The sequence below is a fragment of the Virgisporangium ochraceum genome (assembly GCF_016863655.1).
Taxonomy (GTDB): Bacteria; Actinomycetota; Actinomycetes; order Mycobacteriales; family Micromonosporaceae; genus Virgisporangium; species Virgisporangium ochraceum.
The window spans coordinates 1-43,137 of the sequence record NZ_BOPH01000033.1 but is presented as its reverse complement, the minus strand read 5'-3'; the positions used below and the strand labels follow the sequence as shown (position 1 = coordinate 43,137).

The 43,137-nt window shown below is 73.1% G+C and carries 39 protein-coding genes; 14 read left to right on the top strand and 25 right to left on the bottom strand.

Going from position 1 to position 43,137, the window contains the following annotated elements; all coding sequences use genetic code 11:
* The 3 genes from Voc01_RS14005 to Voc01_RS13995 form a co-directional block, all read right to left on the bottom strand.
* On the bottom strand, nucleotides 1-2,171 hold a 2,171-nt coding region (locus tag Voc01_RS14005), incomplete at its 3' end, for a WXG100-like domain-containing protein (RefSeq protein ID WP_445009827.1).
* An 81-nt stretch (nucleotides 2,172-2,252) separates the two neighbouring features.
* A complete protein-coding gene (locus tag Voc01_RS14000) occupies nucleotides 2,253-2,603 on the bottom strand; it encodes a hypothetical protein (RefSeq protein WP_203927829.1) in 351 nt (116 codons plus the stop codon).
* Nucleotides 2,596-2,955, bottom strand: a complete 360-nt coding sequence (locus Voc01_RS13995) for a YbaB/EbfC family nucleoid-associated protein (RefSeq protein ID WP_239160178.1) — start codon at nucleotides 2,953-2,955, stop codon at nucleotides 2,596-2,598. Before Voc01_RS13995 ends, Voc01_RS14000 begins: the two co-directional genes overlap by 8 nt.
* 194 nt (nucleotides 2,956-3,149) lie before the next feature.
* Here Voc01_RS13995 and Voc01_RS13990 point away from each other — a divergent pair, with 194 nt between their 5' ends.
* The gene (locus Voc01_RS13990) at nucleotides 3,150-4,199 is read left to right on the top strand and encodes a hypothetical protein (protein WP_203927827.1); all 1,050 of its coding nucleotides are present in this window, start codon (nucleotides 3,150-3,152) and stop codon (nucleotides 4,197-4,199) included.
* Nucleotides 4,200-4,217: 18 nt separating this feature from the next.
* Nucleotides 4,218-6,347, top strand: a complete 2,130-nt coding sequence (locus Voc01_RS13985) for a hypothetical protein (protein WP_203927826.1) — start codon at nucleotides 4,218-4,220, stop codon at nucleotides 6,345-6,347.
* Between the two features lie 95 nt (nucleotides 6,348-6,442).
* Here the strand turns inward: Voc01_RS13985 and Voc01_RS13980 are convergent, their stop codons facing one another.
* Nucleotides 6,443-7,546: a hypothetical protein gene (locus Voc01_RS13980; protein ID WP_203927825.1), complete on the bottom strand. Its 1,104-nt coding sequence runs from the start codon at nucleotides 7,544-7,546 to the stop codon at nucleotides 6,443-6,445.
* 21 nt (nucleotides 7,547-7,567) lie between these two features.
* Between Voc01_RS13980 and Voc01_RS13975 the strand changes: the two genes are divergently transcribed.
* The gene (locus Voc01_RS13975; RefSeq protein ID WP_203927824.1) at nucleotides 7,568-8,464 is read left to right on the top strand and encodes a pentapeptide repeat-containing protein; all 897 of its coding nucleotides are present in this window, start codon (nucleotides 7,568-7,570) and stop codon (nucleotides 8,462-8,464) included.
* Here Voc01_RS13975 and Voc01_RS13970 read toward each other — a convergent pair.
* From Voc01_RS13970 to Voc01_RS13950, 5 genes are all read right to left on the bottom strand, one after another.
* A complete protein-coding gene (locus Voc01_RS13970; protein ID WP_203927823.1) occupies nucleotides 8,431-9,660 on the bottom strand; it encodes a type VII secretion protein EccE in 1,230 nt (409 codons plus the stop codon). The two genes, Voc01_RS13975 and Voc01_RS13970, sit on opposite strands and share 34 nt — an antisense overlap.
* Before the next feature lie 126 nt (nucleotides 9,661-9,786).
* Nucleotides 9,787-11,046, bottom strand: a complete 1,260-nt coding sequence (locus Voc01_RS13965; protein WP_203927822.1) for an SEL1-like repeat protein — start codon at nucleotides 11,044-11,046, stop codon at nucleotides 9,787-9,789.
* A 533-nt stretch (nucleotides 11,047-11,579) separates the two neighbouring features.
* Entirely contained in the window at nucleotides 11,580-14,360 is a 2,781-nt protein-coding gene (locus Voc01_RS13960; RefSeq protein WP_203927821.1) for an ATP-binding protein, read from the bottom strand.
* Nucleotides 14,361-14,407: 47 nt separating this feature from the next.
* Entirely contained in the window at nucleotides 14,408-15,478 is a 1,071-nt protein-coding gene (locus Voc01_RS13955; RefSeq protein ID WP_203927820.1) for a hypothetical protein, read from the bottom strand.
* A gap of 60 nt (nucleotides 15,479-15,538) precedes the next feature.
* Entirely contained in the window at nucleotides 15,539-16,105 is a 567-nt protein-coding gene (locus Voc01_RS13950; protein ID WP_203927819.1) for a hypothetical protein, read from the bottom strand.
* Nucleotides 16,106-16,415: 310 nt separating this feature from the next.
* On the opposite strand from Voc01_RS13950, the gene Voc01_RS13945 reads away from it, so the two are divergent.
* Complete coding sequence (locus Voc01_RS13945; protein ID WP_203927818.1) at nucleotides 16,416-17,687, top strand: extracellular catalytic domain type 1 short-chain-length polyhydroxyalkanoate depolymerase; 1,272 nt, start codon at nucleotides 16,416-16,418, stop codon at nucleotides 17,685-17,687.
* On the opposite strand, the gene Voc01_RS13940 is transcribed toward Voc01_RS13945, so the two are convergent.
* Nucleotides 17,591-18,451, bottom strand: coding sequence for an SDR family NAD(P)-dependent oxidoreductase (locus Voc01_RS13940; RefSeq protein WP_307781571.1), 861 nt, complete (start codon nucleotides 18,449-18,451; stop codon nucleotides 17,591-17,593). The genes Voc01_RS13945 and Voc01_RS13940 overlap by 97 nt on opposite strands.
* 80 nt (nucleotides 18,452-18,531) lie before the next feature.
* On the opposite strand from Voc01_RS13940, the gene Voc01_RS13935 reads away from it, so the two are divergent.
* Nucleotides 18,532-18,786: an acyl-CoA-like ligand-binding transcription factor gene (locus tag Voc01_RS13935; RefSeq protein ID WP_203927831.1), complete on the top strand. Its 255-nt coding sequence runs from the start codon at nucleotides 18,532-18,534 to the stop codon at nucleotides 18,784-18,786.
* On the opposite strand, the gene Voc01_RS13930 is transcribed toward Voc01_RS13935, so the two are convergent.
* The 4 genes from Voc01_RS13930 to Voc01_RS13915 form a co-directional block, all read right to left on the bottom strand.
* The gene (locus tag Voc01_RS13930) at nucleotides 18,767-19,936 is read right to left on the bottom strand and encodes a hypothetical protein (RefSeq protein WP_239160176.1); all 1,170 of its coding nucleotides are present in this window, start codon (nucleotides 19,934-19,936) and stop codon (nucleotides 18,767-18,769) included. The genes Voc01_RS13935 and Voc01_RS13930 overlap by 20 nt on opposite strands.
* 2 nt (nucleotides 19,937-19,938) lie before the next feature.
* Nucleotides 19,939-21,462, bottom strand: a complete 1,524-nt coding sequence (locus tag Voc01_RS13925) for an alkaline phosphatase D family protein (protein WP_203927817.1) — start codon at nucleotides 21,460-21,462, stop codon at nucleotides 19,939-19,941.
* 33 nt (nucleotides 21,463-21,495) lie between these two features.
* On the bottom strand, nucleotides 21,496-22,080 hold the full coding sequence (locus Voc01_RS13920; RefSeq protein WP_203927816.1) for a dihydrofolate reductase family protein: 585 nt from the start codon (nucleotides 22,078-22,080) through the stop codon (nucleotides 21,496-21,498).
* A gap of 78 nt (nucleotides 22,081-22,158) precedes the next feature.
* Entirely contained in the window at nucleotides 22,159-25,002 is a 2,844-nt protein-coding gene (locus Voc01_RS13915) for an ATP-binding protein (protein WP_203927815.1), read from the bottom strand.
* 137 nt (nucleotides 25,003-25,139) lie between these two features.
* Between Voc01_RS13915 and Voc01_RS13910 the strand changes: the two genes are divergently transcribed.
* Together Voc01_RS13910 and Voc01_RS13905 are read left to right on the top strand one after the other, a co-directional pair.
* Entirely contained in the window at nucleotides 25,140-25,685 is a 546-nt protein-coding gene (locus Voc01_RS13910; RefSeq protein WP_203927814.1) for a hypothetical protein, read from the top strand.
* A gap of 62 nt (nucleotides 25,686-25,747) precedes the next feature.
* Nucleotides 25,748-26,548: a poly(ethylene terephthalate) hydrolase family protein gene (locus Voc01_RS13905; RefSeq protein ID WP_203927813.1), complete on the top strand. Its 801-nt coding sequence runs from the start codon at nucleotides 25,748-25,750 to the stop codon at nucleotides 26,546-26,548.
* Between the two features lie 3 nt (nucleotides 26,549-26,551).
* On the opposite strand, the gene Voc01_RS13900 is transcribed toward Voc01_RS13905, so the two are convergent.
* From Voc01_RS13900 to Voc01_RS13890, 3 genes are all read right to left on the bottom strand, one after another.
* The gene (locus tag Voc01_RS13900; protein ID WP_203927812.1) at nucleotides 26,552-27,625 is read right to left on the bottom strand and encodes a TolB family protein; all 1,074 of its coding nucleotides are present in this window, start codon (nucleotides 27,623-27,625) and stop codon (nucleotides 26,552-26,554) included.
* Nucleotides 27,622-28,134 carry a SigE family RNA polymerase sigma factor gene (locus Voc01_RS13895; protein WP_203927811.1) on the bottom strand — a complete coding sequence of 171 codons (513 nt, stop codon included), beginning with the start codon at nucleotides 28,132-28,134 and terminating at the stop codon, nucleotides 27,622-27,624. Before Voc01_RS13895 ends, Voc01_RS13900 begins: the two co-directional genes overlap by 4 nt.
* Before the next feature lie 322 nt (nucleotides 28,135-28,456).
* A complete protein-coding gene (locus Voc01_RS13890; protein WP_203927810.1) occupies nucleotides 28,457-28,984 on the bottom strand; it encodes a LytR C-terminal domain-containing protein in 528 nt (175 codons plus the stop codon).
* Between the two features lie 84 nt (nucleotides 28,985-29,068).
* Between Voc01_RS13890 and Voc01_RS13885 the strand changes: the two genes are divergently transcribed.
* Both Voc01_RS13885 and Voc01_RS13880 read left to right on the top strand, forming a co-directional pair.
* Entirely contained in the window at nucleotides 29,069-29,599 is a 531-nt protein-coding gene (locus tag Voc01_RS13885) for a hypothetical protein (RefSeq protein ID WP_203927809.1), read from the top strand.
* 45 nt (nucleotides 29,600-29,644) lie between these two features.
* Nucleotides 29,645-30,226, top strand: coding sequence for a TetR/AcrR family transcriptional regulator (locus Voc01_RS13880; RefSeq protein ID WP_203927808.1), 582 nt, complete (start codon nucleotides 29,645-29,647; stop codon nucleotides 30,224-30,226).
* Here the strand turns inward: Voc01_RS13880 and Voc01_RS13875 are convergent.
* The 3 genes from Voc01_RS13875 to Voc01_RS13865 are packed head-to-tail and all read right to left on the bottom strand — an operon-like array spanning nucleotide 30,213 to nucleotide 32,978.
* The gene (locus Voc01_RS13875; RefSeq protein WP_203927807.1) at nucleotides 30,213-31,049 is read right to left on the bottom strand and encodes a peptidylprolyl isomerase; all 837 of its coding nucleotides are present in this window, start codon (nucleotides 31,047-31,049) and stop codon (nucleotides 30,213-30,215) included. The genes Voc01_RS13880 and Voc01_RS13875 overlap by 14 nt on opposite strands.
* 15 nt (nucleotides 31,050-31,064) lie before the next feature.
* Nucleotides 31,065-31,820: an SDR family NAD(P)-dependent oxidoreductase gene (locus tag Voc01_RS13870; protein WP_203927806.1), complete on the bottom strand. Its 756-nt coding sequence runs from the start codon at nucleotides 31,818-31,820 to the stop codon at nucleotides 31,065-31,067.
* A complete protein-coding gene (locus Voc01_RS13865) occupies nucleotides 31,821-32,978 on the bottom strand; it encodes an acyl-CoA dehydrogenase family protein (RefSeq protein WP_203927805.1) in 1,158 nt (385 codons plus the stop codon). It lies immediately after the preceding gene.
* 252 nt (nucleotides 32,979-33,230) lie between these two features.
* On the opposite strand from Voc01_RS13865, the gene Voc01_RS13860 reads away from it, so the two are divergent.
* Both Voc01_RS13860 and Voc01_RS13855 read left to right on the top strand, forming a co-directional pair.
* Nucleotides 33,231-34,844 carry a peroxidase family protein gene (locus Voc01_RS13860; protein WP_203927804.1) on the top strand — a complete coding sequence of 538 codons (1,614 nt, stop codon included), beginning with the start codon at nucleotides 33,231-33,233 and terminating at the stop codon, nucleotides 34,842-34,844.
* Nucleotides 34,845-34,946: 102 nt separating this feature from the next.
* Entirely contained in the window at nucleotides 34,947-36,245 is a 1,299-nt protein-coding gene (locus Voc01_RS13855) for a LuxR C-terminal-related transcriptional regulator (RefSeq protein ID WP_239160179.1), read from the top strand.
* 3 nt (nucleotides 36,246-36,248) lie between these two features.
* On the opposite strand, the gene Voc01_RS13850 is transcribed toward Voc01_RS13855, so the two are convergent.
* Both Voc01_RS13850 and Voc01_RS13845 read right to left on the bottom strand, forming a co-directional pair.
* Complete coding sequence (locus tag Voc01_RS13850; protein WP_203927802.1) at nucleotides 36,249-36,701, bottom strand: collagen-like triple helix repeat-containing protein; 453 nt, start codon at nucleotides 36,699-36,701, stop codon at nucleotides 36,249-36,251.
* 40 nt (nucleotides 36,702-36,741) lie between these two features.
* Nucleotides 36,742-37,941 carry an FAD-binding oxidoreductase gene (locus Voc01_RS13845; RefSeq protein WP_203927801.1) on the bottom strand — a complete coding sequence of 400 codons (1,200 nt, stop codon included), beginning with the start codon at nucleotides 37,939-37,941 and terminating at the stop codon, nucleotides 36,742-36,744.
* An 80-nt stretch (nucleotides 37,942-38,021) separates the two neighbouring features.
* Between Voc01_RS13845 and Voc01_RS13840 the strand changes: the two genes are divergently transcribed.
* Entirely contained in the window at nucleotides 38,022-38,357 is a 336-nt protein-coding gene (locus Voc01_RS13840; protein WP_203927800.1) for an STAS domain-containing protein, read from the top strand.
* On the opposite strand, the gene Voc01_RS13835 is transcribed toward Voc01_RS13840, so the two are convergent.
* A complete protein-coding gene (locus tag Voc01_RS13835; protein WP_203927799.1) occupies nucleotides 38,262-39,218 on the bottom strand; it encodes a sigma-70 family RNA polymerase sigma factor in 957 nt (318 codons plus the stop codon). The genes Voc01_RS13840 and Voc01_RS13835 overlap by 96 nt on opposite strands.
* Nucleotides 39,219-39,274: 56 nt before the next feature.
* Here Voc01_RS13835 and Voc01_RS13830 point away from each other — a divergent pair, with 56 nt between their 5' ends.
* Complete coding sequence (locus Voc01_RS13830) at nucleotides 39,275-40,159, top strand: helix-turn-helix domain-containing protein (RefSeq protein ID WP_203927798.1); 885 nt, start codon at nucleotides 39,275-39,277, stop codon at nucleotides 40,157-40,159.
* On the opposite strand, the gene Voc01_RS13825 is transcribed toward Voc01_RS13830, so the two are convergent.
* Both Voc01_RS13825 and Voc01_RS13820 read right to left on the bottom strand, forming a co-directional pair.
* On the bottom strand, nucleotides 40,140-41,330 hold the full coding sequence (locus Voc01_RS13825) for an MFS transporter (protein ID WP_203927797.1): 1,191 nt from the start codon (nucleotides 41,328-41,330) through the stop codon (nucleotides 40,140-40,142). The two genes, Voc01_RS13830 and Voc01_RS13825, sit on opposite strands and share 20 nt — an antisense overlap.
* Before the next feature lie 74 nt (nucleotides 41,331-41,404).
* The gene (locus tag Voc01_RS13820) at nucleotides 41,405-42,247 is read right to left on the bottom strand and encodes a helix-turn-helix transcriptional regulator (RefSeq protein WP_203927796.1); all 843 of its coding nucleotides are present in this window, start codon (nucleotides 42,245-42,247) and stop codon (nucleotides 41,405-41,407) included.
* Nucleotides 42,248-42,347: 100 nt separating this feature from the next.
* On the opposite strand from Voc01_RS13820, the gene Voc01_RS13815 reads away from it, so the two are divergent.
* Nucleotides 42,348-43,097 (top strand): SDR family oxidoreductase, encoded by a 750-nt coding sequence (locus Voc01_RS13815; RefSeq protein ID WP_203927795.1) that lies wholly within the window; start codon nucleotides 42,348-42,350, stop codon nucleotides 43,095-43,097.
* Nucleotides 43,098-43,137 lie beyond the last annotated feature (40 nt).

Here is a 43,137-nt window from a genome sequence, read left to right as displayed (position 1 = left end):
GGGCCACCACCACGCGGCGCCGGGCCGTCCACCGGGCCGCGCTGCGCCGGAATCTCGGGACCACCACCACGCGGCGCCGGGCCGTCCACCGGACCGCGCTGCGCCGGAATCTCGACACCACCACCACGCAGCGCCGTGCCGTCACCGCCACGGACCGGTCCTTCGAACACGCGCGTGCCCGAGCCGCCGCCACCCCCGCCGCCGCCCGGGGCCTCGCTGGGGATGCGCATCTCCGGCTCGCGCAGCAGCATGCTGCCGAGGTCCTTGCCGATGTTGAGCATGTGCCGGTCGCCGCGGACCGTCTCGGTGTACTCGGCCGCGGGCCGGCCGCCCTCGCCGGCGACGAACGCGGTCGTGCGTTGGCCCGACTGCCAGGTGCCGCCACGGGCGTCGTACTCGGCGATGCCGCGGGCGCCCTCGTACCGCACCCCGGTGTTGACCTGTCCCTCGGGACCGCGCATCTCGAAGATGCGCACCTCGCCCGGGAGGCGGATGTCCATCGGCACATGCGCCTGCCCGAACACCTTCGCGAACGTGGGGTTCTTGGCCATCCAGTGCTTGGCGGTCTGGAAGACCTCGGCCCGGGTCGGCGCGAACGTCTTGTTGTAGGCACCGAACGCGGCGCCGATGGCCGCACCGTGCACCGCTCCCTCGCCGACCTTGCCGAGGTCGAATCCCTTGCCCTGGGCCCAACTCGCGACCTGGTCGGCGGTCGCGGTGACGGCACCGGCGACAGAGCCGGTGAAGGTGTGCATCACGATGCCCTTGCCGCCCATGATGCCCAGGAACGCGGCGGTGTGCGCGGCGCTCGTCAGGACCTGGCTCACGTCGATGCCGACGTCGCTGAACCGCGGGCCTTCGCCGGCGTTCAGTGCCCAGACCTGCGCGCCGAGGTTGATGCCTCCGCCGAGCACGAAGCCCGCCGCGGCCCGCATCGGTATGCCCTTGGCCCATTCGAGGGCCATCCGCTTGATGACCTGACCGCGCCCGAGTTCCATGCCCTCCCGGACGGCGGTCGAAACCACCCTGCCGGTGATGTCGCGCGCACCGTTGACGCCGGCCCGTTCCAGCCCTTCGACAGCCAGGCGACCGGCGACCCGCTGGCCGATCGTCTCGGCTCCCTCGCGGAACAACGCGTCGGCCATCCGCGTGCTGAATCTCGCGACGATCTTGCGGGCGATCGCGTCGCGGACGGCGTTCGTGATCTGCCGTTGCAGCGCCCGCTCGGCCAGTTGCGCGCCACGGCCGGCGAGCCTCGTCGTTCCGCCCGCGGCCAGCCGGCCCAGTGCGACGCGCGCCAGGCCGGACGCGCGGTGCCGTGCGGTGGCCCGCGCGATGGTGCGGACCACGCCCCGGCCCAGCGCCCGCAACGGCATGCCCGCGATGCTTCCGCGCGTGCCCACCGTTCCGCGCACCGCGCCCCGAGCCAGTACCGGCATCCCGCGCGCACCCACGTTGCCGACGCCACGCACCGTGCCACCGGCGGCGACGCGTCCGCCGGCGCGGGTGGCGCCCGGCCGGCCGAGCTTGACGAGCCCCCTGTACATCGGGCGTGGGAGCGCTCCGAGCGCCCGCCTCGGTGCCGCTCGGAGCGCCGCGCCGACAGCCCTGGGGATGATGCCCTTGATCGCGGCGATGATCGAGCGCATCACCGCCGTCTGCGCGAGGCGGGTCGCCGCGAAACGGCCGAGCGCCGTGACGAGACCGATCCCCCACAGCGCGATCATGATGATGTCGACGATCAGCATGATGGCGAGCAGGATGATGTTCAGGACGAACGCGTACGACCCGATCTCCAGTTGAAGGCCGTACATGGAGATGTCCATCGACATCTGAGCGGTGGCCATCTGCAGGTCGGCGATCGCCATGGTGAGGCCGTGGAAGGCGAGGCCGAACTGCGCCGCCGTGCCGTCACCCGACCAGTCCGACGAGATCTTCTGACCGGCGTCGACGGACCCGTCGAGGAAGTCACCGAAGTGCTCGCTGTACCTCAGCCACTGCTCGGCGAACGGGTAGACGTCGGCGTAGTTGTCCTCGGGCAGTCGTCCGAAGAGAAGGTCGCTCACCCAACCCGGAGCGGGTGGGATCCACTCGGAGATGTTGAAGAACCAGTCGTCGAGGGTGAGGAGAACCTCGATCGCCTCGTTGTGGTAACTGACGTTGAACGGCATGTCGTCACACCCGCCGGACGCACGACGAAACGGCAGCCGGGCACGACCCGACTGCCGTTGTCATCGACGGCGGACGCGACCTCACGTCGCCCGCGCGCTCGCGAGCTCCGCAGCGGCGATGGCGTCCTGCCAGAGGATGGTGGTCGTCGCCGTCACGACGTTGTTGCCGATCGTCTCGGCGTCGGTGGCCCAGGTCCTGCCCATTTCCAGGAGGTCCTCGTGTCGTGGGCCGTCGGCGCCTTCGAGGACCGCGGCGTAGTTGTCGGTCCAGAAGTCCTGCGAGTAGCCGTCTTTCCTCGTGAACACCGACGCCGCCCGCAGCGACCCCGCGGAGCCCGCGACCGCGCGGTTGAGCGCTCCGCCCTGCGACACGAGCGTGTTGCCGGCGGCGAGGACACTTCCGACGTCGCGGAAGACGATGTAGTTAGGCATCCTTCCTGCCCTCCAGGTCGGCGTCGTGGGCGCTGAACAGGTCGGGCCCGCCCTTCAACTGCTCGGCCATCGAGCGCAGGTCCTTCGGCAGCAGCTCGTCGCGGAGCTCGCGGGCCTGGCGCTGACAGTCTTCGATCGCGTCACGGGCGGTGGCCATGATCGCCGCGGCGAGTGCCTTCGAATCCGGATTACGGAAAACGCGCGGATCCAGTTCGAGGTCGACGAGTTGACCCCGCGGGCCGACGACCACCCGGATCAGCCGGTCGTCCGACCGGGCCTCGCCGCGGATGGCCAGCATCCTCTGTTGCGACTCGACCACGTTCTGGCGGGCCTTCTGCAGGTCGTCCACCATGCTGCGCAGGATGCCCCAGTCAGGTCGATCCATCGCGGCCCTCCCCCGTCAGTCAGATCGCCAGGTCGATGTATCAATCTAACCTCGCAGGTCGAGCCGGCGAAACCGCAAACGTCGTCCGAGGTGCCGGGGTGCGGAGATCGGCTAAGCTCGTAACGACGAACACTCATGCCATCCGACTACGGGGAGTCGCCATGGCCGACGGGCCGCCCGACGGGTACGACTACGACCCTGCGCATGACATCAACACCGACGAAGGCTGGCTGAAGGACGACAAGGGCAACCCGATCATGGGTGGCGGCGTCCAGGTCAACCTCGAGGGCCTGCAGGGCTACAGCCAGAAGGTCTACCAGATCCACCAGAACTTCAACGGGATGGCGGGCACCCTTGTCGGCCCGATGAAGGACATGGCCCTCGGCGCGTTCGGCACCCCGGGTCAGGGCCTGCCGTGGGCCACGGCCATGGCCAGCCTGATCGGCCACAACATAGGCCAGCTCATGGACTTCAACAAGAACATCTCCATCGGCGTCATGAACGTGGCCTACGCCGCACAGACCGTGGCCAACGTCTTCGGCGACACCGACGCGGGGTCCGCGGCCAACCTCCAGGCGATCGACTTCGCGTTCGGCAACCGGAAGGCGGCGCCCGACAGCGTGCCGCAGTACGTGCTCGACAACGTGCCCACCTGGGAGGAGTTCCAGAAGGACCACCCCGAGGTCGCCGCGCAGATGGGTCCGGGTGTCACGCCGATCGGCGGGGTGCCCGTCACGAACGGCGACACCACGACCACCAAGGTGGTGATCCCGCAGGCCGGCGGCCCGCCCATCGTGATGGAGACGACACAGCGGGTGTGGACCACCCCGGCGGGCTACTCGGGTGTCGTCACGACCGTCAAGATGAACGGCAAGGTGCAGACGGTCACGTCGACCACGTCCAACGGTTACAGCACGACCACCCAGGTCACCTCGAGCTACTACGACAAAGACGGCAACCACCAGCGCGACCGGGTCACCAGTGAGTCGACCGAGACGTGGCGGGTGCAGGGTTCGGGGGCGACCACCACGACGGTCACCGACACCGAGACGACGTCGTACACCTACAACGACAAGGGTGAGCAGACCAACTCGACCACCACGAACCAGACGGTGGCCGTGGGTGCCGAACTTCCCGACGTGCCGCTGCCCGACCCGCGGGAAGACCCGCTGTACAAGGAGCGGATGGGGCAGCTTCCCCAGCCCGGCTGAGCGAAAGGAGCCGAACCGATGGCACCTCCCTGGCCGCCCGGGCACGGGCAGGACTCCGGACCGGACCCGAGCTTCGACGCCAAGGTCGACCCGTCTACGGGCGCCAACAGGCTGTGGGGCGCCGAGGAGCCGCCCAAGTGGTTCAACAGCGAGTGGCAGCCGACGAACGAGACCCTCCAGATCCTCCACATGTGGGTCAACAACCAGAAGCCGGGGCACGTCCACGCCCTCGGTGACATGTTCCTCCGCGCCGCGCAGCTGCTCCGGGAACTCCAGCGGAACGTCCGCGCCCACAGCATGACGCTGTTCGCCGAACACTGGACCAAGGCGGACGCCCGCGCCAACTTCATGTCGCGCGGGCCGGGCCGGGTGCTGGCGTACCTCGAGAACTGGATAGCCAGTCAGGCCGTGACCGCCGACGCGCTGTACGACCTGGTCGATCCGATCCAGACTGCGCAGAAGGCCATCAACGACCTGATGAGGCGCTACGAGCCCGAGGTGAACAAAGAGGGCGAGCCGTCCACCATGGACACGGTCGGCGCCAGCCTGGCCGCCGGGTACGGCGACAGTCAGGCCTTCGCCCGGCTCGACGAGGAGATGGAGGCGCGGAAAGAGGCCAAGCGGCAGGAGTTCCACGCGGCAGCACGCGAGATCGTCAGGGTTCTGGCCGCCGCGTACAAGGACGAGTTCAACCAGATGCGCGACGGTGTCGGCAGCCCGTACACCCCACCGAACGTCATCATGTCGACGCCCGGTGAGCAGTGGCCGACCATTCCGAATGTCAGCGCGCCCAGCGTGAGCGCACCGAACGTCAGTGCCCCGAACGTCGCGACCCCGCCGACGCCGCCGGCGATCGCCCCACCGAACGTGCAGGCGCTGACCAACACCCTCCCGAACGTCACGGCGCCCACCCTGCAGAACGTGCCGACCGGGCCCAACCTGACCAACCTCCCGGGCGGTCCCCAGGTCACCCCGCCCACGGTCGCCACCCCGCCCGGCGCTCCGGTCCTGCCGCCCCTGCCGCCGGGCCTCGGGCCCGGCGCGCGCACGGTTCCCAACGCGTTCAACGCTCCGAACCTCAACACTGTCCCGGGCGCCGGTACGGGCGTCACCGGTCCCGGTGCCGGCCCGGGTGCCCTTCCGCCGCCGGGCGTCGGACGTGGCATCACCCGCGGCGTGCTCGGCCGGCAGGGTTCGACCCCGGGCGCCCTGCCGCCACCGGGTGCGGCTTTCAGCAAGCGCAACGGCACGTTCCGGCGGGAGCAGACGCAGCGCTCCCCCGCCTCGGGCTACACCGGCACCGGCGCCCGGGGTGGCAACCCGGGTGTCGTGCCGCCGGGTGTCAACACCGGTCGCCGGCAGGGTCCGGGTGCGGCGGGCGGCCGGGTAGCGGGTCCGGTCGGCGTACCCGAGGCGTTCGGGGGAGGCTCGCTGCCGCCGCCGGTCGCCCCGGTGCTCGGCCGGCAGAGTCGGCGCGGTCAGTCGGATCCGCACGGCGTCTACACCGGTCCGCAGATCGGCGACCGCGGTGAGTTCGCGCCGCCGAGCGCCACGCCACCGGTCCTCAACGCGCAGTCGCGGGCCGGCGGCAGCGCGCTTCCGCCACCGGCCGGTATTCCGCCGCAGCGCAGCCGCCGCCGTGCGGCGGATGGCAGCGCAGCCGGCGGGCTGGCGTCCGGAGGCATGGCGGTTCCGCCGGGTGGCTTCGCGGCGGGACGGGGCCGCGGGGCGGGTCGTTACACGAGCCAGCCGGCGACGAACCTGGTCGGCAACCCCGACTGGTTGGCCGAGACCACGCAGGACGCCGCGCCGTCCACGGCTCCGGTGCTGCGCAACCAGATGGTCCCTGATCCGGCGCTGGGCGGGCTGCCGCCGATGATGCCGTCGGCACCGGGTGCGAACTCGCCGGTCATCCGGCAGGCGCCGGGCACCCGCCAGGGCGCGGGCGCGCAGGGCGGTCGTGGCCGGGCGGCGTCGTCGCCGTCGGAGGCCGAGCTCACGCGCCGTTCGCGCGAGGAGCAGCAGCAGCCGGAGACGCGGCCCGGCGAGGAGGCGGCGTTCACGATGCAGACGCCGGGTGGTCCGGTGGTCGGCAGTACGCCGGCCCGTCAGGAGGAGGCGCCGAGGCCGACCATCGGCAACGGGTGACGCCTCCGCCGGTCCACACAAAGATCAAAAGCAAGAGCGGGGCGGCATTGCCGCCCCGCTCGAAGCTTCGGGTGGACCGGGGGGAGCGCGGCCTGTCAGCGCTGCGGTGAGCCGAGCTGCTTCTCGACGTCGGCCAGGGTGAGCCGGACGAACCGCTCCTCACCACCGACGAGCACGGCGAGCCCGTCGTCGGTGAGCGTCTGCATCCAGGCGCCGGCCTCGGAGCTCAGCCGCATCGTCGACGAGATGAGGTCGGCTTCGGCCTTCGACAGCCGCTGCGCCATGACCACGCTCGACTCCTGCAGGGTCGGCACGCCGTACGTGGTGAGCTGGCGCAGCACGGTGAGCCGGGTCTGCCACGGCCCGAGCGGCGTCATCGACGGTGCGCCGGTGAGCCCGACGTCGTAGAGGAGCAGCGCCGGTTCGTGCGCGCTGGCGGGCACGATCACCGCCTGGTCGGGCGGGAACGTCGCGACCCGGCCGGCGCGGCCGGTGGCCCATTCCCCGAATCCTTCCCAGCGTTCCGGTGTCGCGGTGAACACCGCCACGCGGGCGCCGAGCGCGAGGGCGCGCAGCGCGAGCACGTGGAAGGCCCACTCGCCGCCGACGAGTGCCACCCGGGTCGGTTCGGGCCGGAACAACCGGATCGAGGCTGTCGCCGCGTCGATGTCGTACCCGAGCACCATGCCGGCGCCGGGCAGCGGCACGCCGAGCAGCGCCAGGGCGCCGTCTGACGCCGTGTGTGCGCCGACCCGCAGGCTGGGCAGGTGCCGGCGCGACCGCAGCCGCCCGTCACCGGTCGCACCGTTCGCCCCGGTTCCGCCGTAGATGGTGCCGTGCGTGGGTGGGGTCGGCGGTGTCCTGGTCGGCCGTGGCGCCGTGGCCGGCAGCGTCGACGCGGATGTCGCCGCGGCCGCAGCCGCCGCCTGCGCCGACTGGCCGGCCGTGCGGCTGCCGACGACGGCGGGTGCCCCGATCCGCGACGTCGCCGCGGTGTCCACCGCGCCGGTGCCCTGCGTGGTCTCGCCGTCGACCGGTCCGGGTTGCGCGACGGGCCGGGCCGGCTGCACCACCCGCGGCGGCTGCTGAACCACGGTGCCAGCCGGCGCGACCGGCTGCGCGGCCACGCTGTGTGCGGCCTGCACCACGGTGCCCGGCTGACGCGGCACCGCCGCCGGCGGCCCCCCGTACTGAGGCACACCCGGCTGCGGAACGGGCTGTTGCGGCACGCCCTGCTGCGGCACGCCCTGCTGCGGAACGCCCTGCTGCGGAACGGGCTGTTGCGGAACGCCCTGCTGCGGAACGCCCTGCTGCGGAACGGGCTGTTGCGGAACGCCCTGCTGCGGCACACCTTGCTGCGGCACGCCCGGTTGGGGAACTCCCTGCTGGGGAACGCCCTGGTGCGGCATTCCCGGTTGCGGAACGCCCTGCTGCGGCGGTGGGGCCGGCCGAGCCGCGGGAGGCGCCACCGCGGCGGCATGGCCGATCGTCCCCGGATGCGGCATCACCCGCGCCGCACCGGACGGCTGCGGCCCACCCTGGTGCTGCCCACCGGACGGGTGCCCCCCGGGCTGCGGCACCCCCGGCTGCGGCTGCGCACCGGGCGGCTGCGCACCGGGCGGCGGAGGCGACCCCGGCGGATAGCCCGCCGGCGGGCGTCCACCACCGCCGTGCAGCGTGCCGGGCGCCACACCCGCCGGACCCGTCACCGGATACCCGGCCTGCCCCGGATGCCGCGCCGGCGGCACATATCCCACCGGCTGCTGACCCACGGGCTGCGCACCCGGCTGCTGACCCGGCTGCGGCGCCGCACCCGGCACCGCACCCGCTGGCGGCTGTACCTGGCCGGGAACCGGTGTACGCGCCTGGGCCGGTGGCACCGACGCGCGTCCGTCCGCGGGCGGCCGTCCGTCCGTGGGCGGCCGGTAGATGGGGGGCGACGGGTGCGGGTAGAGGCTGGTCGGTGGACCACCTCCGCCGATGCGGACCGGGGCACCCTCGTCGTCGTTGTCGTCCGACGGGGGTGGTGGGGGCGGGGGCGGCCGTTGGTCGTCGGGGCGGCGGTGGGGTCCGTTGATCGTCACTACGCACCGCCGCCGGTGGGGGCCGACGCGTAGGCGGCCGGGACCTGTTCGCCGTCGAGGCGGAGGACCGATCCGCCGAACTGGTGCACGATCTCGCGGATGGCGTTGCCCGCCGGTTCGAGGCCGTACTCCTTGGTGGAGACCCGCACCAGGCACCGGAAGTCGGTGAACTCCTCGTGGGGATCGAGGCTGATGCTCAGCGTGGTCGACGCGGCGGGCACGGCGGCGAGCTGTTCGAGCATCGCCGCGGCCCGGTCGGGCTCGGGCCAGCGACTGATCCAGAACGTGGCGTGGGTGAGGTGGCTCGACTGCCAGTTCTCCCACGTCTCCTTGGGCGGTTCCGCGGTCGGACTGCGCTCCAGGTCGAGCGAGCGGACCAGCGCGTCGAGCAGGCCGTCGGTGTCGAGGGCCTGGTAGCTGACCCCGTCGCGGCGGATGACCCGCCCCATCCGCCGCACGAGCGCGGCCACCACGGCCGGTGCCTGGTCGATGGGATCGGACTCGGTGACCCACGCGTCGAGGAACCGCCGCTCGTCCAGACGCACCGACACCCACACGATGCGGTCGGCCGGCACCCGTCCGTGCTGGCCGAGCAGTTCCCGGTAGGACTCCACGCACCGGTTGCGCGCGTCGATGTCGCTGGTGGGCGCCGGCACGCTCTGCATGACGAGCTGCACCACCGCACCGGGCTGGCCCATCTCGCGCACCGCCTGCGCGAGCCGGTCGATCGGCAGCCGGCCGAACGAACCCGACCGGCCGAACTGGGGCTGCACGACGGCGGCGGCGCCGAACCAGCCGGACTCGTCACGCCCGACGCCGACCCGCTCACCGTCGGTGGCCTCGTACGTGCTCACGGCCAGCCCGGGGACGAGCATGTGCAGTGCCGCCAGCCGCGGGTCGGGGTTCCGGCTCATGGCGGTGTCTTTCCGGCGGTTCAGGCTGCGGGCGAGCAGCAGCCGCTCGGTCCACCAGCGGCCGCGCCGCCGCCAGAACAGTCCCCACATCGCCGCCGCGAACACCAGCGCGGCGACGACGAGCACGATCCATCCCGCGCCGGCCGCCGCGAGCACGCCGACGAGCAGTGCCTCGGCCACCAGTAGCTGCGTGATGCTCAGCAGTCCGATGTGTCCGGGCTGGCGGCGGCGGAACAGCATCACCGGGCTCGGCGGAGGTGGAGGCGTGCTGCCGACGCGCGCCACGGCGCGGACGTGACCGGTCGCCTCACTCATGGTCGTGGTGTCCCCCGTTGTGGTTGCCGCGCGGTGGGCAGACCCCTACGTCTATCCAGCCACCATCCTAGACAGGCACCGCGCCAACGTCGCATCCGTCGATCTGGCGGTGGATGTAACCGCAGGTCACCGGCTGGACCGGCGCAGCCACGACTGCGCCTCTTCGGTGCGCCCGAGCCGCTCGAGGACGTGCGCGAGGTTGCCCATCGCACCGGTGTCGCCGGTCAGGGCGCCCTGCCGGAACCACGTCTCGGCGTCGGACCACCGCTCGGCGCGGAGGAACTTCATCCCGAGGTTGTACATGGAGTCACGATGACCGGCGGCGGCCGCCTTCCGGTACCACTCCTCCGACTCGTCCTCCCGGCCTGTGCGGGCCAGCAGGATCGCGAGGTTGTGCATCGCGTCACGGCTCTCGCCGGCCGCTGCCCGCCGGTACCACCGCTCGGCCTCGTCGAGGCGGCCGGTCTGCTTGTACAGCAGCCCGAGATCACTCATCACCGCCCGGTTGCCGGCGTCGGCGGCGCGCCGCAGCCACCGCTCCGCGGTCGCCACGTCACCCCGGTCCTTGAACACCAGGCCCAGCACGGCCATCGCGTCGGTGTCGCCCCGGTGGGCGGTGCGCCGGAGCACCCGTTCCGCCTTGTCGTTCCGGCCGGCCGCGCGGTGCAACGCGCCCTCGCCGAGCGCCACCTCGTCGCGCACGCGGGTGGCCCGGTCGCGTAAACGGCGCGCTCCCCCCCGGTCCCCTTGCTTTTCCGCAAGAAGCGCGAGGTTGTCCATGGCCGCGGTGTCGCCGGCCTCGACGCCGCGACGGAACCAGGCCTCGGCGGCGCGCGCGTCGACGAGGCCGGCGATGTTGGCGGAGAAGGGGTTTCCGGCCTCGTGGCCCTGTTCGGCGTAGCGCAGGGCCTCGGCGGCGCGACCCCGGGCGGACAGCAGGGCGGCCAGGTGGTACGACGCGTCGCCGAATCCGGTGCCGGGCCGGCCATCCGCGGCCGCGAGCGCCCGGAGGAAGTGCTCCTCGGCCTCGTCGGGACGGCCGCTCAGCCCGGCTTCGAGGTGGCCGTCGACGTCGTCGGGTGCGGGCGCCGCCCGCGGTGAGCTTTCGGCGGTGAGCCCGCGCAGTTCGTCGGCGGCCGCGTCGATGCCGGCGTCCGCGGCCCGCCAGAACAGGTCGCGGGCCTCGTCGACCCGTCCGGTGCCGCGCAGCAGGAGCGCCAGGTTGTAGGCGGCCGCGGCGCTGCCGGCGTCGATCGCGCGCCGGTACCACTGTTCGGCTTCGCCGCTACGGGACGACCGGCGCAGGAACACGGCCAGATCGTTCATCGCGGCGGCGTCGCCGGTGGCCGCGGCGGCGCGAAGGTGCCGTTCCTCGATCGGGTCCATCACGTCGACGATAGCGCCCTCCCCACAGGTGGAGGTGTCGACCGAGATCGACAGTGTTGGCGACCTTTTGCTGTTCCGGCTCAGTGAAATCCGCGAAAGGTCGCCACCACTTTCGATCATGAAACGCGCCACCGGACCGTTCGTGGGTTGTGCCGCGGTGTGGAGGCACTCACGTGCCTTCGTTGCGCGGCTCCCGAGCGGACGGCTGCTCCGTCGGCGGCGGTCGTTCCGAACCGCGCGGCATCGACGGCTCGGTCTGCTGCGATCTCCGCGACGGAGGCGACGGCTCGCCTTCGCGAAGGCCCACCCGCTCCCCGCCGCGGGGCGGCGACGGCTCGCTTCCCCGCGCCCTCTCACCACCGCCCTGCGACGGCTCGCCGCCACCGTCCCGGAGCGCCTCGCCGCCACCACCCCGCGGCGGCGACGGCTCGGACGGCCTTCCCCCAGCGGAGAGCCCCTCACCGCCCGGAGAGCCCGTCGACGACCCACCCTCGCGCGGAGGCTCCGGCACCCGGGCTTCCCCCGGTTCCCGTTCAGGCACTGCCTTCGTCCACAGAGGACAGTGACCGCCGCACGTTTGCCACCCACGCCACCGCCGCCGCGCGGCCGTTCGCGCTCCAGTTCTCCGGCGGATACCGCCGCCGCTGGGCGTGCAGGAACGCGCACGTGTGGTAGTCGGCCGCCCATCCGGTGTGGTCCGTGCCCGGCAGCATCGGTGGCGGATCGCCCACCAGTTCGGGTAGCCGGGTCGGTAGCGCGTCCCACCAACGGTCGGAGTCGAAGGAGTCGTCGTCGAAGAGGGCGGCCACCAGGCGATCGTCCACAAGGGACTCGGCGTGGCGGCGGAACGCGCACCGGTGCCGGCACGGCTCGCACTCCGGGTGCGGCGCCAGCGCCGCGTCGACGGTCGGCTCCGAGGCGCGCCACCGCGCGTAGCGCGCGGCCAGGTCGTAGTCCTCGGCCAGCGGCGCGTCGGCCATGCCGCGCGTGCGGGCGTCCAGGGCACGAACATTCGGGACCGTGATGTGCACGGCCTGTTCCAGCGCGTTGTGCGACACCAGCGCCTCGAAGGGCTTGAGGCCGGCGGCCGCCTGCTCCTGGTCGGGGGTCAGGCCCATGGTCTGCCCGAGGAGGCGCCGGTCGTCCTCGGCGGAGGTGCGGTGCATCACCTTCAGGTTCGTGATCTTGTATGCCTCCTCGGCCACCTTGCCGACCTGCTGGTCGATCAGGAAGTAGGACTGGCCGTACTTGCGGTCCTCCGCCAGCCCCTGCGCGATCCGTTCCGCGGCGAGGGCCTGGGCGTTGCCCTCCTTGGAGTCCCCTGTGGACACCGGAGCGGCGCGGGGGAAGACCCGGTGCGCCTCCTCCAGCAGCAGGACGTGCGGCTTGTCGGTGGAGCGCCGGTGCTGCCGGTACCAGCCGCGCATCGCGGTGATCAGGAGCAGCGTGATCAGCGACTGCTCCTTCGCGTTGTCGCCGACTCCGGCCAGTTCGAAGACCACGGGACGCCGCATCAGCGCGCCGATGTCGTACGACCGCCGGCAGTTCAGGGTGGTGCCGCAGGCGCCCTCCACGAGAGCCTCGGCGCGCAGCCGCGCGGCCGCGTCGATGTTGGCGTGCACCTCGCCGGCGTAGCCCAGCTTCCCGACCACCTCCGTCAACGCGGCGACGAACTCGGGAAGCACGGGCCACCGGTCGCCGTCGGCGGGGCCGGCCCGGTCGGCGGCGTGCAGCCCGCGCCGGCGGTACGTCTCCACCAGGGCCCGCCGGTACAGGAACGGCAGCGGATCCCACAGCCCGAACGCGGCCTCGAAACACGCCAGCAGGTTGGACACGTGCGACGTGACGGTGGCCCCGTCGGGAACCTGGAACGGGTTGAGGCGGAACGGCGCCACCTCGTCGTCGCCGACGGTGAAGACGAGGAGGCCGTCGAACTCGGGCAGCGTCGCGAGCCAGCGGTAGTCGTTCAGTTGCGCGTTCACCGGTTCGACGACCGCGAACGGGACGCCGTGCGCGTGGAACTGCCGGCACAGGTGCAGCGCGGTGTTGGTCTTGCCGGATCCCGGTGTGCCGACGACGAACCCGTGCCGGGGCAGGTCGGCAACGGCGAACGACACCGACGAGTCGGCCCCACCCTGGTCACCGAGCAGCAGTGCCGGACCGGTGGGCTGCGCCACGACGCGGGTGAGGTCGCGCGGCCGCGCCACCGCGATCCCGGGAACGTGGCCCTCCACCGCGAGCGGCAGGCGGAACAGGCTCGCCGCCTCGCCGCGGTCGACGAGCAGGCGCAGCAACCGCAACGCGTCACGCGACGACGGCTGCGGATCGGCGTGCAGCATCGTGGCGAGGTCGGCCGCGCCCCACGTGGTGGGCTGGAGCGTGGTGAACGCGGCGGCCACCGTGTCGTGCTCGGCCTGCGAGGCGGGCCGGGCCACCAGGTGTCCACTGGGGACGGTCGTCGGGTCGTCGCGGTTCGGGGTGGCCTGTGCCGGCGGGCTGACCGTGGCACCGAGCAGCGCGGTCAGCGCGTCGGGCAGCGGGTCGGGCGCGGCGAGGGTCACCGCGAACCGGAACGCCCGCGCGTCGCAGCGGCGCAACGCGTCGAGGTAGAACGGTTCGATCGTCATCGCGCCGGCGTCGGCGCCCAGGCGCAGCGTTCCGCCGACGTCGCTGGCCTGCTCGACGGGCTTGGCCAGCCGGCTGTAGCGGGTGGCCTCGACCTCCAGCATCCGCCGCACCTGCGGCGGCACCTGCCCCGCCATCAGCTCGACCGAGAGCGCCAGGGGTGTCGGGTGCAGGCGCAGCGCGTCCAGTAACGCGTCCCACCGTGCGGGCCGCCGCCCGAACGGCTCGACCGCGACGTAGCTCGCGACCCGGGCGTCGGGGCGCGACGGCCGCGCGACGCGGACGCGCTTGTGGATCTGCGCGAGCCCGCCGGCCGCCGGGGTGAACGGTGCGAGCACCGCGGCCACCTCGGTCGGCTCGGCGAGCGGCGTGAGCCGCACGTGGTCGGGCACCGTCGCGAGCGTGGCGGCGGCCGACCGGGCGGCGGCGAGCGCCTGCGGATGCGTGACCGCCTCGACCCGCGCGACGAGGTAGGCGTCGAGGAGCCCGGGCTCACGGTGCAGCAGCCGCAGCGCGACCACCGTGGACTCGGGCAGGCCGAGCAGGTGCCCGACGTACTCGGCCTGTTCGCCGACGGCGCGCGCCAGCCGCTGCTCGGCCTCCAGGGTGGCGTAGCCCGAGCGCAGCGACACGTCGACGGCCGCGGTGATCCGGTACGCCACCCAGCACCAGACGCGGTCGGCGCCCACGGACACGTACGGCGCGGGTGTCCCTTGTGGAGAGTGCGGCGTGACCGTCATTGACCGGGCGGCGGACCGAACGGACCGGGCGGCTGGTAGGGCGGCTGCTGCGGGTACTGCGGCGGGTACTGCTGCCCGGGCGGCCCGCTCACCGGCGGCTGGCCCGGCGGGGCGCTCGCCGGCGGACCGCTCACGGGCGGCTGTCCGTAGTTCCCGTACGGCCCGGCGGCCGGTGGCGCGCTGGCCGGTGCGACCCCGGTCGGGATCGTCTGCGTCGGCGGCTGGATCGGCGGCGGCGCCATCGCGGCCACCTGGTCGAGCGACACCTCGGCGACCTGGTTGACGAGGTGCACGACCTCCGGCGGCGCGGTGACGTTGAGCACCGCGGCCTGGATGCCGAGCCGGGTGAGGCTGTGCGTGATCTCCCGCAGCGCCCGGGCGTGCGTGTTCTGCAGCGCCGACCGGTACGCGGTGCCGCCGGCGAACACCCGGAACAGGTCACGCACGATGTGCCAGATGACGACGATCGTCGACCGCGACCGCCACATCGTCCAGCCGACGAACAGGTCGGTGCCGTAGGTCTGCACCACGACCAGCGACTGGAGCCGGTCGTCGCCGAGACGCAGCATGTACTGGCCGGCGAGCCGCACGGGGTACAGCGGGAACGGCGTCGAGCGGGCCTGCGCGGCGCGGAGCACGAACCCGTACGCGTTCGGCGCGGCGGTCGCCCGTCCCTCGACCAGCAGCGAGTACTCGGCGATCGGTTCGCGGATGCGGAAGAAGAGGCTGACGATCCAGGCGATGTACGACAGCCCGAGGATCGCGGAGAACGTGTAGAAGCCGCTGCCGAACGCGGTGGACCCCGACGTGTCAAATGCCTCTTCGACGCCGGCGTTGCCGGAGAACGTGACGCAGCCGAGGCAGCAGGCGAGCAGGAAGCCCGCGGTGCTCGCGAGGAAGAATCCCGCGGCCGACCGGACGAGATGCGGCCGCAGGTTCGTCAGGGTGATCGTGTCGTCGATGTACTCGTCGGGCTTGGTGTAGTTCGTCCTTGCCGCGCGGTAGCTGGCGTTGACGTCCTGCACCGCTTCGAAGAGCGGGTCACGGCCGAGGTTCGGATCGGTCACCCACTGCGTTTACCACATCCGCGCCGCGGCCCGCTGACCCGCGGGCGGAAGTTCGACTTCCTACCGGGTGACGGCCACCACGATGAGCGCGACCGCGGCGAGGACGTCGAGCACGAAGCAGAACTCGGTCATCGACCGCGTCACGACCTTCCCGGTGCGGTGGTGGTAGGCGTCCCAGCCCGCGTGGGCGAGCAGGCCCCCGGCCACGAGGTACGCGCCGAGGTCGCCACCGACGAGCAGCGCGGTGGCCGCCAGTCCGCCGACGACGACCATCGCCGACGCCTGCCGCGGCAGGCCTTCCCGGTCGCGGGCCGCGCCGCGCGCCAGCCCGTAGACCGCGAACGCGGCGGCGACACCGAGGATGACCCAGGTCGAGTCCGGCCCGTCGAGCACGCGGCTGACGCCGATGACGACGAACACGAGCCAGAACACCGGCCACGCGGCACCGCGCCGGCGTAGCGCCGCGGCGCCGAGGTACACGAAGCCCGACCCGACGAGCACCGGTGCGAGGTCGGCGCCGCCGGCGAGCCCGATCGTGTTGAACGCGGCGAACACCGCTCCGAAGGCGGCCGGCCACACCCGCCGCAGCCAGGTGGTCGTGCCGTTCGGTGCGTCGATGACTGCCATGGCGGCCTCCGTCGTGTCTGGAATACCCCCCGCGGGTATGCGGATCAAGATACCCTAGGGGGGTAGGGTAAACAACCCCGCCGTGCGCCGGTCCGCGCCGAAAGCGCGGCCCAATTTGTTTCGACGATCAGACCGGCGTGAGCGCGATCGAACGCATCGAGAACACTCGATTCCCACTCGAATGGACACAAAGCATTCGAGAGGCGTTCACGAACGTCGGGACATTTTCCGAAAGCCAGCCGAAACCACGCGTTGACGCCGATCCCCAGGACATCGACAATCGCCAACATCCCCACCCCCAGGAGCTGTGATGCGAAAGTCGATCAGGGCCGCGCTGACCCTCGGCGCGGCCGCCGTTCTCGCCACGGTCGGGCTCTCGCTCGCCCGTCCGGCGTCGGCCGCCTCGCTGGTCGAGGTGACCGGGTTCGGCAACAACCCCACCAACCTCCGGATGCACCTGTACGTGCCCGACCGGGTCGCGGCCCGCCCCGCGATCCTGGTGGCCAACCACTACTGCACCGGAACCGGCCCGGCGTTCTACTCCGGCACGCAGTTCGCGTCGCTGGCCGACCAGTACGGCTTCATCGTCATCTACCCGTCGGCCACCCGCAGCGGGCAGTGCTTCGACGTGTCGTCGCCGGCCGCGTTGAGCCACAGCGGCAACAGCGACCCGGCCGGCATCGTGTCGATGGTGCGGTGGGTCGTGGCGAACCGCAACGGTGACGCGAGCCGCGTCTACGCCACCGGCGCGTCCTCCGGCGCCATGATGACCAACGTCCTGCTCGCCACCCACCCCGACGTGTTCAAGGCGGGATCGGCGTTCTCGGGCGTGCCGCACGCCTGCTTCGCCACCACCGACGGAAGCGGCTGGAACTCCCAGTGCGCGCAGGGCCAGCGCATCATGACCCCGCAGCAGTGGGGCGACCTCGTGCGCAACGCCTACCCGGGCTACACCGGTACGCGGCCCCGGCTGCAGACGTTCCACGGCACCGCGGACGCCACACTGCGGTATCCCAACTTCGGCGAGCAGATCAAGCAGTGGACCAACGTGCACGGCGTGAGCCAGACGCCGAGCTTCACCGACACCCCGCAGTCGGGATGGACCCGCACCCGCTACGGCGGCACCGGCGTACAGGCGCCGGTCGAGGGCATCTCCCTGCAGGGCGCCGGCCACGACCTTCCGCGCGCCGGGATGGCCGCGATGGCGGTCGCGTTCCTCGGCCTCGACCAGAGCGGACCGGGCCCCGGCCCGTCGTCGCAGTCGCCGTCGAGCCCCGGTTCCAGCTCGTCGTCGAGCCCGGGCACGCCGGGCGGCTGCTCGGCGTCGATCTCGCTGAACCAGTGGAACGGCGGCTACGTCGCCACGGTGACGGTCACCGCCGGATCGTCGACCATCAACGGCTGGACGGTGTCGATCCCGCAGGCGGCGAACGTCACGAGCACGTGGAGCACGACCCGCAGCGGTACCAGCTTCTCCAACGTCGGCTACAACGGCCGGGTCAACGCCGGGCAGTCGACGCAGTTCGGCTTCCAGGGCACCGGGACCGGCCCGAGCGCCGCGTCGGGCTGCACGGCCAGCTGATACCGGTCACCCCGTGTGGGAGGGGGCGAACCGCGCGCCGGTCGCCTCCTCCGACACCGTCCACAGTAGACGGCCGTGCTCCGGGTCCGTCGCCGCCGCCGACAACCTGACCGGTCGCGGGTCGCCGCGCAGTTCCGCGACGCCGCCCGGTCCGATGAACTGGCCGCCCTCGACGGACGGGTCGGTGGCCGCGAACAGCTGCGGCCGCGCGCCGCGGTCGGGTGGCCGATGCGACCGAGCAGGACCCGCCACATCCGCGTGCTCGCCTGGAACTGCAGGTTCGTGCGCGCGTAGCCGGGGTGGGCGAGCACGCTGCGTACCGGGCTACCGGCCGCGGTCAGGCGCCGGTGCAGCTCCCTGACGGTCACCACGCGCGGGTCGCGGCCGGCGACGAGCAGGTCGAGCAGCAGTCCGGTGAGCGCGAAGTGCCCGAGGTGGTTCACCGCGAACTGCAGCTCGTGCCCCTGCGCGCTGAGCGTGCGCGGCGGCGCCATCACGCCGGCGTTGTTGACCAGCACGTCGAGGTGGCCGTGGTCGGCGCGGAACCGGTCGGCGAAGCTTCGCACGGAGTCGAGGTCGGCCAGGTCGAGCCGGCGCACCTCGGTGCGGTCGGCGGGAAGGTCCGCGGCCGCCGCGCGCCCGCGGGCCTCGTCGCGCACGGCCATGACCACGTGCGCGCCGCGCCCCACCAGCGCGCGGGTCGTGGCGAGGCCGAGTCCGTTGCTGGCGCCGGTGACGAGGAAGGTGCGGCCACTGAGGTCCATGTCAGCATGGCCGAGCGCAAGCGCCAGCCCGTCTCGACCGAGCTGTCCGACGCCGCGCTGCTGATGCTCGCCGCGAAGGGCTGCTGGCCCGCCACCTGGAGCGGCAGGCGGAGTGGCGCACGGTGCTCGCCGCCGGCCTGGCCGACCGCGTCGGCCTGGACCCCGCCACCCACCTGTACCCGCAACTGTCCGCCGCCATGGCGCTCGCGGCCCTCGACGCCGTGCTGCAGCGGTGGGACGCCAGCGGCGGCGCCGAGGACCCGAACGGCCTGCTCGACGACGCGTTCGCCGTCATCGCGCCGGCCCTCGACCGGCCTACCAGTCGGAGTTCGTAAGGCCGAGCCCCAGCAGCACCTGGTCGAACGTGTTGCCGTCGTTGTCGTCGGTGTAGCAGACGGGAACCTCGCCCCACGGCGACACCGCGATCGCCACCTGCTCCTGCCGTCCCGCGGTCACCTGGCTCATGGTCTGGTCGGGCAGCCGGCCGGTGCCGGTCCCGTCCGCGTTGAACCCGCGCACGAACACGTCGAGACCGGCGGTACGCCCGACCACGACGGCACCCTGGTCGTCGACGCCGATCGACGGACCCGCACCGGCACCGACGGCCGCGTCGGCGTGCCGGGCGGCGCCGGACACGGTGAACGAACGCGCCCACACCTGCCCGGCGCCCTCCCACGCCACCGCGAAGTCCCCCGCGAAACCCGTTGCCACGGCGGGGTTCCGCTGGTCGCCGTCGGTGACCCCGTTGGCCAGGCGGCGCGACAGCGTCACCGCGCCGTTCGCCTTCGCGAGCCGCACCAGACCGATGTCCAGGCCGGTGCCGGACGCGGCGTCCCACACGACCGTCGCGTCGCCGGCCGCCGACACCCCGACGTCGGGCCGCTGGCCGGTCGGGTTCGCCTGCACCTCGTACGCCTTCGTGGTGACGTTCGTGAACCCCGACGCGCGCACCGTCGGCGCCGCGGTGCCCTGGATGTCCTCCCACACCACGGTGAACGCGACCGCCGACGGCGTGTTCGGGGTGCCGTCCGGGTCGACGGCGACCTTCGGCCGGAGCTGCTGCCCGTCGGTGTTCGCGTTCGCGCGTCCCGACGCGAGGATCGCGCCGGTCGGCGACACCACGCGGTACGGGATGTTGAAGTAGCCGTTGCCGTCGGGGTCGTCGGCCCACACGACGACCGCGTTGCCCCTGTCGTCGACGCCGACGTCGGGGCTCAGGTGGCGCCAGGCGACCCCGCTCGTGCCGCCGGCCGACAGCTTCAGCTCGTACTGCGACACGCCGTCGCGGTAGAGGCGGAGGTGGATGTCGCTGTGCGCGTTGTCGTCGGCGGCCGTGGCGTCGCGGTCGTCCTCCCACACCACGGCCACGTGGCCCGACCGGTTGGTGGCGATGGCGGCCGTGTCCTGGTCGCCGGTCGCGGTGCTGTTCGCCGTGGTCCAGGTGGGTGTCGCGAGCAACGTGACGCTCATCAGCAGGCTCAGCACGGTCACACCGCCTGCAGCCCGGGAACGCCGTCCCGCACGACGAACGAGGCCGCCGTCCGCACGGGCGCGCCGTGCTCGGAGATCGTATCGACGGCGCGGAAGTCCGCGCGCAGCTGGGTCTGACCGATCGTCGTGCGCACGTAGCCGCGCCGGTTCGAGAAGAACTTCAGGTGCGGGTTGTTCGACTGGTCGGGCACCGCCGTCGTGGCGTCGCCGTTGCCGCCGGAGCTGATCGACGTGGTGACGAGCTCGGTGCCGATCGTCGCCGAGTTCGGCGTGGCGTAGTCGGCCTTGAGGTCGTTGGCCCACGCGCGGTGCACGTCGCCGGTGAGCACGACGGGGTTGCGCACGGCCCGGTCGCGCCAGCCCTGCTGGATCCGTTGCCGCGACGCGCGGTAGCCGTCCCAGGAGTCCATGCTGGCGCCGGTGTCGTTGAACCGCCGGGCGAAGAACACCTGCTGCCCGAGGATGTCCCAGGTGCCCAGCTTCTGGGCGAGCCCGTCGAGGAGCCAGGCCTCCTGCGCGGCGCCGGTGAGCGTCCGCGACGCCAGGTCGGCGTCGGCGCACACCTTCCAGCCGTCACCGCAGGCCTGGTCGGACCGGAACTGGCGGGTGTCGAGCATGTGGAACGTGGCCAGCCGACCCCAGCGGACCCGGCGGTACAACGGGATCGAGGTGCCGCTCGGTGCGGAGGCCGGCCGCAGCGGCATGTTCTCGTAGTAGGCGCGGTAGGCGGCGGTGCGCCGCGCGGTCCACTGTGCCGCGGTCAGCGTCGGGGTGTCGTTCTCCCGCACGTTGCCGGCGTGGTTGTTCTCCACCTCGTGGTCGTCGGGCACCACGAGCCAGGGCGCGACGGCGTGGGCGGCCTGCAGGTCCGGGTCGGACCGGTACAGCGCGTACCGGCGGCGGTAGTCGGCCAGCGACACGATCTCGTTGCCGACGTGCAGCCGCACCCGGCCGGCGGTCGGACCGTACTCGTAGATGTAGTCGCCGAGGTGCAGCACCAGGTCGGGCCGGTCCTCGGCCATCCGCCGGTAGGCGGTGTAGTAGCCCTCCTCGTAGTGCGCGCACGACGCGAACGCCATCACGAGGTCGCGCCCGACCGTGTCGTTCGCGGGGGCCGTGCGGGTGCGGCCGACCGGCGACACGTGGCCCTGCGCCCGGAACCGGTAGTGGTACTCGGCATCCGGGGCGAGCCCGCCGGCCACCACGTGGACGGAGTGCGCGTCGGCGTACCGCGCCGTGACGGTCCCCGACGCGACGAGCGTGGTGAACCGGTCGTTCGGCGACACCTGCCAGTCGACGGCGACGTCGGCGGTGGCCATGCCGCCCTGCCCGTCGGCGTCGAGCGGCGAGGGGGCGAGCCGCGTCCACAGCACGACGCTGTCGGCGGCCGGATCGCCGGAGGCGACCCCGAGCTTGAAGGGGTAGGGAGGGGCGGCCTGTGCGCTCCGCAGGGGAGCGGCGGCGATCCCCGCCGTCGCCACTCCCCCGAGAACGAACACGCGACGACTGACCTTAGCCATGGATCAGCATCGTAATCGAGATCTGTCGATGGTCTAGTCCGCCACCTCGTAGTTGACCACCAGCACGCCGGTGGCCGACGGCGTGCAGCCGGTCATCCGCAGCCGCTGCGGACGGGGGTATTCCCGGAACAGCCGCTTGCCGGTGCCGAGCAGCAACGGGTGCACGAACAGGGTGTACGCGTCGACGAGGTCGTTGGCGATCAGGTCCTGGGCGAGCGCGCCGCTGCCGAGCACCACGATCGACCCGTCGCCCCCGTCCTTGAGCTTTCGCACGGCGGGCACCGCGTCGCCATCGAGAATTCGCGTGTTGTTCCACGTCGCCTCGGTGAGCGTGCGGGTCGCGACGTACTTCGGCTGGCCGTTGAGGTGCGCCGCCATCGGGTTGTCGTCGGGCTGGTGCTCCCAGCCGGCCTGCATCTTCTGGTACGTGCGCCGGCCGAACAGGTACACAGTCTCGGCGCGCAGGCTCGCGGCCGACGCCTCGAACATCGCCCGGTCGGCGTACGCGGCGCCCCAGCCGCCGTGCTCGAAGCCGCCGTCGCGGTCCTCGTCGGGTGAGCCGAAGCTCTGCATGACCCCGTCGAGGGTGAGGAACTCGATGAGTGACACCGTGCGCATCGCTGACGTCCTTCCGTCGTGGCAACTCGTTCGCCCCCTGTACGAACGGCCCCGACCCGGATCGACACCCCGACGGGATTATTTTGCGTGACGACGCGCGTACTCGACGAGGTGGGCGCGGTCGGGTTGGCCGGTGCGCTGGCGCAGGCTCGCCACGTGCCGCTCCACGGTGCGCGGCGACAGGAACAGCCGCTCGGCGATCTCGATGTTGCCCAGCCGCTCACCGACCAGCCGCAGCACGTCGTACTCCCGCACGGTGACCCCGGCCCGGCGCAGCACCGGCGGCACCGCGCCGTACCCGGCCCGCCGCTGCTGCCCGCCCACGCCCGCCCCGCGCAGCAGCGCCCGGCAGGCCGCCGCTGGCTGCGTGAGGCCGGCCCCGTGGAAGTACTCCTCGGTGTCGCGCAGCCACGTCAGCGGCTCGCCCCAGCCGTCGGCGAGCGCGCACGGCGCGGCGATCCGCGTGCCCAGGTACCGGTTCAACGGCACCGCCGCGCCGGACTCCATCGCCTCGGCGGCCGCCTGCGCGGCGTCGTCGGGCTTGCCGTCGCGGCCGAACAGCACCGCGCGGGTCCACAGCACGTACGAGCGGTGCAGCGACATCTGCATGAGGTTCGTGCCGAGCAACGCGTCGTGGTCGGCCCACGTCGCGTGGCCGCCGGCCGCCCGCAGCAACAGGTACGGGGCGCGGTGGCCGAACCCGCGCCGGTGCCCGATCGCGGCGCTCGCCGCGTCGGCGTCGGCGAAGTGCTCCAGCGCCCGGTCGTGGTCCTCCTCCAGCAGCGCGCACACCGCCCGCAGGTAGCCCCACACCTCCGGCCCGTACCCGAACAGGTCGACGCCCTCGAGCTGGGCCAGCGCCCGTTCCATGCCGGCCCGGTCGGCCCGGCACGCGGCGAGCACGGCCCGGCCGCACAGCCCGATCCGTTCCAGGTCGATCCGGCGGAACCGGCGCGCCGTCGCCAACGCCCGGTCGCAGTACCGTTCGGCCGCGACGAGGTCGCCGGCGAAGACCGCGGCGACGCCGAGGTTGAAGTCGACCCACGCCGCCGTGACGACCGCGCCCGCGTCCTCGACCGCCTGCCGGATGACCAGCAGCCCGCTGACGTCGTTGGTGCGGTCCTTCTCGATCGCCGCGATCTCCATGAACGCGCGGACCCGCCAGATCGGCAGGGAGTGCCGCTCGGCCAGCTCCGCCACCCGACCCAGGTGGGCCTGTGCGGCGGCGAGGTCGGTGAGCCGCGCGCACCGCGACAGGATCTCCAGCGCCTCGCAGGCCACCTCCGGCAGGTCGGCCGCGGTGGCGGTGGCCAGCGCCGCCTCGGCCAGCCGCCGCGCCTCGGTGTCGCCCTCGGGGTGGTCGCTGAGAAAGACCAACCGGGACGCGACCGCGTCGATCTCGGCCACGAGCGCGGGTTCCCCGCCGGCGAGGGCGCGCGCGGCCGCGATCTCGGCCAGCCCGTCGCGCCACAGCCCCGAGGCACCCCCGGCCCGGGCGCGGGTCAGCCGGGCCGCCACCCGCCGGGCGGGTGACGCGTCCACTCTGGACAGCGCACCGTCCAGAGTGGACCCGAGCGCGCGGACCCGTTCGATGTCACCGGACTCGACGAGCGTGTGGACCAGCGCCTCCAGCAGCCCGGCCGTCGTCTCGCTGCCGTCGCGCGTGTCCACGAGCGACAGTCCCCGCTCCAGCAGCGCGGTCGACGCGGCGAGCGTCCCCCGGGCGGCGGCCCGCCGCCCGGCACGGCGCAACAGCTCCGCGGCCCGGCCGGGCTCGTCGGCGGTGAGCCACAGCGCCGCGGCGACCTCCTCCTGCCCGTCGACCGGCTCCACCACGGCGGCGGCCGTGCGGGCGAGGCCGGCCCGCTCCACCGGCAGCAGCCCGGCGAGCACCGCCTCGGCCGTCAACGCGTGCCGGAACGCGTACCGGTCCGGGTCGTCGCCCGGCTCGGCGGCCACGAGTTGGGCGCCCGCGGCCGCCCGCAGGTGCCCGACGGCGTCCGTGGCGTCGATGCCCGCGGTGGCCGCCGCGGCCGACAGCGAGAACGTCCGCCCGAACACCGCGGCGGCCCGCAGCACCTCCGTCGCGCCGGGCCCGAGCCGGTCGACCCGCCGTTGCACGGCCGCCGCGACCGTCGCCGGCACCCGCGCGCCGGGGTCGCCGGGGTCACCGGTGAGCCGCCACCCGTCGGGCATGCGGACGAGCGTGCCGTCGTCGACGAGCGCGCCGAGCATCTCCTCGACCACGAACGGCACGCCGTCGGCGTTGCGGTGCACCCGGTCGAGCAGCTCGTCGGGCACCGGCCCGTCGAGGCAGCGGTGCACCAGCTCGCCGGTCGCCGCCCGGTCGAGCGGCGCGAGCCGCAGCACGGTGGCCGCGCGCCGGGCCACCGCCGACGCGATGACGTCGTGCGCCGGCCCCGGATCCGGTCGCGCGGTACCGACCACGACCACCGGCTGGTCGCCGACGTTGTCGGCCAGGTAGTCCACGACGTGCAGGGTGTCGGCGTCGGCGTCGTGCAGGTCCTCCAGCGTCAGCACGCACGTGCCGAGCTGGGCGAGCAGCCGCAGCACCGCCTCGGCCCGCACCAGCGGCGGATCGGTCAGCGCCTCGGTGCGGTCGGACACCAGCCGCCACAGCACCGGCCAGAACCCGCCCAGCCGCTCGCGGTCGACCGACCCGTCGCGCAGCGCGCCGAGGACCGCCTCCGACACCGCCCGCAGCGGTACCGACCCGGCCCGTCCGCGCACCACCCGGACGCCGGCGCCGCCCGCCGTCGCGGCCAGCCGCGACTTGCCGATGCCCGCCTCGCCGACCACGAAGACCGTGCCGCCGACGCCGGCCCGCGCCCGGGCCACCGCCGCGTCGAGCGCGCCGACCTCGGCCGCGCGGCCCACCAGCACGGGCGAGACGAAAGACATCAGCATCCTTCCATTCGGTGGCGACGGGGATGCTACCGAGCCCGGACAAATATGCGGGCCGGACCCTCATGTCACCGGTCCGTGGAGCCACCATGCTCGGCTGCGATCCATGCCTCGAAGCCCTTGGGAGCAACCACATGAGCACGTACCACGGAGCCCCGCCGTCGCTCGGCGTCCCGCGGCCCGCACCGACCCGGCCGGTGACGGTCGCCCTGTCGATGTGGGGCGGACTCACCGTCGCCCTGCTGTCACTCCTCGGCGCGGTGTTCGCGATCGTGACCGGCAGGGACGCGCTCCGCGACTACGCCCTCGCCGAGGCGCGCGACTACCTCGGCGCGGACGCCGACCCCGAGCTGCTGGACATCGCGCTGCAGGCGGCCCTCGACGACGCCTACAGCACGCTGGTGATCAAGGCCGGGCTCGCGGCCGTGGTGGCGCTCGGCGTGCTCGTGTTCGCGTTCACCGTGCGCAACGCGGCGCTCTGGGCGCGCATCTGCCTCACCGTCGCGCTGGTGTTCAACATGTGCGGCGGCAGCGGCCTGCTGCTCATCGACACCGAGGTGATGCCCGGCCTGACCGTCGCGACCGCCGCGGCGGCGCCGACGCTGAGCATCGCGGTGATCGTGCTGATGTTCCTGCCGCCCACCAACCGGTACGCGGCCGCGCGTAAGCTCGCCCGCTGATGCGATCGACACCTTTGCGGTCAAGCTCTGTATGGACGGTCACCGTCGCCACGGTCGCGGCGGTGACCCTGACAGGCGCCACCGCCCGTGCCGGGTCCGCCACCGTGGAGGACACCTACGCGGCACCCGGGCCGTGGGCCGTCAGAGTGTCCACTGTGGACACGCGGTTCGTCGTCCACCATCCGGCCGACCTCGGCGCCGGCGGTGTCCGGCACCCGGTCGTCACGTGGGGCAACGGGTCCAACGCCACGCCCGACCGGTACCCGGGCCTGCTGAACCACCTGGCGTCGTGGGGGTTCGTCGTCATCGCGTCGACGAGCACCACCACGGCCTCGGGGGTCGAGCTGCTCGCCGCCGTCGACCATCTCGTCGCGGCTAACGACGACCCGGCGAGCCCGTTCGCCGGCACGCTCGACGTGAGCCGGGTGGCCGCGGCCGGCCACTCGCAGGGCGCCGGCGGCGCCGCCCGGGCCACGCTCGCGTCGAGCCGGATCCGCACCGTGGTGCCGATCAACCCGCCCGACCCGCTGTGGATCCCCGACGCCGACGAGGTCGACGTGTCGCTCGTGCGGGTGCCGGTGCTGCTACTCAGCGGAACCAACGACCGGCTGGTCTCGCCGCCCCGCACGCTCACCGGGTACTACAACCGCATCCCGGGTGCGGTGGCCCGCGCGTCGCTGAACGGCGCCGACCACAACACGATCCAGCAGACCGGCGGCGGCTACCTCGGCTACCTCGCCGCGTGGCTGCGCTGGCACCTGATGGACGACACCCTTGCGGCGACGGCGTTCCGCGGGCCGGCGCCCGAGTTCCTCGGCGACCCGGACTGGACCAACCGGGCCGCCAGGAACCTCGGGCCGTGAGAGTCAGAAAGCGAGCTTCCCGGCGTCGCCGGTGAGGCCGGCCGAGGACCCGACCCGCACCTCCTGGGCCCTGGCGCCCTCGGGTAGCAGCGGCACGGTCCGGCGGAGCTCACCGGTCAGCCGGATCGCGCCGCCTTCCCGCACCATGAGGTGCGTGTTGTCGTACCAGCCCAGCACCCGGCCGGCGTCCGGCAGTCCGCGCGGGAGAACGGCGATCCGGGTCGTGAGGTCCACGACCCGGCACCGGCCGGGTTCGACCGGATCCAGGGCGATCCGGGTGCCGTCGGGCGAGACCACGCCGGTACCGGCCGGCCCGCCCGGCACCTCGGCGGTGCCGGTCTCCCGGCCCTGGAGGTCGTAGCGGTCGACGTGCGTGCTCCCCCCGCCGGCCGACCGGACCAGCATCACGCCCGCCCCGCCGGGGGTCCAGCCGAAGCCCGCGCCGGCGGCGTTGTGGATGCGGTCGTCGGGCAGGGCGACCGGGCGCGTGGACAGGCTCTCCGCGTCGACCACGACGAAGCCTCCGCCGCTCCCGCGCGGCCGGACGGTGAACAGGAGCTGCCGGCCGTCGGGCGACCAGGTGCCGTGCGTCGTGTAGCCCGGTGCCGGCAGGTCCAGCCAGCGGACCTCGCCGGTGGCCCGGTCGAGCAGCCCCCACCGCGACGGGTGGGCCACGCTGTTGTCGCCCCGGTGCACCAGCACCGGGTCGCCGTCCGGGGCGGGCACGACCTCGTTGTACGGAACCTCCCCGTACCGACCGGTCGCGGGGTCCAGCAGGAGCGAGACGTCGTCGGCCGGTCCCGGGTCACCGGACCGGATGATGCCGCTGTACGCGGTCACCACAAAGGGTTTCTCCGCGGGTCCCTGCGCCGGACCGGCTGTCGGACCGGTGCCGCCGACGACGAGCGGCACGCCGACGGACACCGCGGCGACCACGGCGACGGCGGTGACCGACAGGCGCGCCACCCGCTGGCGGCCGGCCCTGCGGATGGCGCCCTGCGCCAGGTCGGGCGGCGGCGCGACGCCGGTGAGGTCGTCGAGCGCGGCGCGCACGGCGCCTTCGAGTCGGGTGGTCACGGGTGGGCCTCCTGCCGGTCGTCGAGTTCGGGACATGTCACGCGGATCCGTTCCAGGGCACGGGCGGCCTGGCTGCGGACGGTCGACGGGGTGCAGCGGAGGATCCGCGCGATCTCGTCGTCGTCGAGGTCGTCGAGGTAGCGCATGACGAGCACCGCGCGCTGCTTCGGCGCCAGGAGCATCAGCGACCGCCGCAGCGTCAGGTTCAGGTCGACCCGGTCGGTCGGGTCGGCGCCGGGCCGGTCGGGAGGCCGGTCAGTGACCACCTCCCGACCCGTCATCGGCCGCCGCCACCAGCTCACCCGCTGGCGGTACAGGGCGCTGCGGATGTACGCCTCGGGGTTGCCGTGCCGGATCCGGCCCCAGTGGCGGTAGGCCCGCGCCAGCACGGTCTGCAGCAGGTCCTCGGCCTGCTGGCGGTGACCGGTCAGCGCCAGCGCGGTCCGGAACAGGGCGTGCGACCGCGCACCGACGAACGCGATGTAGTCCTGCCGGCTATCCGGATCCATGAAGTCTCCCCACGTCCATGACCTTATGAACGCGGGGGGAATCCGGTCCGCTGCGTCACGCGGCCGGCAGTGTGCCGGCGGCGCCGGCCGCCTCGATCGCTGTTTCAGAGTCAGGATCGCGATCTGCGGAAGGACCGTGCGGTTGGGCCGCCAGACCCGGGCCGCGAGGGTCACTCACGGTGGCACCGTGCGGGCGGCGCGGCATCCTTGATCAACTTCCCTGGAACGAACGTGAAGCCACGCTGGACTTTCTTCCAGAGAAGTTGATCATCCCGGAGGCCCGCGGGCACCAACGAATCAGCGACTCGGGACACTCGGGACCCTAGGCGCTGGCGTCGCAGGTGCCCTTCGGCAGCGTCGGCCGACCGGCCTGGCCCAGCGCCTGCCGCTGCGAGGTGAACGACGCGAGCTCGCGGAACTCGGTGCCGATGAGGACGTCGACGGTGTCGTCGGTGCGGTCGATGTCGAACGTGAGCTTCGCTTTGTTGAGGAAGTAGGCGCGCACGATCCAGGCCGCGCCCACCGCCTGTGGCCCGTACCGGATCTCGGCGATGGACTTCAACGCCGGCGGCGGCGCCGTCTCCTCCTTGACCACCGTGAACCGGTTGCTGCGGAACTCGCTCGCCACCTGGCCGGCGAGCCCGGGCGAGGTGGTGGCGTTGAAGACGTTGAGCTTCACGGCCGAGTTGTCGTCGGGCAGTGTCATGTTCGCCGGCACGGCGCCGTCGACGCAGCCGGTTGCCGCCTGGGCGTCCTGGCCGTCACGGAGAATGGTCACCGTGAGCGCGATCGAGGCGCACACGAAGAGTGCTCCCATCACGACAAGTGCCCGCAGGCGTGCGAAACTCATGGACCTGTCCCTACCCATCCGCCACTGGCGTAACGCCGGACGCAGGTCACATGGTTGCAACGACCGGGACGGTAGCGTGCGAACGTGAACACGATCACGTTCCGGCCGTACCTGCTTGCCGTGGAATGGGGACCCGGTGAGTGGCCGGTTCTCGACATCGCGATCGACGGTGTTCCGCTCCTCGACCGGGTCCGGGAGCTGGAGCTGCCCTACGCACGGGCCGAGGAGCTCGAACGGGCCGACGAGTTCACCGACTACCCGCCGGGCACGCTCACGGCGGAGCTCGCCGGCAACTACATGCCCCTGACGAGCACCTACGGCTGGCCGAGCCGGCACCTTCTGGGCGAGCCCACCGACCTGCCGCACGGCGCCGACGAGGGCGAGACGATGCTGCTGCAGTGCACCTGCGGCATCCCCGACTGCTGGGCGTTGCTCGCGAAGGTCGCGGTGACCAGGCACGTCGTGACGTGGTCGGGCTTCCGCAACAGCAACCGCGGCTGGGATCTGGGCGCCCTCGGGCCGTTCGAGTTCAGCCGCTCGCAGTACGAGCGGGCGCTACGGACCGGACCTCGGCGTCGACGAGGAAGGCGGTCGACGGAACCCGGCGCCGGGTGACGATCCGCGGCCGTACCGGCAGGTCGGCGACATACGCTGCTGTTCATGCCCACGTCACGGCTGAGCGCGCGCCAGGCGGACCTCATCGACCGCCTGCAGGCCCTGTTCCTGGCCGAGGGTTTCGCCGCGTTCAGCATCGGCGACCTCACCGACCGGCTGCGCTGCTCGCGCACCACCCTCTACGCGCTGGCTCCGAGCAAGGAGCAGCTGGTGCTCACCGTGGTGCGGGCGTACTTCCGCACCGCCGCCGAGCACATCGAGGCCCGCGTCGCCGCCACCGACGACCCGCTCGAGAAGCTCGCCGTGTACCTGGAAGCGGTGGCGTCGGAGCTGCAGCCGGTGTCGGCCGAGTTCTTCGCCGACCTCGCCGACTTCGGCCCCGGCAACGACGTGTACCAGGAGAACACCCGCTTCGCCGCGCACCGCGTGCAGGCGCTGGTGACCGACGGTGTCAAGGCCGGTGCGCTCCGCCCGGTCGACGCCTCGTTCGTCGGCGCCGCGGTGGCACAGGTGATGGGCGCGATCCAGCGGGGCGAGATCCAGGCCGGCACGGGACTGGACGCGGCGGCCGCCTACCGCAACCTCGCCGACCTGATCCTCACCAGCCTGGCCGCTACCGGACGGTGACCGTCCGCACGGTGACCCCGAGCGTCGGCGCACCGTCACCCGGCCCGTTGCCACCGGGTTCCACGCCGCCCGCGGCGACCCGGTCGACGACGTCCAGGCCGGTCGTCACGGTGCCGAAGACCGTGTAGTCCGCCTGGATCTCGCTCTCGCGGTAGACGATGAAGAACTGGCTCCCGTTCGTGTCGGGACCGGCGTTGGCCATCGCCACGACGCCGCGGGTGTACCTCGCGCCCGCGAGGTTCTCGTCGGCGATCTGGTAGTCGGGGCCGCCCGTGCCGTCACCGACCGGGTCGCCGCACTGCAGCACGTAGATGCTCTGGACGGTCAGCCGGTGGCACGTCGTGTTGTCGAAGAACCGCTTGGCGGCCAGGTGTTCGAGGCTCGCCACCGTGCACGGCGTCTTCGCCCGGTCCATGGAGATGGTGAGCTCACCCTGGTCCGTCGTCAGCGTCATGGTCGCCGTGCCGGCGCGGGTGGCCCGGCTGAAGTCCGGCGGGCCGACGGCCTTGCCGCGGGCGACGGGTACCGCCCGGCAGTCCGGCGCCGGACCGGCCTGCGCCGGCTGCGCGGTCTCCGCCACGGCGTCACCCGCCGACGCGGCCCGCGGCTGCTCGTCGTCGCGGCTGACGAGCACCGCGACGCCCGTGATCACGCCGCCGACACAGACGACCAGCGCGACGACCACCGCCACCACGATCATGGCGATGGTCTTCCCCTGACCACCGCCCGGCCGGCCGTTGGACCCCGGCGGCGGGCCGTACGGAGGCTGGCCGTACTGAGGCTGGCCGTACGGGGGCGGGTTTCCGGGTGGTGCGTAGCTCACCGGGGCAGCCTAGGCCTAGCGGGGTGCCATCCGGAGCGCGCCGTCCATGCGGATCGTCTCGCCGTTCAGGTAGTCGTGACCGACGATGAGCAGCACGAGGCTGGCGAACTCGGCCGGCGTGGCGAGCCGCTTCGGGAACGGAATCCCGGCGGCGAGACCGGCCCGGAACTCCTCGGAGATGGTGGCCAGCATCGGGGTGTCGACGATCCCCGGTGCGACCGTGTTGACCCGGATGCCGTACTGCGCCAGGTCCCGCGCCGCCGGCAGGGTCAGCCCGACCACGCCGCCCTTCGACGACGAGTACGCCGCCTGCCCGACCTGGCCCTCGTACGCCGCGACCGACGCGGTGTTCACGATGACGCCGCGCTGGCCGTCGCCGTCGGGTTCGGTCTGCGCGATCGCCTCGGCAGCGAGGGCGAGCATGTTGAACGTGCCGATCAGGTTGACCTGGATGACCTTCGCGTACAGGGCCAGGTCGTGCACGCCCTTGCGGCCGAGGATGCGGGCCGACGGGCCGATGCCGGCGCAGTTCACGACCGTCCGAAGTGGAGCGTCGGCGGACGCGGCCGCGACCGCCGCGCGGACCTGCTCCGGGTCGGTGACGTCGGCCTCGACGTAGGTGATGCCCTCGACCTCCGGGGCGGACCTGATGCTCGTCGCCAGGTCGACGGCGTACACCCGGGCCCCCTCCGAGGCGAGTGCCGCCGCGGTCGCCCCGCCCAGCCCCGACGCTCCCCCGGTGACGATCGCCGCCGTTCCCTCGACCCGCATCTAGTTCTTCCTCTCGTGACTGGCTGCCAGTGCCCGGCTGATGACGACCCGCTGGATCTGGTTGGTGCCCTCGAAGATCTGCATGACCTTGGCCTCGCGCATGAAGCGCTCCATCGGGAAGTCCCGGGTGTAGCCGTAGCCACCGTAGACCTGCACCGCGTCGGTGGTGACGCGCATCGCGTTGTCGGTCGCGACCAGTTTCGCGATGGCCGCCTCGCGGCTGAACGGCAGGCCGGCGTCCTTGAGCCGGGCCGCGTGCAGCATGGTGGCCCGGCCGGTCTGCACCGCCACGTCCATGTCGGCGAGCAGGAACGCGAGCCCCTGGTGGTCGATGATCGGCCGGCCGAACGTCTCCCGCTCGCGGGCGTAGCCGACGGCGCGGTCGAGCGCACCCTGCGCGAGCCCGGTGGCGACGGCCGCGATGCCGAGACGGCCGGAGTCGAGCGCGGTCAGCGCGATGCGCAGACCGGCGCCCTCCGGGCCCAGGCGCCGGTTCGTCGGGACGCGGACGCCGTCGAAACGCACGGTGGCGGTAGCGGACCCGGTGAGCCCCATCTTGCGCTCCGGCGGGTCGACGACGAGGCCCTCGGCGTCGGCCGGCACCAGGAAGCAGGAGATCCCGGTACGCTCCGCCGAGGTGCGTGCCATCACCTGGTAGAAGTCGGCGTACCCGCCGTGGGTGGTCCACGCCTTGGCGCCGGTGATCACGTAGTCGTCGCCGTCGCGGACGGCCCGGGTGGTCATCGCGGCCGGGTCGGAGCCGGCCTGCGGCTCGCTGAGGCAGTACGCGCCGAGCAGGTCGCCACCGAGCATGGCGGGCAGCCATTCGGCCTTCCGCTCCTCCGTGCCGAACTCGGCCAGCCCGAAGCAGCTGAGCACGTGGACGCTCATGCCGACACCGACGCTCGCCCACACCGCGCCGATCTCCTCGAGTACCTGCAGGTAGACCTCGTACGGCTGGCAGCCGCCGCCGAACCGCTCCGGGTACGGCAGGCTCAGCAGTCCGGCCGCGCCGAGCGTGCGGAAGACGTCGCGGGGGAACTCGGCCTCCGCCTCGGCCCGGTCGACCCGGGGCGCCAGCTCCCGGTCGGCGATGTCGCGCACCAGCTTGATGAGATCGGCGCTCTCGGGCGTGGGCAGCAGGCGGGACACGGGCATCGCGGCGGCTCCCCTGGAGCGAGCAGGTGTACTGGATCGAGTACGACAGTATCATTCGCCGTACCCACGGTCCCACCGAACCGCCGAAACTTTCTATTCGATTAGACGTCCGTAGATGTGTTATCGAATATTCGACACCTTTCCTGGAACCGTCACAGAAATCCCTTGGGGGCCTGTCCCGGCGCGGCCAATCGGGCAAAGAATCCAGATCCATCGCTGCGATCCCGAATTGGCCGATGTGAGAGGTCCGCCATGCCTTCACAGCCAAGTCCCCAAGCCACCCACAACCTCAGCCGCCGCGGGTTCATCAGCGCGGTGGGCGCCGGTGCCGCCGGAGCGGTCGCTCTGGGCGGCGAGGCGCTGGCCGACCCGGCACAGGCCGGCGCGGCCGCACAGGGCGCGACCGCCCAGCCCGGCCTGCTCGCCACGCCCGCCGACCGGTTCGGCCGGATCTTCCCGGACCTGCCTCCGTTCGTCCCCGCCGACGACCGCCGCCGGGCCGCGCTCATCGACATGGGCAAGGTCGGCGGGATCCTGGACGCCCGCGACAACCTCGCCGCCGGCCCGGTCGCCCTCGTCGCCGACCTGTCGCTCAGCGAGACCAACCGCAACAACCCGGAGCACACGGCCGGCCTGACGTTCCTCGGCCAGTTCCTCGACCACGACATGACGTTCGACAACTCGTCGACGCTCGGCGTACCGACCGCTCCGGAGGCGACGCCGAACCTCCGCACGCCGGCGTTCGACCTCGACTCGGTCTACGGTGCCGGGCCCAACGGCAGCCCGAACCTGTACCAGTCCGACCGGCTCAAGCTGCGGATCGAGTCCGGCGGCCTGTTCGAGGACCTGCCGCGCAACGCCAACCGGTCGGCGATCATCTCCGATCCCCGCAACGACGAGAACCTCATCATCTCGGGCCTGCAGTGCGCGATGATCCTCGCGCACAACCGCGCCGTCGACGACCTGCGGGCACAGGGCGTGCCGCAGGCGCAGTTGTTCGACCGGGCCCGCCAGACGGTCACGTGGCACTACCAGTGGATCATCCTCAACGAGTTCCTGCCGCTGATCGTCGGCTCGTCGATGGTGCAGGACATCCGCGCCAACGGCCGGCGGTGGTACCGCCCCGAGCCGGGTCCGGCGTTCATCCCGGTGGAGTTCCAGGGCGCCGCCTACCGGTTCGGGCACAGCATGGTGCGCCCGTCCTACCGCGCCAACCGCACGGGCGACGTGGGCGGCAACCCGGCCACCGGCGCACCCGCCTTCTTCGGCATGATCTTCGACCCCGCCGGTGAGGGCCGGGCCGACCCGGTCGACCTCCGCGGTGGCGCCCGCGCCCGCCGCCGGTTCATCGGATGGGAGACGTTCTTCGACTTCGGCGGCGACATGACGCAGCACGTGCGTCCCCCTAAACGGATCGACACGAAGCTCTCCACGCCGCTGTTCAACCTGCCGCTCGGCGCGATCGGCGCGAACGCCCAGCCACCGACCTCGCTGGCCCAGCGCAACCTGCTGCGGCATCTGACCTGGTCGATCCCGGCCGGGCAGCGGATCGCGCAGAACATGGGCGCGCCGATGCTGCACCTGCAGGAACTGGCCCACTACGGCGTCGCGCTGGAGAACCAGACCCCGCTCTGGTACTACGTGCTCGCCGAGGCCGAACGGCTGCAGGACGGGCTGCGGCTCGGCCCGGTCGGCGGACGCATCGTCGGCGAGGTGTTCATCGGGCTGCTGCAACTGGACCCGCGGAGCTTCCTCGCGGCCCAGCCGGGCTGGCGGCCGACCCTGCCGGCACAGACCCCCGGCACGTTCAGGATGATCGATCTGCTCCGGTACGCCAGGGTCGACCCGGCCAGCCGTGGCTCATAGCCGACCCGAACCTTTACAACCGGGATCGACGCTACGACACTCGTTACTACTTTTGCACCGAATCGCTGGTCCAGGCCGGGATCCAGGGAGGCCGGTGTGACCATGCCGGAGCCTGACACCGGGTCCGTCCGGATCGCCATCCGTTCGGACCGCCGGATGTTCCACGACACGCTGGCGGCCTGCCTGGCCGCGCGGCCCGACTTCTGCGTGGTCGGGCACGTCACGGCCGGGCAGGACCTGCTCGACCTGTGCCGCCTGCGCCGGCCCGACATCGTGCTGTTCGACGCCGGCGCCGACATCGCGACCTGCGCCCGGCTGCTCACCGAACTCCGACGCCGGCACGGCCCGGTCTGCCTGATCCTCACGTACGAACACCTGACCCGGGCCGGGATCACGCTCGCGGCCCGGCTCGGCATCGACGCGCTCGTACCGCACTCCCACGGCCTCGACGCGCTGCGGGCGCTGCTGCGGCGGCACGCCGAGGCCCTGCGGGCGCACCCGCCACCGCCCGACGAGCACGGGCTCACCGAGCAGGAGCGCCAGATCATCGCGGCGCTGAGCGCCGGGCACACCGTCGACCGCGTCGCCGACCTGCTGCAGGTCACCCGGTGCACGGTCGAGAACATCAAGCGGCGGATCTACCAGAAGATGCGGGTCAGCAACCAGAGCCACGCGATCGCGCGGGCCGCCGCGCTCGGCCTGGTCGACCGCAGGGCGCTGCCGCGGCCGCGGCTGTTCGAGGGCGCCGTCGGGGCCAGCGCGGCGCTGCGGGTGGTGGTCTTCGGACCCGACACGCCGACCCGCCGCCGCGTCGTGATGGCCCTGCTCGACTGCCACGTCCCGATGATGCTCAACCCCGGGGTCGACGGCGCGCCCTTCGCCTGGAACGGCCACCCGCTGGACCCCGTGGTCGCGGTGCTCACCGATCCCGAGCCGGAGCAGTGGGACGCCATCGCCGAGATCGACGTGCCGATGCTCCTGGTCGGGTCGCGTCCGCTGTCGCGCGCCGAGGCACTGGCCGCGCTCGGCCGCGGGGTCGTCGGGCTCATCGACGCCGACCGGCTGGAGCAGAACCTGCTGCCGGCGCTGACGCTCACCGCGACCGGCCACCTCACGGTCAGCTCCACGCTCGCCGACGGCGTGGTGGCCGGCGTCCGGGCCCGGGCCGGCGACACCGACCGGGCGCTGCCCGAGCTGACCACGCGCGAACACGACATCCTGCGGTCGATCGCGTCCGGCGACACGGTGCGGCAGACCGCCCGCACGTTGGGCATCGCGCAGAAGACGGTCGAGAACATCCAGGCCCGGCTGTTCCGCAAGCTGGGGGTGCACAACCGGTCGGGCGCGGTGGCCTCGGCACACTCGCTGGGCCTGCTCGGCGACGACGAGGTGCCGGTCTGACCCCTATCGGACCGGCGTGAAGCGCAGCACCGCGCCCTTGTCGCGGACGGTGCGGACCGCCGCCCGGATGCCGTTCATCTGTACGGTGCCGCTGCTGCCGGTCACCGTGCTGCGCAGATAGCCCTGCGGGTCCTCGTTGCGGAGCTCCACGCGCTGGGGCGGGGTGAACGTCACCTCCAGCGCCGGTAGGCCGAACCGCGGGTCCAGCGGCACCGCGACCGACCCGGTCACCGCGATCTCGCACGTGCCGTCGAAGCACGCGGAGACGTCGTTCCCGTTCTCGGCCGCGAGCCCATCGGCACCGGCCGGGGCCGACGGCCCCGTGGACCCGGCGGACCCGGCGGATCCGGTGGACCCGGCGGGCCCGGTGGACCCGATCCACCGCGCCTCCGACGAGGTCGCGCACCCGGCCAGCACCACCATGAGAGCGATCCCCACCGCCCCGGCCCGCATCATCGGGCCACGATGGCGCACCGGGCTACACACGACCTACACGTCAGGCGGCGACGGCGACCGACGCGGGCGGCACGGCCATCCCGGCGCGGAACAGGTTGTCGGGGTCCACGGTGGACTTGACGCGGCGCAGCGCCGCCCAGTTCTCCGGCGTGAACGCGGTGTGCGTGCGCGCCGGATCGCCGAGGAAGTTGAGGAAGCTGCTGCCGATGCCGGCCCGGGCCAGTTCGGGCGACGTCGGTACCGCGTCGAGGATCACCGACAGCGGCGCGTCGCGGTGCGCGGCCGCACCGGTGTCGCGGGCGATGCGGCCGCCCCAGTGCCGGACCTCGACCGTGCAGCCGGGCTCGGCCACCAGCGCGTCCACGAGGCGGTCGTCGAGCGCGCGCACCTGGTCGAAGGTGACCGCGGACGTGCCACCCATGGCCGCGTCGGCGTAGTCGAGCACCCGCATGCCGTCGGCGACGACGGGTCCGGCCACCGTCCACAGTGGAGCGAGCAGGGCCCGGCCGCGGTCGGCGGGGCCGGCGTACATGGCCTTGATGGCCATCGTCCCGTCGCGGTGCAGCAGCACGGCGGTGCTCAGGTCGTCGGGGACCCGCTCGACCCACCCGCGGTAGAAGGCCAGCGTCTCGGCGGCGCGGTCGCGCCCGAACGTGACCGCGCCCGCGTACACCGGCGCCATCTCGTACAGCCGGAACTCCAGCCCGGTCACCACGCCGAAGGACCCGCCACCGCCGCGCAGCGCCCAGAGCAGGTCGTCGCGGGCGGTCACCACGCCGCCGTCGGCCAGCACGACCCGCGCGCCGAGCACGCTGTCGGCCGCGAGCCCGTGCCTGCGGGCCAGCCATCCGAGGCCGCCGCCCAGCGTGTACCCGGTGACCCCGACGTCCGGCGAGGACCCCGACAGCGGCGCCAGCCCGAACGGCGCGGCCGCGGCCAGCACGTCGCGCCACCGCGCGCCCGGCCCTACCCGGGCCACCCGGCGGTGCGGGTCCACGACCACGCCGGCCATCGCGTCGGTGCGCAGCAGCAGCGCGCCGTCGTGTGCTGTGTGGGTCCCATGGCCCGTCGCCTGAACCGCGAACGGCAGCGACCGGCGGCGGGCCTCGACCACGGCGGCGCGGACATCGGCGGTGCTCTCCGCCGGCACCACGACGGCCGGACGCGGGTCGAGGGTGGGCCTGAGGGCCTTGCGGCCGTTGTCGTATCCGGCGTCACCGGGGTGCAGGAAGGTCGTCATACCCGTTCGACCTTCCGCGTCCGCGGAAATCACCGGTGGCCGGGCCGATGACTTTCCGGCCGCCACGTCGTCCTACCCGGATGACCTCCATCAGGGTCGCCGCCGACCTCACGCGGGCCGACATCCCGGGCCTGTGCGCGGACCTGGCCGACATGCTGCGCCACCGGCGAGAGGGCACGGTCGTCTGTGACGTGCGGGCCGTCACCCGGCCCGACGTGGTGACCGTCGAAGCGCTCGCCCGGCTGCGGCTGACCGCCCGGCGGCACGGCCGCACGCTCGTGGTCGAGGGCGCGGGCCCGCAACTGCGGGGGCTGATCGGCCTACTGGGGCTGGCCGAACCGCTCGGGCAGCCCGAACAACGGGAAGAGCCGGTCGGTGTCGAGGAAGTTGTTGATGCCCGTGATCCGCCCGCCTGAGGTCTCCAGCACGATCACCGCCCACGGCACGTCGCCGCCGTCGTGGTACTGGCCGAACGCCGGCATGCCGTTGGCCACCAACGGAACCAGCCGCGAGTTGCGGCACACGCTGCCCGTGCCGAGCATCCACGCGGCGATGTCGTCGCGGCCGCGCAGCCACAGCGGCAGCGGCGGCATCGACAGCGTCGCGTCCTCGTGCAGCAGCGCGGTGAGCGCGGTGATGTCGTACGCCTCGAACGCCTCGACGTAGCGCTTCAGCAGAGCCTTCTGCCCGTCGTCGAGGGGCTTGAGGACGTCGGGTGCGGCGGGTGACGCGAGGGTGGCGCGGGCCCGCTGCAGTGCGCTGTTGACGCTCGGCACCGACGTGTCGAGCAGTTCCGCCACCTCCTGCGCCGACCAGGCGAGCACCTCGCGCAGGATCAGCACGGCGCGCTGCTTCGGCGGCAGGTTCTGCAGGGCGGAGACGAACGCCAGCCGGATCGACTCCCGCCCCGCGACCACGTTCGCCGGGTTCTGCGGGAGCACCCGCTCGTCGGGCACCGGCCCGATCCAGATCTCCTCGGGCAGCGGCTCGCCCGGGTGGGTGGCGTGGCCGTCGCCGGCGGGGCCGAGGTCCATCGGCCGGGCCCGCCGCTGGACGCTGCCCAGCATGTCGAGACAGACGTTCGTCGCGATCCGGTACAGCCAGGACCGCAGGGCCGAACGGCCCTCGAACCGGTCGTACGCCTTCCAGGCGCGGACCATCGTCTCCTGCACGGCGTCTTCCGCCTCGAACGCCGAGCCCAGCATGCGGTAGCAGTAACCGGTCAGCTCCGACCGGTACTCCTCGAGCCGCGACTCGACGGATGTGGTGGCGCTCACGCACCCAACCTACCGCGACCGGGAATGCGCCGACGGGGCGCGCGTTGACCGGCGGTATGGACGATCTCGGGACCGTCTTCGAGCGGCTGCGCTGGACGGTGGCCGACTACCGGTCGCACCACCTGGGCCCCGGCGGATCACGGCACGAGGACGGTCCCGGGGTCCGGTTCCACTTCGTGCAGTCCGGCGGCCTCCGCGTGCGCGGCCCCGTGGGTGGCCCCGTGGGTGGCCCCTGGCACGGCGACGACCTGTCGGTCGACCTGCGCGCCGGCGACTTCCTCCTGCTGCCCCGCGGCGGCCCGCACACGGCCACCGCGACCGGGCCGGGCACCGTGGTGCACACCGGCCGGTTCGCGGTCACCTCGCCCGAGGCGGACGCGATCGTCGCGGCGATGCCGCCCTCCGTCGTCGCCTGCTGCATCGTCAACCGCGAGCCGGTGGTCGGCGCGCTCATCGAGGGCATGGCCGCCGAGGCGGGCAGCGGCCGGCCCGGCTCCGGTTCGGTGATCTCGCAACTGGCCGGTGCCGTCGCGATGGCCGCGCTCCGGTCGTGGGCCGAGTCGGACTGCGGCGACGCGCGCCTGCTGACGACCCCGTTGCACGACAGCGACGTCAGCCGCGCGCTCAGCGCGATCCACGGCGCGCCCGGTACACAGTGGACGGTCGACAGCCTCGCCCGGATCGCGCTCGCGTCACGGTCGGCGTTCGCGAAGAGGTTCCGCGACGCGGTGGGCGAGTCGCCGGCGCGGTACCTGGCCCGGGTCCGCATGGAGCAGGCGAAGCACCTGCTCGGCGAGCGCACCACGGTCGCGGAGGTGGCGGTACGGCTGGGGTACGGCTCGGAGGCCGCGTTCAGCCGGGCCTTCCGCCGTCACGCCGGTGTGCCGCCGGCCCGGTGGCGGCACACCGACGCGCGGGCGTTCACACCTTCCGTGCGCTAGCGAACAGCACCCCGCCGACCGCGGCCGCGGCTCCGGCGACCACCAGCGCCACCCGCACGTCGAACACGTCGAGCAGCACCCCGCCGACCGCCGCGCCGGAGGCGATCGCCACCTGGAACATGCCGGTCGTCAGGCTGCCCGCGGGCTCCAGCCGGTCGGGCTCGACGCGCGCGACCCATGTCATCACGAGGGTCGGCACCCCGCCGAACGCCGCGCCCCACACCGCGACCGCGCCGACCACCGCGCCGTAGGACCCCGACAGCACCGCGAACGCCGCCGTCGACGCGCCGATGAGCACCGGCGCCACCAGGATGCCGAGCCGCAGCCGCCGGTCGGCGATCTGTCCACTGAGGACGGTCCCGACGAACGTGCCCAGCCCGAAGACGGTCAGCAGCAACGCGAGCCGGCCCGGGTCCATCTCCGGCACCAGGTCGGCCGCCGGACGCACGTACGTGAACGCGGCGAAGTGCCCGCCGGCGACGAGCCCGACCGCGACCAGCCCGACCGCCATCGTGCGGGTGCGGGCCGTCGCGACCACCGTGCGCAGCCCCGGCGCGCCCGACGGTGCGACCGGCGGCAGCCAGGCCGCCAGTGCGAGCAGCGCCACGAGCGACAGCGCCGCCGCGAGCCAGAACACCGGCCGCCAGCCCCACGCCTCGCCGAGGTAGGTGCCGACCGGCACCGCCACCACGGTCGCCAGGGAGACGCCGACGTTCACGATCGTCATGCCGCGCCCCATGCGGTCGGCGGGCAGGATGCTGCCGACGACCGCGAGCGCCATCGCCCAGAACCCGGCGAGCGCCGCGCCGAGCAGCACCCGCGACGCGAGCAGCAGCCAGTACGACGGCGCCACCGCGACGAGCACGTTCGACAGCAGGCCCAGCAGCGTCAGCAGGATGAGCAGGGTGCGCCGGTCGAGCCGGGGCACGAGGGCGGCGATCGTCGGCGCGGTCAGCGCACCCATCACGGCCGTGGCCGTCACCGCCTGGCCGGCGGCGCCCTCGGTGGTGCCCATGTCGGCGGCGATGCGTGGAAGCAGGCTCGCCGGCAGGAACTCGGTCGTCACGAGCGCGAATATGCCGAACCCGACCGCGCCGACCGCGAGCCACGAGGAGCGCCCGACCGCCGCCGGCGCGGCCCCCGTGCGGGTCTCCGTTGATGTAATGGTCACGCGGACCAGCGTTGCCGGGCCCGGCATCCGCCGCTTGATCGTTCGTCGCGGATGTATGACCCATCGTCCGCCACCTAAACGCGTGACTCGGCGGGCAGGTCGGCCGCGACCGCGCCCAGCAGCCGCAGCGCGTGCTCCGACGGGCTGCCCGGCTCGGCGTGGTACACGAGCAGCGTCTGCCCCGGCGCCGCGTTCACCGAGAACGTCTCGTACGACAGCGTCAGGTCGCCGACCATCGGGTGCCGGTACCGCTTCACCCCCGAGGTCTTCATGGCGATGTCGTGCCGTGCCCAGTACCGCCGGAACTCCTCGCTCTTCAGCGACAGCTCCCCCACGAGGTCGGTGAGGCGCGGGTCGTCGAGGTCGCCGCCGGCCGTCGCGCGCAGGCTCGCCACGGTGTCGGCCGCGGCGCGGTGCCAGTCGGCGTAGACGCGCCGGGCGTCGGGGTCGAGGAACATCACCCGCACCTGGTTCTGGCCCTTCACCGAACAGTGGTTGACCGCGGCGGCCAGCCGGTTGTTGGCGAGCACGTCGAGGTACCGGCCGACCACGACCGCCGGGGTGTCGGGCCAGGCCTCCAGCAGACGCGCGAGCGCCGGTGCCACCCGCTCGGGCCGGGCCGGCCTGCGGCGCCGTCGGCTCACCGGCCGCGCCAGTTCCCGAAGGTGCGCGACGCCCTCCTCGTTGAGCGCGAACACCCGCGCCAGCGCGCCGATGACGGGCTCGGAGGGATGCTTGTCACGCCCCTGCTCCAGCCGCACGTAGTAGTCGGCGCTGATGCCGGCCAGCAGCGCCACCTCCTCGCGGCGCAGCCCGGGTGTGCGGCGGCGGCCCGGCTCCGGCAGCCCGAAGTCGTCGGGCCTGGCGACCTCCCGCCGCGCCCGGAGGAACTCGCCCAGCCGGTTCTCGGTCCGCATCCCACCAGGCTAGGTCGCCGGCGGCGCGGTTGCCTGGCCCTGTCACTCCCAGGAAAGCCTCCCCCTGGATGGGCCCGCGCGCCCCGACGACGGTGGAGCCATGACACACAACCTTTCCGGACGCACCGCTGTCGTCACCGGCGCCACGAGCGGCATCGGCGCCGCGACCGCCCGGCGCCTCGCCGCGGAGGGCGCGTCGGTCGCGCTCATCGGTCGGCGCGAGGCCCGTCTCAAGGAACTGGCCACCAGCATTGGACCGCGTGCGCTTCCCGTGGCCACCGACATCTCCGACTGGAGCGCGGTGCGGGCGGCCGCAACGACGATCCGCTCCGAACTGGGGCGCGTCGACCTGGTGGTGGCGAACGCCGGCGTGATGCTGGCCGCCCCGTTCGAGAAGGCCGACACGGCCGAGTGGAACGAGATGATCGCCACGAACCTCAACGGCCTGCTGTACACCGGCCGCGCGTTCGTCGACGACCTTCTCGCCGCCGCGGCGGCCGGCGAGCGGGCCGACCTGGTGCACGTCGGCTCGATCGGCGGGCACACCGTGTTCCCGAACTACGGCGTCTACGTGGCCACCAAGGCCGCCGTCGCCCACCTGACCCGCAACCTGCGCGCCGAGCTCGGCCCCCGCGGCGTGCGGGTGAAGAACGTCGAGCCGGGCTTCGTGGGCACCGAGCTCGGCGACGGCATGCTCGACGCCGGCCAGCGCGACCAGCTCGCCGAGTGGCGCGGGTCGCTCGAGATCCTCGACTCCGGGGACATCGCCGACGCGATCGCCTACGCGGCGGCCGCTCCCCGCCGGGTGAACCTGGCCGAGCTGGTGGTCGTCCCCACCCAGCAGGGCTAGGCCGCATCCTCCCATCTCCGCCGCCGCCCCCTTCCTCGCC

Excerpts from the sequence above, each read along its gene's own strand:
- Voc01_RS13850 (WP_203927802.1), bottom strand. The coding sequence starts at position 36,701 with ATGATGCGGGCCGGGGCGGTGGGGATCGCTCTCATGGTGGTGCTGGCC.
- Voc01_RS13830 (WP_203927798.1), top strand. The coding sequence starts at position 39,275 with ATGGACGATCTCGGGACCGTCTTCGAGCGGCTGCGCTGGACGGTGGCC.
- Voc01_RS13845 (WP_203927801.1), bottom strand. The coding sequence starts at position 37,941 with ATGACGACCTTCCTGCACCCCGGTGACGCCGGATACGACAACGGCCGC.
- Voc01_RS13860 (WP_203927804.1), top strand. The coding sequence starts at position 33,231 with ATGCCTTCACAGCCAAGTCCCCAAGCCACCCACAACCTCAGCCGCCGC.
- Voc01_RS13840 (WP_203927800.1), top strand. The coding sequence starts at position 38,022 with ATGACCTCCATCAGGGTCGCCGCCGACCTCACGCGGGCCGACATCCCG.
- Voc01_RS13820 (WP_203927796.1), bottom strand. The coding sequence starts at position 42,247 with ATGCGGACCGAGAACCGGCTGGGCGAGTTCCTCCGGGCGCGGCGGGAG.
- Voc01_RS13880 (WP_203927808.1), top strand. The coding sequence starts at position 29,645 with ATGCCCACGTCACGGCTGAGCGCGCGCCAGGCGGACCTCATCGACCGC.
- Voc01_RS13870 (WP_203927806.1), bottom strand. The coding sequence starts at position 31,820 with ATGCGGGTCGAGGGAACGGCGGCGATCGTCACCGGGGGAGCGTCGGGG.
- Voc01_RS13995 (WP_239160178.1), bottom strand. The coding sequence starts at position 2,955 with ATGGTGGACGACCTGCAGAAGGCCCGCCAGAACGTGGTCGAGTCGCAA.
- Voc01_RS13985 (WP_203927826.1), top strand. The coding sequence starts at position 4,218 with ATGGCACCTCCCTGGCCGCCCGGGCACGGGCAGGACTCCGGACCGGAC.
- Voc01_RS14000 (WP_203927829.1), bottom strand. The coding sequence starts at position 2,603 with ATGCCTAACTACATCGTCTTCCGCGACGTCGGAAGTGTCCTCGCCGCC.
- Voc01_RS13950 (WP_203927819.1), bottom strand. The coding sequence starts at position 16,105 with ATGGCAGTCATCGACGCACCGAACGGCACGACCACCTGGCTGCGGCGG.
- Voc01_RS13915 (WP_203927815.1), bottom strand. The coding sequence starts at position 25,002 with ATGTCTTTCGTCTCGCCCGTGCTGGTGGGCCGCGCGGCCGAGGTCGGC.
- Voc01_RS13945 (WP_203927818.1), top strand. The coding sequence starts at position 16,416 with ATGCGAAAGTCGATCAGGGCCGCGCTGACCCTCGGCGCGGCCGCCGTT.
- Voc01_RS13990 (WP_203927827.1), top strand. The coding sequence starts at position 3,150 with ATGGCCGACGGGCCGCCCGACGGGTACGACTACGACCCTGCGCATGAC.
- Voc01_RS13920 (WP_203927816.1), bottom strand. The coding sequence starts at position 22,080 with ATGCGCACGGTGTCACTCATCGAGTTCCTCACCCTCGACGGGGTCATG.
- Voc01_RS13890 (WP_203927810.1), bottom strand. The coding sequence starts at position 28,984 with ATGAGTTTCGCACGCCTGCGGGCACTTGTCGTGATGGGAGCACTCTTC.
- Voc01_RS13910 (WP_203927814.1), top strand. The coding sequence starts at position 25,140 with ATGAGCACGTACCACGGAGCCCCGCCGTCGCTCGGCGTCCCGCGGCCC.
- Voc01_RS13940 (WP_307781571.1), bottom strand. The coding sequence starts at position 18,451 with ATGGACCTCAGTGGCCGCACCTTCCTCGTCACCGGCGCCAGCAACGGA.
- Voc01_RS13815 (WP_203927795.1), top strand. The coding sequence starts at position 42,348 with ATGACACACAACCTTTCCGGACGCACCGCTGTCGTCACCGGCGCCACG.
- Voc01_RS13855 (WP_239160179.1), top strand. The coding sequence starts at position 34,947 with ATGCCGGAGCCTGACACCGGGTCCGTCCGGATCGCCATCCGTTCGGAC.
- Voc01_RS13895 (WP_203927811.1), bottom strand. The coding sequence starts at position 28,134 with ATGGATCCGGATAGCCGGCAGGACTACATCGCGTTCGTCGGTGCGCGG.
- Voc01_RS13965 (WP_203927822.1), bottom strand. The coding sequence starts at position 11,046 with ATGGACCCGATCGAGGAACGGCACCTTCGCGCCGCCGCGGCCACCGGC.
- Voc01_RS13925 (WP_203927817.1), bottom strand. The coding sequence starts at position 21,462 with ATGGCTAAGGTCAGTCGTCGCGTGTTCGTTCTCGGGGGAGTGGCGACG.
- Voc01_RS13970 (WP_203927823.1), bottom strand. The coding sequence starts at position 9,660 with ATGAGTGAGGCGACCGGTCACGTCCGCGCCGTGGCGCGCGTCGGCAGC.
- Voc01_RS13865 (WP_203927805.1), bottom strand. The coding sequence starts at position 32,978 with ATGCCCGTGTCCCGCCTGCTGCCCACGCCCGAGAGCGCCGATCTCATC.